Annotated in this window: 47 protein-coding genes and 1 pseudogene (2 of these 48 only partly in view); 21 read left to right on the top strand and 27 right to left on the bottom strand. The window is 57.0% G+C overall.

Annotated features, from left to right (window positions below; all coding sequences use genetic code 11):
* On the bottom strand, positions 1–542 hold the 5' portion of the coding sequence (locus FEZ62_RS04510; protein WP_090515269.1) for a CoA transferase. 661 nt of this gene lie to the left of the window's left edge; 542 of the gene's 1,203 nt are visible here — the first part of the coding sequence; it begins with the start codon at positions 540–542; its stop codon lies off the left edge, out of view.
* A gap of 190 nt (positions 543–732) precedes the next feature.
* Between FEZ62_RS04510 and FEZ62_RS04515 the strand changes: the two genes are divergently transcribed.
* The 11 genes from FEZ62_RS04515 to argR all read left to right on the top strand — a co-directional run bounded on the left by FEZ62_RS04515 (position 733) and on the right by argR (position 13,220).
* Positions 733–1,668, top strand: coding sequence for a LysR family transcriptional regulator (locus FEZ62_RS04515; RefSeq protein ID WP_069900425.1), 936 nt, complete (start codon positions 733–735; stop codon positions 1,666–1,668).
* A gap of 125 nt (positions 1,669–1,793) precedes the next feature.
* On the top strand, positions 1,794–2,801 hold the full coding sequence (locus FEZ62_RS04520; RefSeq protein ID WP_172926940.1) for a DctP family TRAP transporter solute-binding subunit: 1,008 nt from the start codon (positions 1,794–1,796) through the stop codon (positions 2,799–2,801).
* A 296-nt stretch (positions 2,802–3,097) separates the two neighbouring features.
* Positions 3,098–3,718 (top strand): TRAP transporter small permease, encoded by a 621-nt coding sequence (locus FEZ62_RS04525; protein WP_178115836.1) that lies wholly within the window; start codon positions 3,098–3,100, stop codon positions 3,716–3,718.
* Positions 3,718–5,001, top strand: a complete 1,284-nt coding sequence (gene dctM, locus FEZ62_RS04530; protein WP_090515263.1) for a C4-dicarboxylate TRAP transporter large permease protein DctM — start codon at positions 3,718–3,720, stop codon at positions 4,999–5,001. The genes FEZ62_RS04525 and dctM overlap by 1 nt, the downstream gene beginning before the upstream one ends.
* Positions 5,002–5,242: 241 nt before the next feature.
* Positions 5,243–7,204, top strand: coding sequence for an acetate--CoA ligase (gene acs / locus FEZ62_RS04535; protein ID WP_172926942.1), 1,962 nt, complete (start codon positions 5,243–5,245; stop codon positions 7,202–7,204).
* A gap of 520 nt (positions 7,205–7,724) precedes the next feature.
* Positions 7,725–8,504, top strand: a complete 780-nt coding sequence (locus tag FEZ62_RS04540; RefSeq protein ID WP_172926943.1) for an ABC transporter substrate-binding protein — start codon at positions 7,725–7,727, stop codon at positions 8,502–8,504.
* Between the two features lie 204 nt (positions 8,505–8,708).
* On the top strand, positions 8,709–9,398 hold the full coding sequence (locus FEZ62_RS04545; protein WP_069900533.1) for an ABC transporter permease: 690 nt from the start codon (positions 8,709–8,711) through the stop codon (positions 9,396–9,398).
* Between the two features lie 16 nt (positions 9,399–9,414).
* Positions 9,415–10,113, top strand: coding sequence for an ABC transporter permease (locus tag FEZ62_RS04550; RefSeq protein ID WP_069900532.1), 699 nt, complete (start codon positions 9,415–9,417; stop codon positions 10,111–10,113).
* A gap of 10 nt (positions 10,114–10,123) precedes the next feature.
* Complete coding sequence (locus FEZ62_RS04555; RefSeq protein WP_090515258.1) at positions 10,124–11,236, top strand: succinylglutamate desuccinylase/aspartoacylase family protein; 1,113 nt, start codon at positions 10,124–10,126, stop codon at positions 11,234–11,236.
* A gap of 25 nt (positions 11,237–11,261) precedes the next feature.
* Complete coding sequence (locus FEZ62_RS04560) at positions 11,262–12,026, top strand: ATP-binding cassette domain-containing protein (RefSeq protein ID WP_069900530.1); 765 nt, start codon at positions 11,262–11,264, stop codon at positions 12,024–12,026.
* 213 nt (positions 12,027–12,239) lie between these two features.
* Positions 12,240–13,220 carry a transcriptional regulator ArgR gene (argR, locus tag FEZ62_RS04565; RefSeq protein WP_172926944.1) on the top strand — a complete coding sequence of 327 codons (981 nt, stop codon included), beginning with the start codon at positions 12,240–12,242 and terminating at the stop codon, positions 13,218–13,220.
* A gap of 25 nt (positions 13,221–13,245) precedes the next feature.
* On the opposite strand, the gene FEZ62_RS04570 is transcribed toward argR, so the two are convergent.
* From FEZ62_RS04570 to gcl, 7 genes are all read right to left on the bottom strand, one after another.
* Positions 13,246–14,121, bottom strand: a complete 876-nt coding sequence (locus tag FEZ62_RS04570; RefSeq protein ID WP_172926945.1) for an ion transporter — start codon at positions 14,119–14,121, stop codon at positions 13,246–13,248.
* A gap of 105 nt (positions 14,122–14,226) precedes the next feature.
* A complete protein-coding gene (locus tag FEZ62_RS04575) occupies positions 14,227–15,132 on the bottom strand; it encodes an urea transporter (protein WP_172926946.1) in 906 nt (301 codons plus the stop codon).
* 141 nt (positions 15,133–15,273) lie between these two features.
* A complete protein-coding gene (gene pyk / locus FEZ62_RS04580; RefSeq protein WP_090515250.1) occupies positions 15,274–16,689 on the bottom strand; it encodes a pyruvate kinase in 1,416 nt (471 codons plus the stop codon).
* 47 nt (positions 16,690–16,736) lie between these two features.
* On the bottom strand, positions 16,737–18,011 hold the full coding sequence (locus FEZ62_RS04585; protein WP_090515248.1) for a glycerate kinase: 1,275 nt from the start codon (positions 18,009–18,011) through the stop codon (positions 16,737–16,739).
* 271 nt (positions 18,012–18,282) lie between these two features.
* On the bottom strand, positions 18,283–19,173 hold the full coding sequence (locus FEZ62_RS04590) for a 2-hydroxy-3-oxopropionate reductase (RefSeq protein WP_172926947.1): 891 nt from the start codon (positions 19,171–19,173) through the stop codon (positions 18,283–18,285).
* Positions 19,174–19,184: 11 nt separating this feature from the next.
* Positions 19,185–19,967: a hydroxypyruvate isomerase gene (gene hyi / locus FEZ62_RS04595; protein WP_172926948.1), complete on the bottom strand. Its 783-nt coding sequence runs from the start codon at positions 19,965–19,967 to the stop codon at positions 19,185–19,187.
* A 117-nt stretch (positions 19,968–20,084) separates the two neighbouring features.
* Positions 20,085–21,860: a glyoxylate carboligase gene (gene gcl, locus FEZ62_RS04600; RefSeq protein ID WP_172926949.1), complete on the bottom strand. Its 1,776-nt coding sequence runs from the start codon at positions 21,858–21,860 to the stop codon at positions 20,085–20,087.
* Between the two features lie 332 nt (positions 21,861–22,192).
* On the opposite strand from gcl, the gene FEZ62_RS04605 reads away from it, so the two are divergent.
* Entirely contained in the window at positions 22,193–22,633 is a 441-nt protein-coding gene (locus FEZ62_RS04605) for a heme-binding protein (RefSeq protein ID WP_172926950.1), read from the top strand.
* A 73-nt stretch (positions 22,634–22,706) separates the two neighbouring features.
* Here the strand turns inward: FEZ62_RS04605 and FEZ62_RS04610 are convergent, their stop codons facing one another.
* Positions 22,707–23,345 (bottom strand): TetR/AcrR family transcriptional regulator, encoded by a 639-nt coding sequence (locus FEZ62_RS04610; RefSeq protein WP_172926951.1) that lies wholly within the window; start codon positions 23,343–23,345, stop codon positions 22,707–22,709.
* A gap of 219 nt (positions 23,346–23,564) precedes the next feature.
* On the opposite strand from FEZ62_RS04610, the pseudogene moaA reads away from it, so the two are divergent.
* Both moaA and FEZ62_RS04620 read left to right on the top strand, forming a co-directional pair.
* A pseudogene (gene moaA, locus FEZ62_RS04615) lies at positions 23,565–24,569 on the top strand (GTP 3',8-cyclase MoaA).
* A gap of 140 nt (positions 24,570–24,709) precedes the next feature.
* Positions 24,710–25,537, top strand: coding sequence for a transporter substrate-binding domain-containing protein (locus FEZ62_RS04620; protein ID WP_172926952.1), 828 nt, complete (start codon positions 24,710–24,712; stop codon positions 25,535–25,537).
* 50 nt (positions 25,538–25,587) lie between these two features.
* Here FEZ62_RS04620 and FEZ62_RS04625 read toward each other — a convergent pair whose 3' ends face one another.
* The 9 genes from FEZ62_RS04625 to puuE form a co-directional block, all read right to left on the bottom strand.
* Positions 25,588–27,042: an NCS1 family nucleobase:cation symporter-1 gene (locus FEZ62_RS04625; RefSeq protein WP_172926953.1), complete on the bottom strand. Its 1,455-nt coding sequence runs from the start codon at positions 27,040–27,042 to the stop codon at positions 25,588–25,590.
* Positions 27,043–27,415: 373 nt separating this feature from the next.
* Positions 27,416–28,276: an outer membrane protein OmpK gene (locus FEZ62_RS04630; protein WP_172926954.1), complete on the bottom strand. Its 861-nt coding sequence runs from the start codon at positions 28,274–28,276 to the stop codon at positions 27,416–27,418.
* A gap of 37 nt (positions 28,277–28,313) precedes the next feature.
* A complete protein-coding gene (locus FEZ62_RS04635; protein ID WP_172926955.1) occupies positions 28,314–29,858 on the bottom strand; it encodes a nucleobase:cation symporter-2 family protein in 1,545 nt (514 codons plus the stop codon).
* Between the two features lie 269 nt (positions 29,859–30,127).
* On the bottom strand, positions 30,128–31,483 hold the full coding sequence (locus FEZ62_RS04640) for a nucleobase:cation symporter-2 family protein (RefSeq protein ID WP_069900513.1): 1,356 nt from the start codon (positions 31,481–31,483) through the stop codon (positions 30,128–30,130).
* Positions 31,484–31,634: 151 nt separating this feature from the next.
* Positions 31,635–32,951 (bottom strand): urate hydroxylase PuuD, encoded by a 1,317-nt coding sequence (locus FEZ62_RS04645; RefSeq protein WP_172926956.1) that lies wholly within the window; start codon positions 32,949–32,951, stop codon positions 31,635–31,637.
* 50 nt (positions 32,952–33,001) lie between these two features.
* Positions 33,002–33,505, bottom strand: a complete 504-nt coding sequence (locus tag FEZ62_RS04650; protein ID WP_172926957.1) for an ureidoglycolate lyase — start codon at positions 33,503–33,505, stop codon at positions 33,002–33,004.
* 102 nt (positions 33,506–33,607) lie between these two features.
* A complete protein-coding gene (gene alc, locus FEZ62_RS04655) occupies positions 33,608–34,603 on the bottom strand; it encodes an allantoicase (protein WP_172926958.1) in 996 nt (331 codons plus the stop codon).
* 68 nt (positions 34,604–34,671) lie between these two features.
* On the bottom strand, positions 34,672–35,187 hold the full coding sequence (uraD, locus tag FEZ62_RS04660; protein WP_090511078.1) for a 2-oxo-4-hydroxy-4-carboxy-5-ureidoimidazoline decarboxylase: 516 nt from the start codon (positions 35,185–35,187) through the stop codon (positions 34,672–34,674).
* A complete protein-coding gene (gene puuE, locus FEZ62_RS04665; RefSeq protein WP_172926959.1) occupies positions 35,184–36,116 on the bottom strand; it encodes an allantoinase PuuE in 933 nt (310 codons plus the stop codon). The genes uraD and puuE overlap by 4 nt, the downstream gene beginning before the upstream one ends.
* 483 nt (positions 36,117–36,599) lie before the next feature.
* On the opposite strand from puuE, the gene uraH reads away from it, so the two are divergent.
* On the top strand, positions 36,600–36,953 hold the full coding sequence (gene uraH, locus FEZ62_RS04670) for a hydroxyisourate hydrolase (RefSeq protein WP_090511086.1): 354 nt from the start codon (positions 36,600–36,602) through the stop codon (positions 36,951–36,953).
* Between the two features lie 172 nt (positions 36,954–37,125).
* Here uraH and FEZ62_RS04675 read toward each other — a convergent pair whose 3' ends face one another.
* Positions 37,126–38,241 (bottom strand): LysR substrate-binding domain-containing protein, encoded by a 1,116-nt coding sequence (locus FEZ62_RS04675; protein ID WP_201970324.1) that lies wholly within the window; start codon positions 38,239–38,241, stop codon positions 37,126–37,128.
* Positions 38,242–38,502: 261 nt separating this feature from the next.
* Here FEZ62_RS04675 and FEZ62_RS04680 point away from each other — a divergent pair, with 261 nt between their 5' ends.
* The 5 genes from FEZ62_RS04680 to FEZ62_RS04700 all read left to right on the top strand — a co-directional run bounded on the left by FEZ62_RS04680 (position 38,503) and on the right by FEZ62_RS04700 (position 43,718).
* Positions 38,503–38,943: a tripartite tricarboxylate transporter TctB family protein gene (locus FEZ62_RS04680; protein WP_201970325.1), complete on the top strand. Its 441-nt coding sequence runs from the start codon at positions 38,503–38,505 to the stop codon at positions 38,941–38,943.
* Between the two features lie 10 nt (positions 38,944–38,953).
* Positions 38,954–40,492 carry a tripartite tricarboxylate transporter permease gene (locus FEZ62_RS04685; protein WP_172926961.1) on the top strand — a complete coding sequence of 513 codons (1,539 nt, stop codon included), beginning with the start codon at positions 38,954–38,956 and terminating at the stop codon, positions 40,490–40,492.
* A gap of 92 nt (positions 40,493–40,584) precedes the next feature.
* On the top strand, positions 40,585–41,532 hold the full coding sequence (locus FEZ62_RS04690) for a tripartite tricarboxylate transporter substrate binding protein (protein ID WP_201970326.1): 948 nt from the start codon (positions 40,585–40,587) through the stop codon (positions 41,530–41,532).
* A gap of 112 nt (positions 41,533–41,644) precedes the next feature.
* On the top strand, positions 41,645–42,973 hold the full coding sequence (locus FEZ62_RS04695) for an FAD-binding oxidoreductase (protein ID WP_201970327.1): 1,329 nt from the start codon (positions 41,645–41,647) through the stop codon (positions 42,971–42,973).
* A 28-nt stretch (positions 42,974–43,001) separates the two neighbouring features.
* Positions 43,002–43,718, top strand: coding sequence for an aspartate/glutamate racemase family protein (locus FEZ62_RS04700; RefSeq protein WP_172926962.1), 717 nt, complete (start codon positions 43,002–43,004; stop codon positions 43,716–43,718).
* 75 nt (positions 43,719–43,793) lie between these two features.
* Here the strand turns inward: FEZ62_RS04700 and FEZ62_RS04705 are convergent, their stop codons facing one another.
* Together FEZ62_RS04705 and FEZ62_RS04710 are read right to left on the bottom strand one after the other, a co-directional pair.
* Positions 43,794–44,420: a LysE family translocator gene (locus FEZ62_RS04705; RefSeq protein ID WP_069900501.1), complete on the bottom strand. Its 627-nt coding sequence runs from the start codon at positions 44,418–44,420 to the stop codon at positions 43,794–43,796.
* A gap of 110 nt (positions 44,421–44,530) precedes the next feature.
* Positions 44,531–45,880, bottom strand: coding sequence for an NCS2 family permease (locus tag FEZ62_RS04710; protein WP_069900500.1), 1,350 nt, complete (start codon positions 45,878–45,880; stop codon positions 44,531–44,533).
* Positions 45,881–46,613: 733 nt separating this feature from the next.
* On the opposite strand from FEZ62_RS04710, the gene FEZ62_RS04715 reads away from it, so the two are divergent.
* The gene (locus FEZ62_RS04715) at positions 46,614–47,378 is read left to right on the top strand and encodes a GntR family transcriptional regulator (protein ID WP_069900499.1); all 765 of its coding nucleotides are present in this window, start codon (positions 46,614–46,616) and stop codon (positions 47,376–47,378) included.
* A 105-nt stretch (positions 47,379–47,483) separates the two neighbouring features.
* Here FEZ62_RS04715 and FEZ62_RS04720 read toward each other — a convergent pair whose 3' ends face one another.
* The 6 genes from FEZ62_RS04720 to rne form a co-directional block, all read right to left on the bottom strand.
* A complete protein-coding gene (locus tag FEZ62_RS04720; RefSeq protein ID WP_172926963.1) occupies positions 47,484–47,888 on the bottom strand; it encodes a hypothetical protein in 405 nt (134 codons plus the stop codon).
* Positions 47,889–48,389: 501 nt separating this feature from the next.
* A complete protein-coding gene (gene guaD, locus FEZ62_RS04725) occupies positions 48,390–49,694 on the bottom strand; it encodes a guanine deaminase (protein ID WP_172926964.1) in 1,305 nt (434 codons plus the stop codon).
* A gap of 52 nt (positions 49,695–49,746) precedes the next feature.
* Entirely contained in the window at positions 49,747–50,592 is an 846-nt protein-coding gene (xdhC, locus tag FEZ62_RS04730; protein ID WP_172926966.1) for a xanthine dehydrogenase accessory protein XdhC, read from the bottom strand.
* A 186-nt stretch (positions 50,593–50,778) separates the two neighbouring features.
* A complete protein-coding gene (xdhB, locus tag FEZ62_RS04735; RefSeq protein WP_172926967.1) occupies positions 50,779–53,175 on the bottom strand; it encodes a xanthine dehydrogenase molybdopterin binding subunit in 2,397 nt (798 codons plus the stop codon).
* On the bottom strand, positions 53,168–54,619 hold the full coding sequence (xdhA, locus tag FEZ62_RS04740) for a xanthine dehydrogenase small subunit (RefSeq protein WP_172926968.1): 1,452 nt from the start codon (positions 54,617–54,619) through the stop codon (positions 53,168–53,170). The genes xdhB and xdhA overlap by 8 nt, the downstream gene beginning before the upstream one ends.
* Before the next feature lie 449 nt (positions 54,620–55,068).
* On the bottom strand, positions 55,069–57,671 hold the 3' portion of the coding sequence (gene rne / locus FEZ62_RS04745; RefSeq protein ID WP_172926970.1) for a ribonuclease E. Its footprint extends 499 nt past the window's final position; only the last 2,603 of its 3,102 coding nucleotides appear in the window; its start codon lies beyond the right edge, outside the window; the stop codon is at positions 55,069–55,071.

Genomic DNA, 57,671 nt, shown 5'->3' on the forward strand with positions numbered 1-57,671 from the left:
CCGTACAGCGATGACAGCGAATCGCCGATACTGATGCCGACGCGCACTGGCGCTTGCCCCGGATAACCCGACAAATGCCGCAGCCCGCCCATGGCTTCGCCGATAACGCCAAAACCGGGCAAGTCGCGGTATGGGCCGGTCTGGCCGTAGCCTGAAATGCGCAGCATGATCAGTTTGGGGTTGATGGCCGAAAGCTGCTCCCAGCCAAGGCCCCAGCCTTCAAGTGCGCCGGGGCGGAAGTTCTCAATCAGAATATCCGCTTCGCTGATCAGCTTGCGTACGATGTCCTGACCTTCCGGCTCTTTAAGGTTGAGCGTGAGCGACTGTTTGTTGCGTGATTGCACGTGCCACCAGAGTGAGGTGCCGTCTTTGATTTTGCGCCACTTTCGCAGAGGGTCGCCGACCTTAGGCGGTTCGATCTTGATCACTTGTGCGCCAAACTCGCCGAGCAGTTTGCTGGCGAATGGACCGGCGATCAGTTGCCCCATCTCAACCACTTTCAAACCTTGCAGCGCCATCGGACTCACATTCAATTCTGTCATGGGGTGCCTCAACCGAGTTGCCTTATCGTTATGGCTGCAGAATTACTCAGCTCCGAGCTTCGAACAATTGATTAATCAACAAGCCTGACTTCGTATCCCGCGAAGTGCTTTTGTGAGAGCCTTGTCCCGATCAGACCAGCGTGTTTGCCCGCACGCCGTTGTCGAACCACGCATAAGGAGCGCCGTTGCCATGCGCCGTATCGACTTTGTAACGCTGAAAATCTTTATTGCGATTGCCGATGAGCGCAGCCTGACTAAAGCCGCCGAGCGTGAGCATCTGGCCCTGGCTGCCGTAAGTAAACGCGTCAGTGATCTCGAGAGCCAGCTGGGTATCACCTTGCTCTATCGACAGCCCAAGGGTGTAGAGCTGACGCCCGCCGGGCATGCGCTGTTGCACCATGCGCGCAATGTGATGGACAACATCGAGCAAATGAATGCCGACCTCAGCGAGTTCAGTGACGGGGTGAAAGGGCATGTGCGAATTCACGCCAACACCTCGGCCGTGATTGAGTTCCTGCCCGAAGACTTGAGCACGTTCACCCACTTGCATCCGCAGGTGAAAATCGACCTTGAGGAACGCGTCAGCAGCGAAACCATTCGCGCCGTGCGTGAGGGCCTGACTGACATCGGCATCTTCGCAGGCCACGTGCCGGCCGAAGATTTACAGGTTTTCAGCTATCGCCATGATCAGCTGGTGCTGGTCACGCCGCGCGATCATCCACTGGCGTCGCGCGGTTGCGTGGCCCTGCGCGATGCGGTCGGTTATGACTTTATTGGCTTGCAGCAAGACGCCTCCCTGCACAGTTTGCTGCAGCACTCGGTGCATCACCTTGGGGTGTCGCTGCGCCTGCGTATTCAGGTGCGCAGCTTTGAGGCGATCTGCAGGATGATCCACACCGGCATGGGCATTGGTGTGTTGCCAGAGATTGCCGTGCGCACCTATTTGCCTGCGCTCAATGTGCAGGTGGTGAACCTCAGTGATGACTGGGCGCGGCGCGAAATGAAGATTGCCGTACGCAGTGTTGATGCGCTCTCAGTCACGGCCAGGCAAATGCTCGAACATCTGAGCAGCAGTGAGGCACGCGCTGGCGAATTGGCTTTGCCTTCGTCAATGCCGAAGGCTTGATTCCTCAAATGCGAATTTCAGTTGTGCTATCGGCGCGTTAGAGTCCAGCCGTCGATGAAGCGCTGAGTTCCTGTTACTGGGTGTTCGCCGTTTCAACGCTCAGACAAAAATAATAGGAGCTCCCCATGAAGTATCCGTCTGTCCGTCGCGCCTTACTCAGTCTTGCCACCGGTATCGCCCTGTTTGGCGCAGTGGCTGCTCAGGCCGCAGACCCAATTCTGATCAAATTTTCCCACATCACTGCTGATAACACGCCGAAAGGCCAAGGCGCGCTGCTGTTCAAGAAGCTCGTCGACGAGCGCCTGTCCGGCAAGGTTGAGGTTCAGGTTTACGCCAACTCCTCGCTGTACGGTGACGGCAAGGAAATGGAAGCGCTGATGCTCAACGAGGTGCAAATGCTCGCGCCGGCGCCGTCCAAGCTTGAGCAGTACACCAAGCAACTGCAGTTGTTCGACATGATGTTCCTGTTCAACGACATGGCAGCAGCGCAACGCTTCCAGAACTCCGACAAGGGCAAGGCAATGCTCAAGTCGATGGAAGACAAAGGCATTACCGGTCTGGCTTTCTGGCTCAATGGCATGCGCCAGCTGACCGCCAATAAAGCGCTGATCAAGCCCAGTGATGCGCGTGGTTTGAAGTTCCGCGTACAGCCTTCGGATTTGCAAGCTGCACAATACAGCGCCTTGCGTGCAGTGCCGCGCAAGATGTCTTTCGCTGAGATTTATCAGGGCCTGCAGACCGGTGTGGTCAACGCCCAGGACAACCCCTGGTCGAATATTTACAGCCAGAAGTTCTTTGAAGTGCAGAAGTACATGATCGAATCCGATCATGCCATCGGCAACTATGTACTGATCACCAATACCAAGTTCTGGAACAGCTTGCCCGCGGATATTCGCAGCCAGCTCGAAGAGATTGTTGCCGAGGTCACCACTGAGGTGAACAAGCAGGCGGCCGACGTTAACGAGAAAGCCAAGCAAGCGATCATTGCTTCCGGCAAGGTCGAGATGATCAAACTGACCCCTGAGCAACGCGATGCGTGGCGTGATGCCGTGCGCCCGGCGTGGAAGAAGTTTGAGGCTGATATCGGCGCTGACGTGATCGAGGCTGCTCAGGCCGCGAACCAGGCGCAATAAACGCACCTTCACGGCCGTTGCTGCGGCAGCGGTCGTCTTCCTGTTTACAGGCGCCGACACATAGCAGGCTATTGATGGCCCCACGCAGGCTGCTCAATAAGCTGTGTTTATGGTCGGGGCCTGCTTTATTCGCTGCTTGTGCCTGCTTTGCCGGGCCAGTAAACACTCATTAGGCAGTGACGAATCCGGCATTTATCAATGGTGAATGTCGCGGCCTTGATTGCTGGGTTAGAGTCCCAGCGCTTCCAAGGTTTAAACCAATAACAAGATAATCAGGAGATCGGCCCGTGAGCTTTATGCTGCGTGCATGGAATCATTTTGAGGAAGGCTTTATCGCCTTTCTGTTGGGTGCCATGACTCTGGTCACGTTTACCTACGTGATCCTCAATAACCTCTACACCTTGTTCTACAGCTGGGCAGACCACTGGCAAGGTGCAAGTGAGAGCCTGTTTTCGATTGGCGATCATATTCTCGGCATGGCCCAGGCCATGACCTGGAGCATTGCGCTGACCAAAGCGCTGTTTGCCTGGCTGATCTTTTTTGGTCTGGCTTACGGTGTGCGCACCGCGGGCCATATTGGCGTTGATGCGCTGGTAAAACTGGCGCCGCGGCCCATTCAGCGTTGCATTGGAATCATTGCCTGTATCGCCTGCCTGACCTACGCCGGCATGATCGCAGTCGGCAGCTTTGACTGGGTTGAAGCCTTGTTCACAGCCGGTATTGGTGCAGAAGATCTCGGCCATTACGGCATCAAACAGTGGCACATCGCGGCCATCGTACCGTTTGGCTACGCGATGGTATTTATCCGCTTCCTTGAAATCTTCGTGCGAATACTGCGTAACGAGCAGACCGGCCTCGGCCTGGCTGACGAAGCCGCCGATGCGCTGAAACTGAAAGAACACGAGGCGCAAAAATAATGACCATTCTGTTCCTCTTTGCCGCGCTGTTCGTGCTGATGTTCATCGGTGTGCCGATTGCGGTTTCGCTGGGCCTCGCCGGCTCGGTGACGATTATGTTGTTCAGCCCGGACTCGGTCCGCTCGCTGGCCATCAAGCTGTTTGAAACCTCCGAGCACTACACGCTGCTGGCGATTCCGTTCTTCCTGCTTTCCGGCGCGTTCATGACCACCGGCGGCGTGGCCAAGCGCCTGATCGACTTTGCCAACGCCTGCGTCGGCCACATCCGTGGCGGCCTGGCAATCTCGGCCGTTATGGCGTGCATGCTGTTCGCCGCGTTGTCTGGTTCATCGCCTGCCACCGTTGCCGCGGTCGGCTCGATTGCGATTGCCGGCATGGTGCGCTCAGGTTATCCGCAAGCGTTCGGCGCCGGTATCGTCTGTAACGCCGGTACGCTGGGCATTCTGATTCCGCCGTCGATCGTGATGGTGGTCTACGCCGCTGCAACCGAGCAATCGGTCGGCAAGCTGTTCATGGCCGGGGTTATTCCGGGTCTGTTGCTGGGGCTTGCGTTGATGCTGGCGATTTACATCGTCGCGCGCAAAATGAATCTGCCTGCACAGCCGCGAGCCACCGTGCGCGAGTTCCTCACGGCTGCGCGCAAAGCCATCTGGGGCTTGCTTTTGATGGTGGTAATTCTCGGCGGGATCTACTCGGGCATGTTCACCCCGACCGAGGCTGCTGCCGTAGCCGCGGTGTACGCAGGTTTTGTCGCGCTGTTCGTCTATAAAGACCTGACCTTCCGCGAATGCCCGAAAGTGCTGCTCGACTCCGGCAAGCTGACCATCATGCTGATGTTCATCATTGCCAACGCCATGCTGTTTGCGCACGTACTGACCACCGAGCAAATCCCGCAGACCATCACCGCCTGGGTGATCGAAGCCGGCCTGCAACCGTGGCAGTTCCTGCTGGTGGTGAACATCGTGTTGCTGATAGCCGGGGCGTTCATGGAGCCGTCGGCGATCATCCTGATTCTGGCGCCGATCCTGTTCCCGATTGCGGTGGAGCTGGGCATCGACCCGATCCATCTGGGCATCATCATGGTGGTGAACATGGAGATCGGATTGATAACCCCGCCGGTGGGGCTGAACCTGTTCGTGACCTCGGCGGTGACCGGCATGCCGCTGACTCAGGTTATCCGCGCTGCCTGGCCGTGGCTGATGCTGCTGCTCGGCTTCCTGATGGTGATTACCTATATTCCGGCTGTTTCAATGGCGCTGCCAAACTGGCTGGGCATGAATTGACCCATTGAATAGCAACTTGCGCAAATGACAACGCGGGCCGGCTAAACCATGCCCGCGTTGTCATTTTTGCTTGTGCGAGTGACGCGCCCTGCGTTACAAAAATTTTCTGATGATTAAACCTCTGGCGCGACCATGGTCTAAGTCCGTTAAGACCATGGTCGAATGGCCTGCCGTGTGGCTGTTGGTCACACAATGGGGCATATAAAAATAACTAATCCATTCTCAGATTGAGGTGATTTTGATGAGCGCTGCGTCTTTATATCCTGTTCGTCCGGAAGTGGCGGAAAACACGCTGACTGATGAAGCAACCTATAAGGCCATGTACCAGCAGTCGGTGATCAACCCAGACGGTTTCTGGCGTGAGCAGGCCCAACGCATCGAATGGATCAAGCCATTCACCAAGGTCAAACAGACTTCATTCGACGATCACCACGTAGACATCAAGTGGTTCGCTGACGGCACACTGAACGTGTCCGCCAACTGCCTGGACCGCCATCTTGAAGAGCGTGGCGATCAGGTCGCAATCATCTGGGAAGGGGACGATCCTTCCGAACAACGCAACATTACCTACCGCGAGCTGCACGAGCAGGTCTGCAAATTTGCCAACGCCTTGCGCGGTCAGGACATCCATCGCGGCGATGTCGTGACCATCTATATGCCGATGATTCCGGAAGCGGTTGTGGCCATGCTGGCCTGTACCCGCATCGGCGCGGTGCACTCCGTGGTTTTCGGTGGCTTCTCGCCGGAAGCACTGGCCGGTCGCATTATCGACTGCAAATCCAAGGTGGTAATCACTGCCGACGAAGGCCTGCGCGGCGGCAAGCGTGTAGCGCTGAAAGCCAACGTCGACGATGCGCTGACCAACCCTGAAACTGCCAGCGTGCAGAAGATCATTGTCTGCAAGCGCACGGGCGGCAACATCAAGTGGAACCAGCATCGCGACGTCTGGTACGAAGACCTGATGAAAGTTGCCGGCAACTACTGCGCGCCAAAAGAGATGGGCGCCGAAGAGCCGCTGTTCATTCTTTACACCTCGGGTTCTACCGGTAAGCCGAAAGGCGTGCAGCACACCACTGGTGGTTATCTGGTGTACGCCGCGCTGACCCATGAGCGTGTATTCGATTACAAACCGGGTGATATTTACTGGTGCACCGCTGATGTGGGCTGGGTGACTGGTCACAGCTACATCGTCTATGGCCCGCTGGCCAATGGCGCGACCACGCTACTGTTTGAAGGTGTGCCGAACTATCCGGACATCACCCGCATGGCGAAAATCATCGACAAGCACAAGGTCAATATCCTCTACACCGCGCCAACCGCTATCCGCGCGATGATGGCCGAAGGCCCGGCTGCGGTAGAAGGTGCTGACGGTTCAAGCCTGCGCCTGCTGGGCTCGGTCGGTGAGCCGATCAATCCGGAAGCCTGGAACTGGTACCACACCACTGTCGGTAAAGAGCGTTGCCCGATTGTTGATACCTGGTGGCAAACCGAAACCGGCGGCATTCTGATCAGCCCATTGCCGGGTGCTACTGCGCTGAAACCGGGTTCGGCAACGCGTCCGTTCTTTGGTGTGCAGCCGGCACTGGTCGACAACCTGGGCAACCTGCTGGACGGCGCGACCGAGGGCAATCTGGTCATCATCGATTCGTGGCCGGGTCAGGCTCGCACCTTGTACGGTGACCATGATCGTTTCGTGGATACCTACTTCAAGACCTTCCGTGGCATGTACTTCACCGGTGACGGCGCGCGTCGTGACGAAGACGGCTACTACTGGATTACCGGTCGCGTGGATGATGTTCTCAACGTTTCCGGCCACCGCATGGGCACCGCCGAAATCGAAAGCGCGATGGTTGCGCACCCGAAAGTGGCCGAGGCCGCTGTGGTTGGCGTGCCGCACGACATCAAAGGGCAGGGCATCTACGTTTACGTAACGCTCAACGGCGGCGAAGAAACCACCGAGCAATTGCGTCAGGAGCTGAAGAACTGGGTGCGTAAGGAGATTGGTCCGATTGCTTCGCCAGACGTTATTCAGTGGGCGCCAGGCCTGCCGAAAACGCGTTCCGGCAAGATCATGCGACGTATCCTGCGCAAAATCGCCACCGGTGAGTACGACGCACTGGGCGATATCTCGACCCTTGCCGATCCGGGTGTTGTTCAGCACCTGATCGACACTCACAAGGAAATGACCAGCGCCTGCGCCTGATCACCTCCTGATTAAACCAACGCCCGGCTCTTGAGTCGGGCGTTGTTGTTTCCGGGGTTGCCTGGCTCGGACTGAGCTCGTGCAGTTAGGCGGCTGTTAGGTAACAAAGGCCTGAAACGGGTGGGCCAAAATGGAACACTTTGCCCCGGCTTGCGACAATATGGGGCGTGCTCTAAAATGATTTTGCAGGCATAGGCCGCATCATTACTGCGGTCTGTGAATGTTGGCGTGATAGTTGCCTTGTTAATAGGTTATGCTTGATGTTTCTGGAAGCACGTTCGCCTGCTTCTGTCAATAAGCCCTCGCGGGCGCCTAGACCCTTTTGTAATTACTTGTCGCATTGAGGAAATATCGACTTTCGGCCTGCCGATAGAATGCCGCTCACCCAGCTTGAGCCGTTTATGGCCTGCGCAATGCGCACAGGCGTCGCGACTCTCTACAATTCATGCATGGCTGGATGCAGATAAACAAGCCACATATTCACTGCCAAACGAAGCCCCCCATACGAAGGAGTCACAAGATGAAGAAGATTGCACTTCTCGGCGCATTGGCGCTATCCGTGTTGTCGTCAATGGCCATGGCCGAAGACGCTAAGACACTGCGCATTGGTATTGAAGCGGCTTACCCTCCGTTTGCGTTCAAAACTCCGGAAGGCAACATCACCGGTTTTGACTACGACATCGGCAATGCCCTGTGTGAAGAGATGCAGGTCAAGTGTAAGTGGATCGAGCAAGAGTTCGACGGCCTGATCCCGGCTTTGAAAGTTCGCAAGTTCGACGCTGTACTGTCCTCGATGACCATCACCGAAGACCGTCTGAAGTCGGTCGACTTCTCGAAAAAGTACTACCACACCCCAGCCAAGCTGGCGATGAAAGCGGGCACCGAGATCAAAGATCCGTTGACTGATCTCAAAGGCAAGAAAGTAGGCGTGCAGCGCGCCTCGATCTATGACCGTTACGCAACTGACGTACTGGCCCCGGCCGGTGTTGAAGTGGTTCGTTACAGCTCGCAGAACGAAATCTTCCTTGACCTGACTGCTGGCCGTCTGGATGCCACGCTGGCTGACGCTGTCAACATTGACGACGGCTTCCTCAAGACCGATGCCGGTAAAGGCTTTGAGTTGGTAGGCCCGGACTTCAACGAGAAGAAGTACTTCGGTGCAGGCGCGGGCATTGCCGTGCGCAAGGGCGATACCGCTCTGGCTGACAAGATCACTGCTGCAATCGCTGGCATTCGTGCCAACGGCAAGTACAAAGAAGTGCAGGACAAGTACTTCGATTTCAACGTTTACGGCGAGTAAGCGTTACGCATGAGTGGGCTCAGTGTTTGCACGCGCAGCCCATTCAATGCGGTGCCGTCAGGCCGGCATTTTCCAGCACTGCGTGACAATTGCAGTGTTTGCCGGCTGACTTCTACCTACCCGAATTTTGTTTGATTGGCCTCACTGCCAGTCAATCCGACCGTTCTCTGGCGCCGTCTGGCGCTTGCTTGAGGTAATCAGAGCATGCTGAATGGCTATGGTTCGACCATTCTCGATGGAGCTTGGCTCACCCTGGTGTTGGCGCTGACTTCAATGGCAGTCGCAACGTTTCTGGGGCTGGTGGGCGCAGCCTTTCGGTTATCGCCCATCAAGTGGCTGGCATTCCTCGGCGAAACCTACGCGACAGTTGTGCGCGGGATTCCTGATCTGGTTTTGATTCTGCTGATCTTTTACGGCGGCCAGGACATGGTCAACCGTCTGGCCCCAATGTTTGGCTATGAGGATTACATCGACATCAATCCGTTCATGGCCGGCGTCTTCACCATGGGCTTCATCTTCGGGGCTTATCTGTCCGAAACCTTTCGCGGTGCATTCATGGCGATCCCCAAGGGCCAGTCCGAGGCGGGCATGGCGTATGGCATGAGTTCGGCCAAGGTGTTTTTCAGAATCCTCGTGCCGCAGATGATCCGTTTTGCAATCCCCGGTTTCACCAATAACTGGCTGGTATTGACCAAGGCGACTGCGCTGATTTCTGTGGTTGGCCTGCAAGACATGATGTTCAAGGCCAAGAGTGCTGCTGACGCCACGCGTGAGCCATTCACCTTTTACCTGGCTGTTGCCGGGCTGTATCTGGTGCTCACGAGTGTGTCGCTGTTAGCGCTGCGCTTCCTCGAAAAACGCTACTCGGTCGGCACCAAAGCCGCTGACCTGTGAGCCGGAGGATCGACTGATGATTTTCGATTACAACGTCATTATCGACAGTTTGCCGCTGTACTTCGGCGGTGTACTGGTCACCATCAAGCTGCTGCTGATCTCGCTGGCGCTGGGTTTGGCGATGGCCATTCCGCTGGGCTTGATGCGAGTTTCCAAGGCGGTCTGGCTGAATTTCCCGGCCTGGCTGTATACCTACGTGATTCGCGGCACGCCGATGCTGGTGCAGCTGTTCCTGATCTATTACGGGTTGGCGCAGTTCGAGTCGGTGCGTGAATCCGCGCTCTGGCCGTATCTGTCGAACGCCACGTTCTGTGCTTGCCTGGCCTTTGCCATCAACACCAGCGCCTACACCGCCGAGATTCTGGCGGGCAGCCTCAAGGCCACGCCGCACGGTGAAATCGAAGCAGCCAAAGCCATGGGCATGTCGCGGTTCAAACTGTACAAGCGCATCTTGCTGCCTTCGGCATTGCGCCGGGCGCTGCCGCAGTACAGCAACGAAGTGATCATGATGCTGCACACCACAAGTCTGGCATCGATCGTGACCCTGATTGATATCACCGGTGCAGCGCGCACGGTCAGCTCGCAGTATTACCTGCCGTTCGAGGCGTTTATCACGGCAGGTGTTTTCTACCTCTGCCTGACCTTCATTCTGGTGCGCCTGTTCAAGCGCGCTGAATTGCGCTGGCTGGCCTACATGGCCCCGCGCAAGTCCTGAGGAGTAACGCATGCAGCGTATTGATCATGTATTGCCGTGGAGTACGCCCGGCACTGAGCGCCGTCTGACGGTACTGCGTTATGGCAGTGGCGAGCGCAAGGCTTACATTCAGGCCTCTTTGCACGCCGATGAGTTGCCGGGCATGCGGGTCGCGGTCGAGTTGCGTCGCCGCCTGCGTGAGCTTGAAGAGCAGGGGCGCTTGCTTGGCGTCATCGAACTGGTGCCGGTGGCCAATCCCATCGGCCTGGAACAGATGGTTCAGGGCCAGCATCAAGGCCGTTTCGAACTGTCGAGCGGCAAGAACTTCAACCGTGATTTTGCCGATCTGGCCGAGTTGATCGGGCCGGCATTGCAGGGCCACGTGGGCAGCGATGAAGCGGCCAATACGGCGCTAATCCGCAGCAGCATGCGCGCTGTTCTGGATGCGCTTGAGCCCGCCGCATCGGCGCTGGAAGGCATGCAGCGGCTGTTGTTGCGCCACGCCTGCGACGCCGATGTGATGCTCGATCTGCATTGCGACTTTGAAGCTGCAGTACACCTCTACGGGATTCCGCAGCAGTGGCCGGCGCTACGCTCTCTGGCCGCGCGGCTTGAGGCGGGTACGGTGTTGCTGGCGGAAGACTCCGGCGGCTCATCGTTCGATGAAGCCTGCTCGGCGCCTTGGTTGCGACTGGCGCAGCGCTTCCCGGAGGCGGCCATTGCGCCGGCATGCCTGTCGACCACCGTTGAGCTGGGCGGCATGGACAACACCGATGCGCACAAGGCGCGGGAATACGCTGAAGCGATTCTGGCGTTTCTGGCCGAGCAGGGCCTGATCAGTGGTGAATGGCCTCAAGCGCCGCAAGCGTGCTGCGATGCGGTGCCATTCAGCGGCACTGAGCTGCTGTTTGCGCCGCACTGTGGCGTGGTCAGCTTCTTTCACAAGGCCGGCGAATACGTCGAAGCCGGTACACCGATATTCGAAGTTCTGGACCCGCTGGATGATAACGGCACGATTGTTTGTGCTGGCACATCCGGGGTTTTGTTTGCGATAGAGCGCATGCGTTTTGCGCAGCCTGGACGCTGGTTGGCCAAGGTGGCCGGACATCAATCTATCCGTCAGGGCCGCTTGCTCAACGACTGATTCACTGCATTCGAGAGTCGACACCATGTACAAACTGGAAGTCCAAGATCTGCACAAACGCTACGGCAGCCATGAAGTGCTCAAGGGCGTTTCGCTCGCGGCAAAGGCAGGCGACGTCATTAGCATCATCGGTTCCAGCGGTTCCGGTAAGAGTACGTTCCTGCGTTGCATCAACATGCTTGAGCAGCCGTATGGCGGCAAAATCCTGCTCAACAATGAAGAGCTGAAACTGGTTCCAAGCAAGGACGGTGCACTCAAGGCGGCTGATCCCAAGCAGTTGCAGCGCATGCGTTCACGTCTGGCGATGGTGTTTCAGCACTTCAACCTGTGGTCGCACATGAGCGCGCTGGAAAACGTTATCGAAGCGCCGGTTCACGTACTGGGCATGGCGAAGAAAGAGGCGCTGGAAAAGGCCGAGCATTACCTCAATAAAGTGGGCGTGGCGCACCGCAAAGACGCTTACCCGGCGCATATGTCCGGCGGCGAGCAGCAGCGTGTCGCGATTGCCCGTGCATTGGCAATGGAGCCTGAGGTTATGCTGTTCGATGAGCCAACCTCGGCACTTGATCCGGAGCTGGTAGGCGAAGTGCTCAAGGTCATGCAAGACCTCGCGCAGGAAGGTCGCACCATGGTGGTGGTGACTCACGAAATGGGCTTCGCCCGTGAAGTCTCCAATCAGCTGGTGTTCCTGCACAAGGGCGTCGTTGAGGAGCGGGGTGATCCGCGCGAAGTGTTGGTTAATCCGCAGTCTGAGCGGCTCCAGCAGTTTCTTTCCGGTAGCCTTAAATAAGTGGCATCAGGGAGACAGTCGACTCGCACGGAGCGCTTAGGATTGAACAGACCCGGCAGGATTTTGCGCCCTAACATGGTGCGAAATCAATGCCTTAAGGTTTTGTAACGCAGTACTATGCAACTCATCAGTTTGCCTGTGCAGGTTTGGCTGAGTTTTCCGGGCGTCGCCAAGGCGGCGCTTTTCCCTGATTAAGAGCACGAACTGCCCTAAATGAATGCCCATCGAATTGGCTTCCTGATCTGGCCCAGCACCAAAGCGCTGACCTTGGCACTGGCCGAGGAGGCGCTGCTCGTGGCCCAGCGCGTTCACCCTGAGGTTGTCTACGAACTGTGCTTTTTGCAGGCAGAACCGCCGGCCGAGAACAGTTGGAAAATGCCGGGTGAACCCTGGCAGGGCAAACTTGAAGGCTGCCAGCGGCTGTTTCTGCTGGCCGACGAGCCGCCTGCCAACATGCACATGACGCTCTCCACTGCACTCAAACAGCAGGTGCGTGCGGGGTGTCTGGTTGGCGGTATCGCGGCCGGGGTTTATCCGTTGGCGCAACTGGGCTTGCTCGACGGCTATCGCGCTTCGGTGCATTGGCGCTGGCAGGATGATTTTTCCGAGCGCTATCCCAAGGTCATCGCCACCAGCCACTTGTTTGACTGGGATCGTGATCGCATGACGGCATGCGGCGGTCTGGCCGTGCTCGACCTGATGCTGGCCTTGCTGGCGCGTGATCACGGCGCCGAGCTTGCCGGTGCGGTGAGCGAAGAGTTGGTGGTGGAGCGTATTCGTGAAGGCGGCGAGCGCCAGCGCATTCCGCTGCAAAATCGCCTTGGCTCAAGCCATCCCAAGCTGACTCAGGCAGTTTTGTTGATGGAGGCAAACATTGAAGAGCCGCTGACCACCGACGAAATTGCCCAGCACGTGTGCGTCTCAAGGCGTCAGTTGGAGCGGATTTTCAAGCAGTACCTCAATCGCGTTCCCAGCCAGTACTACCTTGAGCTGCGCCTGAACAAGGCGCGCCAGCTGCTGATGCAGACCAGCAAGTCGATCATCCAGATTGGCCTGTCGTGTGGCTTCTCGTCCGGCCCGCATTTCTCCAGCGCCTACCGCAATTTCTTCGGTGCAACGCCGCGTGAAGATCGCAACCAGCGGCGCAACAACAGCCCATTCGAGCTGACTTCAACGCCAAACGAGCGCAGCTGATATACAACAGCTGCGCGCCGTTTGATCAAGCCGGGCCTTGCTCTGCTGCAGATGGCGGGCTGGCGGCGGGCTGATCCGCCTCACGCGGATAGAGCGGATTGCCGCAGCGATTGCAGAAGGCCGCGTTCGGCTCATGGCTGGGTTTCTTGCAGCTTGGGCATTCGCGCTCAAGGCCTTCACCGCCATTCATTGCGGTGGCCAGCTCGGCGGTGAATATGCCGGTCGGCACGGCGATAATCGAATAACCGGTAATCATCACCAGCGTCGAGAGAAACTGGCCCAGCGCGGTTTTCGGCACAATATCGCCAAAGCCTACCGTGGTCAGGGTTACAACCGCCCAGTAAATCCCTTTGGGGATGCTGGTGAAACCATGCTCCGGGCCTTCAATCACGTACATCAGCGTTCCGAATACCGTCACCAGCACAGCAATGCAGGAGAAGAACACGATGATCTTCTGACGACTGCCGCGCAGGGCGGTCATCAAAAAATTGGCCTGGCGCAGGTATGGGCTGAGCTTGAGTACGCGAAACACCCGCATCATCCGGATAACCCGCACGATGAGCAGGTATTGGGCGCTCGGGAACAGCAGAATCAGCAGGCCGGGCAAAATAGCCAGTAAATCGATCAGGCCATAGAAGCTGAAAATGTAGCGCAGCGGCTTTGGCGAACAGTAAATGCGCACCAGATATTCGGCGGCGAACAGGGCGGTAAACATCCACTCAAGCCCCGACATCAACGTCTTGTATTGGCTGTGTACGCCTTGGATGCTGTCGAGCATCACCACCACAAGGCTGGCCAGAATGGTCACCAGCAAAATATTGTCGAAGCGCTGGCCGGCGGGGGTGTCGGTGAAAAAGATGATCCGGTAAATCCGGCGGCGCAAATTCAAATGGTTATCCATGTGCTGCTAGCGTGCTCCCTGTTGTCCGCGCTTAGATCAAGGCGGGTGAATCGGCGATTAGCCTAGGGAGTTTAGCCTGAGTGGCGACCTTGTTGCGCGCCGGACTTATTTAACCGGAGCGCAGTCGTTGGCACTTTGCTTGAGCAGTCGCTGGCTGGCCTTGAGCAACCAGCAGGCGAGAATGAACGGCATGGTCAGCGCCGGCAGCCCCAGGCTGCTGAATCCCGGCTGCAGCAGCAATGCCAGAACTATACCGATCACCGGCAGGCACGCGCCGCGATTAACCTGACTCACGGCGATGGCGGTCAACACTGCGTTGTAGCCGAATAGCCCGGCCAGCGCACTGTGCTGCTCCCAGCCTTGCAACAGGGCGAACGCCAGCCCCGCACTGGTGCCGATCAGTGCCCACAATGCCGCACGCCGATCGGCAATCAGCAGGCCCAAAAGCAGGCAAATTCCGGCCAGTGGACGGTCGATAAAAATCACCTGGCCCAATCCGCGCGCCACGGCGGACAACGCGGTTGGCCAATTGAGCTGATGCGTCAAGTCTGTCGCGTTGGCTGTGACTTCAAGTTGCAGAGGATCAGCCAACTGCAGGACCAGCCAACCGAGGAGTACAAACGGACAGGTGAAGGCGGGGAGCCACCGGCGTTTGCGCATGCGCGCCATCCACGGCGCGAGCAGCAGGCTTGATGCCCCTGCGCTGAACATAATCAGCAGCGGGTTGAGTGGCGACCAGTTGAATTGGCTGGTGATCAGAATTCCCAGCAGGATGCCGTTGTAGCCATACAAACCCTGGCTAATGTCCGCCGCCGGGTAACCTCGGCGTTGCGCGGTGAGCATGCTGCAAAGCCCGCCAAGCAGTGCGCCGCCGAGCAAGTCGGGCGCGCCGGTGCACAGGGCCAACAGCACCAACAGGCCGCAGCGCGGATTGGCCTGCAGGAATATCTGGCTGAAACCGTTGAGCAGGGCGCGAAAACCGCTGAGGGTGTGTTCGGTAATGGGCTGCATCGAATGACTCGGCAACAGGCTCAATAAAAAACAGCGCCGACCGCAGATGCAGAAGGCGCCATAAAGATGCAGTCGCTGTTCGTGGAGCGATTGCCCGGGTTACGCCAAACGCCGATGCGTTTGGCGCATTCGTGCGCACTGTTAGTGCAAGGTTTCGATGCGCAGGCTGTTGGTGCTGCCCGGCTGACCAAAAGGCTCGCCGGCGGTAATGACTACGGTGTCGCCACGTTTGGCCATGCCTTGCGCTTGGGCTATTTCCAGCGCAGTGGCGGTGACTTCCTCAACCTTGTGCAGGCGTTCGTTAACCACCGAATAAATGCCCCATGCCACTGTCAGGCGGCGCGCGGTGTGCAGGTTTGGGGTGAGACTGAGAATTGGCGCCTTGGGCCGTTCACGCGAGGCACGCAAGCTGGATGCGCCGGACTCGGTGTAGTTGACCAGCGCCGCCACCGGCAAAATTCCGCTGATGCGGCGGATGGCGCAGCTGATGGCATCGGAGCTGGTGGCCTCGGCTTGTGGGCGGCTGACGTCCAGTTGCGCCTGAAAATCCGGGCCGCTTTCAACCTGACGAATGATTTTGCTCATCATGCCCACAGCTTCCAGCGGGTACTCGCCGGAGGCGGTCTCTGCCGACAACATCACCGCGTCTGCGCCTTCGGCCACGGCATTGGCAACGTCGGTGACTTCAGCGCGGGTCGGCGCCGGGGAGAAACGCATCGACTCCAGCATCTGCGTGGCGACAACCACCGGGCGACCCAGTTGGCGGCAGGTGCGGATGATGTCTTTCTGAATGCGCGGCACGTTCTCGGCCGGCACTTCAACACCCAGATCGCCACGGGCGACCATGATTGCATCGCACAGCGTGGCGATTTCTTCGAGGTGGGTCACTGCCGATGGCTTCTCGATCTTGGCCATCAGAAACGCCTTACCCTGAATCAGCTCGCGCGCCTCGATGATGTCTTGCGGGCGTTGCACAAACGACAGCGCCACCCAGTCCACACCCAGCTCCAGGCCGAAGCTCAGGTCGCGGCGATCCTTCTCGGTCAGCGGGCTGAGTTGCAGCACGGCTTCGGGCACGTTAACGCCTTTGCGGTCCGACAACTCGCCGCCGGCAATGACTTCGGTATCAACCGCATCGCTGTGTTTGGCCGTCACTTGCAGGCGCAGGCGGCCATCGTCCAGCAGCAGGCTCATACCAGGCTGCAGGGCTTCGATGATTTCCGGGTGCGGCAGGTTTACGCGCTGGGCGTTACCCGGGGTTTTATCCAGATCCAGGCGCAAACTGTCGCCGCGTTGCAGCATGACCTTGCCATCCGCGAAGCGGCCAACGCGCAGTTTCGGGCCTTGCAGGTCCATCAGGATGCCGATGGGCTGGTTCAGCTGGCGTTCGACTTCACGCACCCAGTTGTAACGCTCGGCGTGATCGGCATGTTCGCCGTGGCTGAAGTTGAGGCGGAAAATGTTCACCCCGGCTTCGACCAGCTGGCGGATGTCGTCGATGGTTTTGATCGCCGGGCCCAGCGTGGCGAGGATTTTTACTTTCTTGTCAGCCGTCATGATGATGCTCTTGAAGTGATGGAATTCGGTGTGTGTGCGCCGCGCAGTTATTGCGCTTCGTTGCCGAGGATCAGCAGCGCACGGAAGTCGTTGACGTTGGTGCACGTCGGGCCGGTAACGATCAGCTCATCGAGTGCGGCGAAGTAGCCGTAGCCGTTGTTGTTGTCCAGCTCATCACGCGCGCTGAGGTTCTGCAGGCCAGCCCGCGCATAGCTGAACGGCGTCATGATCGCGCCCGCGTTGTCTTCGGAGCCGTCGATGCCATCGGTATCACCGGCAATGGCGTACACGCCGTCCAGACCCTTGAGGCTTTCGGTGAGGCTCAGCAGGAACTCGGCATTTCGCCCGCCACGGCCATTGCCGCGCACGGTCACCGTGGTTTCGCCGCCAGATAGAATCACGCAGGGCGCCTTGATTGGCTGGCCGTGCAGCACGACCTGACGCGCAATACCGGCATGGACTTTGGCCACGTCACGCGCTTCGCCCTCAAGGTCGCCGAGAATCAGTACCGGCAGGCCGGCGGCTTGGACTTTGGCGGCGGCCGCCTCCAGCGATTGTTGCGGGGTCGCGATCAGCTGGAAGTGGCTACGCGCCAGGCACGGGTCGCCGGGCTTGACCGTTTCTGAGCGCGGGTCCTGCAGCCATTTGCGCACGTTGGCCGTGATCTCGATGTTGTAGCGCGCCAATATCGCCAGCGCCTCAACCGAAGTGCTCGGGTCTGCAACAGTTGGGCCGGAGGCAATCACCGTGGCCTCATCGCCAGGCACATCGGAAATGGCGTAGGTGTAAACCGTGGCGGGCCAACTGGCCTTGGCCAGACGGCCACCCTTGATTGCCGAGAGATGTTTGCGCACGCAGTTCATCTCGGCAATGGTCGCGCCGGATTTCAGCAATGCTTTGTTGATCGCCTGCTTGTCTTGCAGGGTAATGCCTTCGGCGGGCAGGGCGAGCAGGGAAGAGCCGCCACCGGACAACAGGAAGATGACCCGGTCGCTTTCGCTAAGATTGCTGACCAGCGCCAGTACGCGTTTGGCCACGCGCTCACCGGCGTCATCAGGCACCGGGTGAGCCGCTTCCACCACCTCGATCTTGCGGCAATCTGCGCCATGGCCATAACGGGTCACCACCAGCCCGCTGACCTCGCCTTGCCATTCGCGCTCAATGACTTCCGCCATGGCGGCGGCGGCCTTTCCCGCGCCAATCACAATGACCCGGCCGCTGCGATCCGCCGGTAAATGATCGGCGAGTACATGGCGTGGGTGCGCGGCATCAATGGCGGTATTGAACAGGTCGCGGAGCAGGGTTTGCGGGTCGAAGGACATGGCAGGCTCTCTTGTTGTTGGCGGCGGCCGCAGGGCATAGCAAAGGCAGCAAGGCGATGGTGCAGGGCCGATTACAGTCCACAATTGCCGGTCTCGGCCGCTCTGGACTGGAATCGACCAACCCGTCAGACAGGCCGTGACACCGGCTGCCGGGAGGTCGAAAGGGGCATCAGATGGCGAGCCCAACCTACCTTGGGCACGCCACCTGATGTGTTGCTCTTGGCGTTACCGCGAGCGGGCCTTGCGGCTCGACTGGCGGTACGCGCCGGTCTCAGTCCTTGCGGATCGAGAAGTTGGCCATGTGCTCAAGGCCTTTAACCAGTGCCGAGTGGTCCCAGTTGCTGCCACCGATAGCAGCGCAGGTGCTGAACACTTGCTGAGCATTGGCGGTGTTCGGCAGATTCAGGCCCAACTCGCGTGCGCCAGCCAGAGCCAGGTTTAGGTCTTTCTGGTGCAGGCTGATGCGGAAGCCCGGATCGAAGGAGCCCTTGATCATGCGCTCGCCGTGAACTTCGAGAATCTTCGAGCCGGCAAAACCACCCATCAGTGCTTCACGCACCTTGGCCGGATCTGCGCCGTTCTTGGCCGCAAACAGCAGGGCTTCACCCACGGCCTGAATGTTCAGGGCGACGATAATCTGGTTAGCCACTTTGGCTGTTTGGCCGTCGCCGTTGCCGCCAACGCGGGTAATGTTCTTACCCATCGACTGGAACAGCGGCAGGGCGCGTTCAAAGGCGTTCGGGCAACCACCGACCATGATCGACAGGGTTGCTGCCTTGGCGCCCACTTCGCCGCCGGAAACCGGTGCGTCGAGGTAAGCAGCGCCAGTGGCCTTGATCTTGTCAGCGAAGGTTTTGGTCGCGCTTGGCGAGATCGAGCTCATGTCGATCACCACCTTGTTCGGGCCTACACCTTCGGCAACGCCTTCGCTGCGGAACAGCACGTCTTCTACGTGCGGGGTATCCGGCACCATGACGATAATGAACTCGGCTTCCTGCGCGACTTCCTTCGGGTTGGCCAGCGCGATGGCGCCTGCGGCGACCAGATCATCCGGTGCGGCGTCGTGGTGGGTGGAGAGAAACAGTTGATGACCTGCTTTTTGCAGGTTCTCGGCCATAGGCTTGCCCATGATGCCGGTGCCGATAAAACCAATCTTAGCCATGTTAATGCTCCTTAAATCGCGTTGTGCGCTTTCATCCAGCCGAGGCCGGCAGCGGTGGTGGTGGCAGGCTTGTATTCGCAGCCAATCCAGCCCTGGTAGCCAATGCGGTCCAGGTGTTCGAACATGAAGCGGTAGTTGATCTCGCCAGTGCCCGGCTCGTTGCGGCCCGGGTTGTCGGCGAGTTGCACATGGTTGATCACAGCCAGGTTGTCCGCCACGGTACGGGCCAGATCACCTTCCATGATTTGCATGTGATAGATGTCGTATTGCAGGTACAGATTGCTGCTTGCGACCTTGTCGCGAATCGCCAGCGCCTGCGCTGTGGTGTTCAGGTAGAAGCCCGGAATGTCGCGGGTGTTGATCATTTCCATGACCAGCTTGATCCCGGCCGCTTCGAGTTTTTCGGCGGCAAACTTCAGGTTTTCGACGAAGGTTTTCTCGATGCTTGCGCAGTCATAGCCTTGCGGGCGAATACCGGCCAGGCAGTTGATCTGGGTATTGCCCAGAACCTTGGCGTAGGCGATTGCGCTGTCGACACCGGCGCGGAATTCTTCAACCCGGTCCGGGTGGCAGGCGATGCCGCGAGAGCCGCTGGCCCAGTCACCAGCAGGCAGGTTGAACAGCACTTGCTCAAGCTTGTTGCTGTCGAGTTGTGCTTTGATTTCGGTGGCTGGGAAGTCGTACGGAAACAGGTATTCAACACCGCTGAAACCTGCGTCGGCAGCAGCGGCGAAGCGATCCATGAAGTCCACTTCGGTGAACAACATGGACAAGTTGGCAGCGAAACGAGGCATAAAATGCTCCTTGAGAGTGGGGTGGATAGCGCAAAGCACAGTCAACACAGGTGGCATTGAGCGCTTTACGGTTGCACCCGGCGGCCGCCCCCGAAAGGACGGCCAGCCAGCGTTGAATCAATCCAGCAAAGCGATGGCAGACGGGGCATCAGCGCCGCGTGCAGCGAGTTCTTCAAACTCGTTGATGGCGTTGATTTCAGTGCCCATGGAGATGTTGGTGACACGCTCCAGAATCACTTCAACCACAACCGGTACGCGGTGCTCTTCCATCAAGGCCTTGGCTTTGGCGAACGCAGCTTGCAAGTCGTTTGGCTCGAAGACGCGGATGGCTTTACAGCCCAGGCCTTCAACCACGGCAACGTGATCCACGCCGTAGCCGTTAAGCTCGGGTGCGTTGATGTTCTCGAACGCCAACTGCACGCAGTAATCCATCTCAAAGCCGCGCTGCGCCTGACGGATCAGGCCCAGATAGGAGTTGTTCACCACGACGTGGATGTAAGGCAGGTTGAACTGTGCGCCTACGGCCAACTCTTCGATCATGAACTGGAAGTCATAGTCGCCAGACAACGCGACGATGTTGCGGCTCGGGTCGGCCTTGGCCACGCCCAATGCTGCAGGCACTGTCCAGCCCAGCGGGCCAGCCTGACCACAGTTGATCCAGTGGCGCGGCTTGTAGACGTGGAGGAACTGCGCACCGGCAATCTGCGACAGACCGATTGTGGTCACGTAGCAGGTGTCTTTACCGAAGAACTCGTTCATTTCTTCGTATACGCGCTGCGGTTTCACCGGCACGTTGTCGAAGTGAGTCTTGCGCTGCAGCGTACGCTTGCGCTCGCGGCAGGCTTCAACCCAGCTGCTGCGGTCTTTCAATTTGCCAGCGTTTTTCCACTCGCGGGCAACAGCCAGGAATGCATCCAGTGCCGCGCCTGCGTCGGAAACAATGCCCAGATCCGGGTTGAATACACGGCCGATTTGCGTCGGCTCAATATCCACGTGGATGAACTTGCGGCCTTCGGTGTACACCTCAACGGTGCCGGTGTGGCGGTTAGCCCAGCGATTGCCGATGCCAAATACCAGATCGGATTCCAGCAGGGTGGCGTTGCCGTAACGGTGTGAAGTCTGCAGGCCAACCATGCCGACCATCAGTTTGTGGTCGTCCGGAATCGAACCCCAGCCCATCAGGGTCGGCACGACCGGCACGCCAGTCAGCTCGGCGAACTCAACCAGTTTGGCCGCTGCATCGGCGTTGAAAATACCGCCGCCGGCCACCAGCAATGGGCGCTCGGCTTCGTTGAGCATGGCAATGGCTTTTTCAGCCTGCACGCGAGTGGCAGCAGGTTTGGCCAGCGGCAACGGCTCGTAGGCGTCGATGTCGAATTCGATCTCGGCCATCTGTACATCGAATGGCAGATCGATCAGTACCGGGCCAGGGCGACCGGAACGCATCTCGTAGAAGGCTTTCTGGAAGGCGCGCGGCACTTGGCCCGGCTCCATCACAGTGGTTGCCCACTTGGTTACAGGTTTGACGATGCTGGTGATATCGACAGCCTGAAAATCTTCTTTGTGCATGCGCGCACGCGGCGCCTGGCCGGTGATGCACAGAATCGGGATGGAGTCAGCGCTGGCAGAGTAGAGGCCGGTGACCATGTCGGTGCCCGCCGGGCCGGATGTGCCGATGCACACGCCGATGTTGCCGGCGTTGGTGCGGGTGTAACCCTCGGCCATGTGCGAGGCGCCTTCAACGTGACGGGCCAAGACGTGGTCGATGCCGCCCACTTTATTCAGTGCCGCGTACAGCGGGTTGATTGCGGCGCCGGGAATGCCGAACGCAGTTTCAACGCCTTCGCGGCGCATCACCAGTACGGCAGCCTCGATTGCTCTCATTTTGGCCATAATCTTGTGCCTCTTTTATTGTTAAATTGTATACATGTTGCTTGGTGCTGATTCTATTCAGAGCTTGAGTTTGCGGTCAACAATTTTTCGCGCTTACCTGACTGCACGGTCCGATTCTTTTTAAACGCCTGTTTGACGCGGCTTGTGCAGTAATTGCGCGATCTTTGAATGTTGCCAAGCTAACTAATGTATACAATCACAAATAATATTGTGTTCTTGCTGTTGAGTTTTTTGCTCATGATGAGGATAGTGATGCCAGCTTTGAAAACGCACCCAACTCGGTAGCTGCCGCCGGGTGCGTGTTGATTTATTAACTTGAGGAAGGTGAATTCATGAATACGCTCACTCTGGAAATGGCAACGTGTATTACCCAATGCGCAATGGCGGTGGGGGCCGAGATCAAGTCTGCACCGCTGACCGTCGCGGTGCTCGATGCAGGTGGCCACTTGATCAGCTTGCAACGTCAGGACGGCGCCAGCTTGCTGCGCCCGCAAATTGCCATCGGCAAGGCTTGGGGTGCGGTGGCGTTAGGCAAGGGCTCGCGTTTTATCGCCGCTGATGCACAAAAGCGTCCGGCGTTTATCGGGGCGGTGAACAACCTGGCCGACGGCAATCTGGTTCCGGCGCCAGGTGGTGTGCTGATCCGTGATGCGCAAGGTGAGGTGATTGGCGCGGTCGGGATTACCGGCGATACCTCGGATATCGACGAGCAATGCGCAATCAGCGCGATCGAGTCGATTGGCTTTAAAGCCGATGCGGGCGTGGCGGCCTGAGATTTGGCGGGCGCGACGGCGTTCTGCGTCGCGCTATGCCTTGGGCATTATTGCAGGCGAGGAGTGGGTGTTTTCAGCCCACTTGTTCAGAAGCGACAGGCGCGCGCTCGGTGATTTCGCAACCTTTGAGAACCAGCCGGGTAATGGTTTGCGTGGCGGCGTCATAGTCGGCGTCTTCGAGCTTGGCTTTACCGGTGACGGTAGAAATCTGCCAGTCGAAGTCGGCGTAGGTCTGCGTCGCAGCCCAGATGCTGAACATCAGGTGATGCGGATCAACCTCGGCCATCAAGCCCTGATCGATCCAGCGGCGAATGCAGGAAATATTGTGCTTGGCCTGGGCGTTGAGTTGCTCGGTTTGTTCGGGCGACAAGTGCGGCGCACCGTGCATAATCTCGCTGGCAAATACCTTGGAGGCAAAGGGAAGGTCGCGGGAAATACGGATTTTCGAGCGAATGTAGCCACTCAAGACATCGGCCGGTAAGCCCGGTTGATTGAAGATCGAGGAGGCTGCTTGCAAGGGCTCGATAATGCTTTCGAGTACCTCGCGGTAGAGGTTTTCTTTCGACTTGAAGTAGTAGTAGACGTTAGGTTTAGGCAGGCCGGCTTTGGCAGCGATATCGCTGGTTTTAGTGGCGGCGAAGCCCTTGTCTGCAAACTCTTCACTGGCCGCACGCAAGATCAGTTCTTTGTTGCGCTCGCGAATGCTGGTCATATGCCCTTTGATGTCCCTTGAATCGCTCGAATAAAGCGGCGGTCGGGCATGTTATCACCCTGCTTACTTGAGTCTCAAGCCAGCCTCCGGGCTCGTTGTGCACGTTATCCTGACTTTTGGGTCAATAAATCGTGTACACAAAATGCTTTTTCTGTTTCTATTCATCTGTCCGCGGACTCCAACAACAAATAACCGGCTCCCAGAATCCGGAGACCTGATTTGCTTAATGCCCAACCTGCACAACTAGTCGACCCGTTCGGGCGGCGCATCACCTACTTACGCTTGTCTGTCACTGACCGCTGTGATTTTCGCTGCACTTACTGCATGGGCGAAGACATGGTGTTCGCCCCGCGTGAGCAAATTCTCAGCCTGGAAGAACTCTACGCCCTGGCCGATGCCTTCATCGGTTTGGGGGTTAAGCGCATTCGCATCACGGGCGGCGAACCGCTGGTGCGCAAGAATCTTGTGTCTTTGCTCAGGCGTCTGGGCGCGCGCGCCGAACTTGAAGACTTGGCGATTACCACCAATGGCTCGCAACTATCCGCCATGGCCGGGCAACTGTTTGAAGCGGGTGTCGACCGGCTCAATGTCAGCCTCGATTCGCTCAAGCGCTAACGGTTTACAGCGCTCACCCGGCGCGACATGCTGGATCAGGTGATCGGTGGAATCGATGCCGCCCGCCAGCTGGGTTTCAGCAAGATCAAACTCAACAGCGTGATTCAGAAAGGCCATAACGATGATGAGGTTCTCGAACTGGTCGAGTTTGCCGTGGGGCGCGGTCTCGACATTAGCTTTATCGAGGAGATGCCGCTGGGCAGCGTGACCAGCCATCAGCGCCAACTGACCTTTTGCTCAAGCAGCGAGGTGCGCGAACGCATCGAGCAGCGCTACAGCCTGCAAGCCAGCAGCAAGCTTACCGGCGGGCCATCGCGTTATTGGCAAGTGACGGGAACCGACACGCGGGTGGGTTTCATCTCCCCGCACAGCAACAATTTTTGCGGCGCCTGCAACCGGGTTCGGGTGACCGCCGAAGGCAAGTTGGTGTTGTGTCTGGGCCATGATAATGCGCTGGATCTCAAGCAACTGATGCGTGCACATCCGGGCGATACCCAGCGATTGCAGGCGGCATTATGTGATGCCTTGCAGCTCAAGCCTGAGCGTCACCATTTTGCCAACGACGAGCAGGTGCAAGTCATTCGTTTCATGAGCATGACCGGTGGCTAGCTTAATGCTTCGTTAGCTGCCGAACCCCGCCAGAAAACTCATCGCGCCCGCTAATGCGGGCTTCTTCGGTGGTGCTGTACGCAGCGCCAGTAACAGCGATTGGTTCTACTCCTTAATCCAACGATAATCGGGAGATCAATGTGCATCCGAGCTACCTATGCGGTATTTGCATCGCAGTATTTGCCGGCAATACAGCCGCGCAGAGCTATGTTGTGGGCGTTGAAGCCGTTGCATTTGCGCCACACTATTCAGTCGATAAACACGGTCAGTTTCGCGGTTTTGCCCGCGAGCTGTTCGATGGATTTGCAGCGGACAGCGGGGTAGAGCTGATCTACAAACCGTTGCCAGTCGAGCAACTGTTACCGGCCTTGTTCAGTGGCGAGGTCGACTTCAAATACCCGGACAATCCAACATGGACGGCGTCCGCCAAGGCGGGCAGTGCACTGGTGTACAGCGCTGACATCGTTGAGTCGGTCGATGGCGTGCTGGTCGCGCCTGGCCGGGTTGGCAGGCCGCAGCAACAGCTACAGCGTCTGGCCATCGTCAACGGCTGGACGCCGCAGGGTTTTGCCGCGCAGCCGGTGGACTGGGTGGCCAATGATGACTTGCGTTCGATGATCAATCAGGCGCTGAAAAAAGACACCGATGGTGCGTATTACAACGTGGTGGTGGCCACGCATTATCTCGACACCATCAGTACACGCCCGGGAGCGCTGGTGTTCGATCCGTCGCTGCCATACACGCGCATTCAGTACCAGCTCTCGACCCGCAAACAGCCGCAGGTAATTGCCAGCTTTGACCGCTATCTGAGCGCGCACGCCAGCGAGGTCGCGGCCCTGAAACGCAAGTACCGGGTCGAGGCCAATCTGGATTCAGAATACCTGGGGATGGAACAGTGGAAGGTCGACTTTCTAAAGCGGCAAAAAGCCCGGGCCGAAACAGCGCAGCAGTCAACCAGCCCTGAGTAAACCTTCGGTCGTGCGCAGGCCGCGCTGGGCACGACCGAAGTTCATCGGGCTTATTCGGTAACGGCAACCAATGCGACTTGCTTGCGCATCAGCAGGTAATGCAGGGCCGCGCCAAGGAAGGCGCCGAACAGCCATGAATAGCCGGAGAAAATACTCAAGCTTGGCACCCAGACCGTGCAGACCGAGAACACCGAAGCAGCGCCGAACGCCAGCATCGCTTTGCGGTTCCAGCCGTTGTCGTAATAGTAAGCACCGCTGGTTTCTGTGATGAACAGGTCTTGCAGGTTGAGTTGTTGCTTACGTACCAGATAGTAGTCCGCAACGATAATGCCGTAGAGCGGCGCCAGCACTGCGCCCAGAGTATCAACGAAGCCGGCGATACCGACCTTGCTGATGAAGGCAATCCACAGCGCGCCGATAACGAACGCAATGGCCGCGGTAATGAAACCACCCGTGCGCGCGCTGATGCGAGCCGGTGCAAGGTTGGCGATGTCGTAGGCGGGCGGTATGAAGTTGGCGACCAGATTGATCCCGACAGTTGCGGCGAAGAAGGTGATCGCGGCAATGATGGTCAGGGTCAGGTTGTCGACGCGGGCGATGATATCGGTCGGGTTGGTCAGCGTTTCACCGAACACCACCACCGTGCCAGCGGTAATGATCAGGGCGATCAGCGAGAAAATCGCCAGGCTCACCGGTAGCCCCAGAAAGTTGCCGATGGTCATTTGCTTCTGGCTTTTGACGAAGCGCGCAAAGTCGCCGTAGTTGATCACCACAGCTGCAAAGTAGGCGACCATCGTGCCCACTACCGTGGCAAATGCGGCGACCGGGCCGGCGGCAAACTCGCCCTGACCGCTGAAGATTGTACCCAGTTCATCGAGCAAACTCGGGCCGGCTTTGTACCAGATCACGATCATCAGCACGATCATCACGGCATAAACAAATGGGCCGGCCCAGTTCAGGAACTTGGTGATCCACTCGATGCCGCGCATAAACAACATGACCTGAAACGCGCAGACCAATACATAGGACAACCAGCCAACCGCGCTCAGCCCGAGAAACACCGGCTCGGTGCTGGCACCGGTAACGGAGTTAAGCAGCAGTGCAACCGCGGTTGAGGCGAAGTAACTCTGCACGCCGTACCAGAAGATGGCGACGATTGCGCGCACCAGCGCCGGGAAATTTGCACCACGAACGCCCATGCTGGCGCGTGCCATGACCGGAAATGGCACACCGTATTTAACCGATGGCTTCCCGGTTAGCTGTACCAGACCCATAACAATGAAGCCTGCCAGCACAATCCCGGCCAGCACAGCCCAGCCGCTAAGGCCGTAGGAAATGAACAGGGTTGCAGCCAGTGTGTAGCCGAAGAGGCTCTGAATATCGTTGGACCAGACGTTGAATATCTCGAAACTGCCCCAGTTGCGCTTGGCATGCTCAAGCGGTGCAAGGTCGTCGTTATACAGCGTCGGTTCGATGTGTTTTATTTTTAGGTCTTCAGCAGGCATTGAACTTCCTTGGCTCAGAGTCGGTAGTTGCACGTTTATTTGATAATTGTATGCAGTTTGCGTTCCAGTTATGCCGTGTTCGGATTGGCTTGGTGGCGACAGTTGTACACATGATTGGCTGGATAGCGCAACAAAACTCTGGTGAGTCTAATTGGTTTTTAAATGACTGATGCGTCATGCAGGCTCATGCCTGCCATCGCCCATCGCCCATCGCCCATTGGCGGAGGATGGTTAGCCTGCAAGGCAAACCGTCATGGCGGTATACGGCGAGTGCCTAGTCAATCCGCAAGGTGCTTACGACCGCCCAATCTGCGTTCACAAAAAAAGGCAACTGCGCGGCTGCGCAATTGCCTTGTCGGGTACAACTCAGGCGTTAGAAGTAGTACTTCACCAGCGCCTGAACGGCGGTCTGGTCGAAGCCATCAGCCGAGCCGTCTACCGGCTTAACGCCGTATTTGTTGTGCCACATGTTCAGCTCGGTACCGACATAAAGCTTCTTGTCCTGATTGAACAGCGCTTTACCCGCATCCCACTTGATCTGGATCGAGGAGCCGACCGAAGTCTGGGTGCCGGCCTCATCAGACGGTGCGCGCCAGTCGACGTAACCGTCGATCAAAAAGTCCTGCTCGCCAACGGCGAAAGGATAGGCGCCTGCAACGGTCAGTTGCTCGGTGTAGCCGTTGCTGTTCTGGTCGGCAAAGAATACGTGGTTGTTGATCTTCACCCGGTAAATATTGGTATTGAGGAACGCAAAGCCCGGCACATTCCAGTCGAAACCGAGGCCGTACAGGTAGTTTTCAGTGCCTGGGCCGCCTTCGCCTTTTTCATAGGTAAAGGCCGCTTTCACGTCCTTAAGCGGCCCGGCCGAAAGATCCTGGCCAGTCAGCCAACTGAGGCTTACCCGTGGCGAGAACTCCATGTAGTAAAAAGTGTTGTGCTCTTTCTGCTCGAAGGTGCCGTTGCTGAAACTGCCGCGTGATTGCAGGTTGTCGGCATTTACATAGTCGAGGAAGTAGAAAATATCGCCCCACACCCAGCCGCTGGCGTGTTCGAAGGTGAAGGTCGATTGCGAGCGTTGTTCTTCGGCGTTGAAGTTGCCACGCTGGAAATTGCTGCCGTTGAGGTACGACAGGCTGTTGCTCTGCCAGTACAGCAGGTCATCGGCGTTGGCGTGCTGGGCTGCAAACAGGCCTGCCGTGAGTGAGAGGCAGAGGGGCAGTCGCTTCAGGTTCATCGGGTCTTCCTTATTGTTTGAGTTGTGGGATATGTGTTCACAGCTGGCCGTTTGCGACTGCTGGGTAGGTGCCGGGTTGGCCTTGGGCAGGTGCGGGATAACGCTGCGGGCTAGCTTGTGGCTGCTCGGTCGCGACTTGCGGTGTCTTATCTTGTGAATCCTGGAGTACCGAATGCAGGTGCGCTTCGGGGTCGAAATCGTCTTCAGCCACTTCAAGGGCGTGTTCTTCGGGCAGGAAGAAACTCAGCAAAATGGCGCTCATTGCACCAATGGTGATCGGTGAGCCAAAGATGTTTTTCAAGGTGTCCGGCATCTGCGAAAGCACTTCGGGTACACCGGCAACGCCGAGCCCGAGGCCGAGCGAAATGGCCACGATCATGACGTTGCGCCGATGCAGTCCGGCCTCGGCGAGAATCTTGATACCGGCAACACCCACCGTGCCGAACATGATCAGCGTGGCGCCGCCGAGTACTGGCTTGGGCATCATTTGCAGAACGGCGCCGACAATCGGGAACAATCCAAGCAGCACCAGAATGCCAGCGATGTAGAGGCCGACATGGCGGCTGGCTACGCCTGTGAGTTGGATAACCCCGTTGTTCTGGCTGAATGTGGTCATTGGCAGGCTGTTGAACACGGCGGCCATTGCCGAGGTGCAGCCGTCGGCGAGCACACCGGACTTGATCCGGCGCAGGTACAGCGGGCCGGTGACAGGTTGTTTGGAGATGATCGAGTTGGCTGTCAGGTCGCCAGCGGTTTCCAGCGGGGTAATCAGGAAAATCACCGCGACCGGCACGAATGCAATCCAGTCGAAGCTGAAGCCGTATTTGAACGGCTGCGGCACGCTGACCAGCGGTACATCCGGCATATCGGCAAAGCTCAGCTGGCCGGTAAACCACGCTACCAGCGAGCCCAGCAGCAAGCCGGCTACCACGGCGCTGAGCCGCACGGCCTGCGACTTGAAGCGGTTGAAGATAATGATTGTGGCCATGACCACTCCGCCCAGCCCGAGGTTATGCAAGGCGCCAAAATCTTTGGCGCCGAAGCCACCGGCGATGTCGGTCATGGCGACTTTGATCAGCGACAAGCCCATCAGGCAGATGATGGTGCCAGTCACGACAGGGGTAATGACCTGACGCAGTTTGTTGATGAACTGGCTGAATGCGATCTCGACAAAGGCGGCGCAAAAACACACGCCAAACAGGGTCGCGAGAATATCTTCCGGGCTGCCGCCGCGCCCCTTGACGATGAATCCAGCGCTGAGAATCACACTGAGAAAACCGAAACTGGTGCCTTGCAGGCAGAGCAGGCCTGAACCGATTGGGCCAATGCGGCGTGCCTGCACGAAGGTGCCGATGCCGGACACGAACAGCGCCATGCTCACCAGATACGGTACATGAGCACCGAGGCCAAGCACGTTACCGATAATCAGGGTGGGGGTGATGATGCCAACGAAACTGGCCAGAACATGCTGCAAGGCTGCGAACAGCGCGGGGCCGAAAGCGGGGCGGTCATCGAGTTGATAGATCAGCTCGCTGCTTTTTGCAGACGGAGCTTGGGCTGGGGTCGAGCGAGTAGCGGTCATGTTGGAGCCTGCCTGTTTTTTTTATACGGTCATGGGCTTACACGAGGCTTCACGGCGCCTCAATCTGCACATCAGAAAGTTGTCTGATCGGTCAGAATATATCGACTATAGCAATTTGTTTACAAGCGTAAAAACAATTTATTGTGATTATGTGTACAAAAAGTGGATGCATGGTCATCTGCCAAACAGCGGGCTGATTGGCGGATGTGAAGAGGGGGGCTTTAAGGCGGGAGAACAAGGCCCAACACAGGGATGAGCCTTGTTTTGTATCAGTGGCTGGCGGGTTGGCGGACCAGCTGCGCACGGTCGGCGCCACCAAGGATGTTGAACAGCAGATTCAGCGAGACGGCGCTCAGCGTCGCCAGGGCTATACCGCTGTGAGTAATTGGGTCCATCCACTGTGGCAGTTGAGCAAACAGCTCTGGACGTACCACCGGGGCGAGGCCCATGCCGATGCTAACGGCGACCAGCAATTGATTGCGGCGGTCGGCAATGTTGGCTTCCTGCAAGATATTGATGCCGGTTGCGGCAACCATGCCGAACATCGCAATGCCGGCGCCGCCCAATACCGCCGGCGGAATCGAGGCCACCAGAAAGGCCGCCTTGGGCAGCAAGCTCAAGGTGATCAGCATGCAGCCGGCGCAAGCGGTGACAAACCGGCTGCGCACGCCTGTCATCTGCACCAGACCAATATTCTGGGCGAACGATGAATGAGTGAAGGTATTGAAAATACCCGCGACAAACGATGCGCCAGCGTCGCACAGCAGGCCGCGTCGCAGCTTGGCCGGGGTGATTTCCTGTTCCGTGATTTTGCCCAGCGCGATAAACATGCCTGTTGATTCAACAAAGATAATGACCACCACCAGGCACATAGACAGAATCGGCGCGAGGCTGAACTGCGGCATGCCGAAATGCAGCGGAGTAACCACTTGCAGCCATGGCGCTTGAGACAACCCGCTGAGATCGACCATGCCCAGACACGCTGAAATGGCGTAGCCCAGCAGCATGCCGACCAGTACCGAAACGTTGACCCAGAATCCGCGCATGAAGCGATTGATCAGCAGAATCGAGATCAGCACCATCGCCGAAATGGCCAGGTATTTAAGGTCGCCGAACTGGGTTGCATCGCTGCCACCACCGGCCCAATTGATGGCCGCGGGAAATAGCGACAGGCCGATTGAAGTGATCACGGTGCCGGTCACCAGCGGCGGGAAGAAGTGCACGATGCGTGACATGAACGGTGCGATCAGCATGCCGAAAAATCCAGCGGCGATGGTCGCCCCGAATATGCCGGTGAGGCCGATGCCGGGCGTACCGGCCATGGCGACCATGCTGCCGACAGCGGCAAAGCTTGCGCCCATCATGATCGGCATCCGTATGCCCATCGGGCCGATGCCGAGCGATTGCACCAGTGTTGCTGCACCGGCTACCAGCAAATCGGCGTTGATCAGAAACGCGACTTCTTCCCTGGATAAACCGACGGCTTCGCCAATGATCAGCGGCACGGCAATCGCACCGCCGTACATCAGCAGCACATGCTGAAAACTCACCAGAAGCATCTGCAGCCAGGGCAGACGCTGATCGACGGCAGAAACGGCCGCCGAGTTGTTATTCAACCGGGTCATGCAAACACCTCAAGCGCTTTTATTTTTATCAGTCGCGGGGCAGCCAAATCATCATGTCGCACGGAGTGCGTTCGATGGGTGGCACTAGCAAGTCAGCTTTATTGCAGATACAAAAATGCCGCACCGGGTGAGCGGTGCGGCATCGGGTCAATCAATTGATTTGCGCGCCTTGTGCAATCCACTGGCCGATCAAATCACGTTCCGCTTGCGTCATCTGGGTGATGTTGCCCAGCGGCATGGTCTGTGTTGCTACAGCTTGCGCCTGAATACGCGCCGCCTGCTGCTGGATCTGCTGCGGGGTATCAAACATCACGCCGGCAGGGGCTGCGCTGAACATCGGGCTGCTCGGCTTGGCCGAATGGCACACCGAACAACGTTCCTGAATCACACTGTGGACCTGGGCAAAACCTTCGCCGCCAGCGGCTGGTGCAGTGCTGGCTTGTTGCGGTTGTTCAGGCGCAGCAGGTGCTTGCGGCTGTATCGGCTTTGCAGCACCCGGCCCTGGCATTGCAGTGGCTGGCAGCGGTGCATATTTGATCGCGGCAGGCTGGCTGGCGGTTGGCATGGCAGGCTGTGAAGCCGGGCCTGTAACAAATGCCAGGCAGATCATCGCCAGTGCACCGGCAGGCAATGCCCAGGCGAACTTGTTGCTGTTGTGGCGGGTGTTGAAGTAGTGGCGGATCAACACCGCAGCAATTGCGATACCGGCGAGAATCAGCCAGTTGTAGCTGCTGCCGTAAGTGCTTGGGAAGTGGTTGCTGATCATGATGAACAGCACCGGCAAGGTGAAGTAGTTGTTGTGGCGTGAACGCAGCAGGCCTTTGGCTGGCAGTGCCGGATCTGGCGTGCTGCCTTCTTCGATGGCCTTAACCAGTGCGCGCTGAGCCGGCATGATGGTGCGGAATACGTTACCGACCATGATGGTGCCGATAATCGCGCCGACATGGATATAAGCACCGCGGCCGCTGAACACATGGCTCAGACCGAATGCTGCGCCGACCAGCAGAATGAACAGCACAAAGCCGAGCAGGGCAGGTTGCTTACCCAGCGCCGAGTCGCAGAGGATGTCGTAGATGAACCAGCCCGCAACCAGCGAACCGATGCCGATGGCGATAGCCGCGCCTGGCGCCAGATCACTGCCTGGCGCAATCAGGTAGAGCGATGGGTTGAGGTAGTAAACCACCATCAACAGGGTAACGCCGGACATCCACGTCCAGTAGGCTTCCCACTTAAACCAATGCAGGTTTTCCGGCATTTTCGGCGGGGCCAGTTTGTATTTTTCGAGGTGGTAGATACCGCCGCCGTGAATTGCCCACAAATCGCCTGCCAGGCCGTCTTTGGGGTTAACGCGGTTGAGGTTGTTCTCCAGCCATACGAAATAGAAGGACGCGCCGATCCAGGCGATACCGACGATCATGTGAACCCAGCGCACGCTCAGGTTCAGCCATTCAATCAAATGTGCTTCCACAGTCTTTACCTCTTCTCCCAGTGCCTGAAATCAGGTCCCCTGGGCTTCTCTTATTGGTGGGGGTTGAGGAGCAGCTGCGCATCCTCAGTAAAGAAGTACTCATCGCAGTTGTTGCCAGAACCACTGCGATCAACCACCAGGAAGTCATCCCGCTTTTCGATCGTAAGCACCGGGTGGTGCCAAACGCCGCGATGGTAATTAATGCCCTGCTTTCCATTACTCAGAAAAGCCTGGACAAGCTCTGAATCAGGTACATCGCCAACTGGCGCGACCACGATCAGAAAGGGGTTGCCGAGCAGCGGTATAAACGCCTGACTGCCCTGCGGATGGCGTTCCAACATGCGTACGGTCAACGGCATTTCCAGTGCTTCGGCGCTGAAAATACTGATGATTGCCTTATCGTCTGGCTGCGCGGTCTCGACCTCGGCCAGTTTGTGATAGCGGCGGGTTGAGCCGTTATTGATCATGAAATACTCGCTGCCTTCGGTCTCGATGACGTCGCCGAAAGGGGCGAAGGCTTCTTTGCTCAAAGGCTCGATGATCAGTTTACGCATGTCGTTTTCTCTTCAAGGCAAGCGCATTCAACCTCACGCCTGCCGATCTAAATTCTGTTGCCTGCAGGGCAGTGCGCCCTGCAGGACTCGCGGTGTTGCTGTTTACTTGGCCACTTTGCCGAACAGGCGCAGACGGCTGATGCCACCATCCGGGAACACATTGATGCGCACGTGGGTGATGGTGCCGAGGTCTTTGATCTGCTCGCTGAACTCGTGCTCGGCGTGCATTTCCAGTTTCTGGCTTGGCAGCAGTTCGCGCCAGAACAGGCTCTGGGTTTCGATCTGGCTGTCGGTGCCGCCCTTGACGAATGCGCCCTGAATCGAGCAGCTGTCCGGGTAGTTGCCTTTGAAGTGCAGGGTGTCGACAACGATGCGTTCGATTGAGCCCGGCGCGCCGAGTGCGACGATGACCCAGTCATTACCCGGTGTGCGGCGGCGTGCGGTTTCCCAGCCGTCGCCCATGTTGATGCCGCGACCCGGGTTGAGGATGTTGCTCATGCGGCCGAAGTGCTCGTCTGAGCAAGCCAGTGCGCGACCGCCATTGAGTGCAGCCGCCAGATCGACTTCTTCGTTGTCGCCAACAGCGCTCCAGTCGCGGAACGGAATACCATAAACGCGCAAACGGGCAACACCGCCATCCGGATAGATGTTAAAACGCAGGTGGGTGAACGCCTGAGCATTGTTGATTTCGTGATAGTGGTGGCTGTTGCCTTGCAGCTCAACAGCGCTGAGTACTTCGGTCCACTCGGTGGCGTCGCTCGGGTCACCTTCTGCAACAAAGCAGCCTTCAAGCGAGGCTGACGGCGGGAAGTTGCCGGTGAAGAAACTGGTGTCAATATCAACACCCTTGATCGAGCCCGGTACGCCCAGACGAATCACCGCGCTGTCGTAGCCTTCAAAGCGCTTGCGGCGTGACTCCCAGCCGTCCATCCACTTGCCGTTGTCATCGAAAACGCCCTCCTTCCATACGGCCGGGGTCGGCTGGAACAGGCGGTTAACATCGGCGAACCAGTCATCGGTTACCGAAATGGCCTTGGTTCCCAGACGGGCGTCGGCGAGGTTGACGTATTTTTCGAAAGGTACGGCGTAAGCTTTCATGAATGTCTGCCTTAAATGAGGGCGTAGGGAATAGTTGCGTCGCTGTATGCAGAGTTCTCCGGTCGGAGCTAGAGCTGCTGCAGACGGAACAACGCAATCTTGTTTATTTCAGCCAGAGCACGGGCGAATTCCTGTTCCGGGGAGTTATGTATGCGCTCCTCGAAAGCCGCCAGGATCTGGTGACGGTTGCTGCCTTTTACCGCCATGATGAAAATGAAGCCGAACTTGGCCTTGTAGGCGTCGTTCAGTTCGGTGAAGCGGGCAAACTCCTCGGCGGTGCAATCCTGAATGCCCGCACCGGCCTGCTCCGACGTGGAGGAGGCGGTCAGTTCACCGCGAACCGCCGCTTTACCAGCGAGGTCCGGGTGAGCGTTGATCAATGCCAGTTGGGTTTCGCGGCTGGCACTGAGCAAAATATCGGCCATGCGCTGATGCAGGCCATCAATGTCATTGAGCGTGTCATCTGCACCCAGGTCATAAGCCTTTTCGGCAACCCACGGTGAGTGCTCATAAATGTCGGCAAAGGCGCTGACGAAGTCCTCGCGGCTTAGCTGCGACGGCGTCAGGGTCTGAAAACGGCTCATTTTGCGTGCTCCTGCTTGAACGGGTGTGTGGCATGCCAATGGCGCGCGATATCTACGCGGCGGGCGATCCAGACTTTTTCATGGCTGTTGACGTATTCGATGAACCGCGCCAAAGCCGCGAGACGAGCGGGGCGACCTAACAAGCGGCAATGCATGCCGATCGAGAGCATTTTCGGTGCGCCTTCAAGGCCTTCGGCATACAGCACGTCGAAGGCGTCTTTGAGGTATTCGAAGAAATCGTCACCCTTGTTGAAACCCTGCACTTGCGTGAAGCGCATGTCGTTGGTGTCCAGCGTGTAAGGGATCACCAAGTGTGGCTTGGCCTCGGTGCTGGCCGGGTCCCAGTAAGGCAGATCATCGTCGTAGGTGTCGGAGTCATAGAGGAATCCGCCTTCTTCCATAACGATACGGCGAGTGTTCGGACCTGTGCGGCCGGTGTACCAGCCCAGTGGGCGCTCGCCAGTCAGTTCGGTGAAGATGCGGATCGCTTCGAGCATGTGCTCGCGCTCCTGCTGCTCATCCATGTACTGATAGTCGATCCAGCGATAACCGTGGCTGCAGATCTCGTGGCCTGCAGCAACCATCGCCTTGATCACCTCAGGATGGCGCTCGGCTGCCATCGCTACGGCAAAGATAGTCAGCGGAATATTGTGCTTCTGGAACACCTTGAGCAGGCGCCACACACCGGCACGGCTGCCGTACTCGTAAAGTGATTCCATGCTCATATTGCGTTCGCCTTGCAGCGGCTGAGCCGAAACCATTTCCGATAAGAACGCTTCAGATTCCTTGTCGCCATGCAAAATGTTGCGTTCGCCACCTTCCTCATAGTTGAGGACAAACGAGAGGGCGATGCGGGCATCATTCGGCCACTGCGGATGCGGTGGATTGTTGGCGTAACCGATCAGGTCGCGAGGGTATTCAGCGCTCACTGCAGTCTTCCTTTGTAATGGTGTTGCGGTCATTGCACTGCCCGACTTTTTGGACTGGCGACCGTGATGGGCTAATTGTATACAAAGTAGATGATGTTTTGTAAATCTAAAATTTAGCTATTTTTCATGAGCAGTCATAGCCAATGGTTGTATTGAATCCCTAGCAAGAAACTTGCCTAAATGGTCAGCTCTTTGCGCCACAGTGCCTTCATGGTCTGGCGATGAGCAAATTTGGCCTGGCAGTTTGCGGCAGTGGTTCAGGCGTGATGCTTTTGACATTGTGTACAATTTATCAAAAAAGTGTCGCAAATATTTTATTGCATGCTATTCTGCCAACAACTGCGAATCAGCGGCTGCAGGTCAGCGGGCCTTGTGCTTTATATAGCAGCAGGCCGGCGCGGCGAGAACGCTGGATTCGTCAACATTCAAACAGTAGAGGAGGTGTGGTGCTGGTGCAGCTGAGGCTGCTGGCGCCCTGAAGCCATGGGACGATTAACCACCCACGTTCTGGATGCAGCTCACGGCTGCCCGGGCAGCGAGTTGAAAATCGAGCTGTACCGCGTAGAAGGCGCGCAGCTGGAATTGCTCACCAGCGTATTGACCAACTCCGATGGCCGTTGCGACGCGCCAGTTCTGCAAGGCGACGATTACCGTACCGGCGTCTACCAACTGCACTTCCATGCAGGCGACTACTACCGTGCCCGCGGCGTTGCCCTGCCTGATCCGGCGTTTCTCGATGTGGTTGTGCTGCGTTTTGGCATCGACGCCAATCAGGAGCACTACCATGTGCCGCTGCTGATTTCCCCATACAGCTACTCGACATATCGCGGCAGCTGATGCACCGAATGCTTGTCACCCTCTGACTCATTAATAGAGTCCTTGCCCGCCGCACTGCGGGCTTTTTTTTGCGTGGCGTTTCATCTATCCAGTGCGCACTCGGAACCAAGTGGGTCGCAGGCAAAATATTTACCTTGGATCACTGCGTGTGTCGTGCGTGAACATGGCATTGTCAGTCGATAATTCTGGGGCGTTGTAGCTGCTTCAGACTGCGACGTAACTGCTCGGCAAAGGTGATCGTCATTTTTGATTTGGGTGTGTGTTCGGGATAAATAATGCCAACACGAAAAGGCACTAGGGGCCTGAAGGGGCGAAAGACAATCTTGTCATGGCCACTGGTTGCTAAATAACTGGCCTCCGTAATCGGATCAACAACACAAATTCCCAGGCCCCGCTCGACGAAGCGCAGAGCCGGTATAAAGAAACGTGTCCGCAAACGCACATTCAAGCGGCTGTTCACTGCGACGAACTGACTATTGAGTGTGTGCGCACTGACATGGTCGGCATACAGCAGAATCATCGGCTCGTTATCCAGCAGTTCGGGGGTAATGACCTCCATTTGCGCCAGCGGGTGATCAGCTGGTAAAGCGCACACACATTCCAGATCGAACAGTTCTGTGTCGATCGACGCGGCAGGCCCGCTTATTTCTGCAAGCCCAACATCGTATTGCGAGGAGGCGGTCCATTCCCTCACACCTTCGGACGTGCGCGTCTGCATCGAAACCTGGACCTGCGGGTGCTCCTCGAGAAAGTCAGCAACCAGGTCTGGCATGAAAGAATAAGAGGGGCCGGGCATACAGCCTATGCGTAGGAATCCATGCTGGCTGTTTTGGATGTCCTGAATGGTTTGTGAGACATCAGAGATGCGTGAAAAAATACCTTCGACTTCTGAGTAGAGGTATTTGGCTTCAGGCGTCGGGTACAGTCTGCGTTTACGGCGTTCAAAAAGCTTGAAGCCTATTTCGCTTTCTAGTCCTGCGATCATCATGCTCACAGCCGGCTGTGTCTTGAACAGCCGTTTGGCTGCTTCTGAAACAGAGCCGGTAAGCATGATGGCGCGGAAAGCCTCCATTTGGCGCAGGTTCATGCTGAACTCCATAAAAAAAACTGATGATATTCTAAATAAATAAGATTTGTACTGATGATGTGAATTGGTGACTATCAGGTCATCAAGTCGTGTTTCACACGCAGCCGGCACATTGAGTGCTGGCTGCATCAATAAAAACAATGTTACGAGACCGCCATGACCCTGCAAGTACATCCTGTACATATCTGCCAATTTATCCATGGTTCAGTTACCGCTGAAAGCAGCGGCGACTGCAGGCCATTCGCATAGATTACAGCCCACGCTTAATTATTCTCCACACGCTGGAAAGTAATAAGCATTTACTGCATACGGCAGTGGATTGATTAAAGCAGTTGTGAGACTGCAGCTGTGTATTTTAATCAGCATTCGACGCAGTAATTGTAACGCCTCGGCTGTGAACGTTAGTGACAACGAGAACAAAAACGTAGGTGGCAGATGAACAGAAGAAAAATAGATGTAATCATGTCCAGTGTATTAATACTGGTCTCAGTGATTATATTAACCAGCGACCGTTTAGTTGAAGGCGGTATGGAAACCGACTTGGGTTCTATGTTTCTGCCCCGGGTGGTGGCCTGCTTCATCATGGCGTTTTCGCTGATGATTGGTATTTCTTCGCTTTATAAACTAATCGCGCAGACCGCCATGGCGGATACCGAGGTGATTAACCTAAGCGGTTTGTTAGGTGTGGCCTGCTATATCGGACTGTTGCTGATCTATTGGTTCAGCATGCCGTACTTGGGTTTTATCGTTTCCACCGCCGTGGTGATGTTTGCAGTTGCATGGTTGCTGCAAGGGCGTAATGTCGCGATGATTTCAATGTTGTCGATTGCCATGCCGCTGATTGTGTATTACGGCAGCAGTAGCTTGTTGCGTGTAGAACTTCCAGTCTGGTCCATAAGTTAAGGAGCTTATTATGTTTGACGTCTTTAACAATATGCTCCATGGCTTGTCTGCTGTATTGGCCCCGGGGCCCATTCTGGGAATTATTGCAGGCGTTTGCGTTGGCATTTTCTTCGGCGCCATTCCCGGAATATCCGCAATTATGGCCATTGCGATCATCTTGCCGTTCACCTTTTATGTGGACCCTATTATTGGTATCACCACGCTTTTGGCGGTCTACAAGTCAGGGATTTACGGCGGTTCGATCTCGGCAATTTTGATCAACACCCCGGGCGCAGCTGCTTCGTTTCTGACTGCACAGGATGGTCATGCACTGACCAAAATCGGCAAGGCGGGCAAGGCGTTGGCCATGGCGTTGTATGCATCGGTAACCGGTGAAGCGCTGGCAACGTTGGTGCTCATTTTTGTCGCCGCGCCCATTTCAATCATTTCCTTGCAAGCCGGCCCGATTGAGAAAGTATTCCTGCTGATTTTCGCCTTCACAGTTGTTGGCTCAATGACGGGTGAGTCCATACCACGCGGAATACTCTCATGCTGTCTGGGTATGCTGTTTGCCATGGTCGGCATGAGCTCCATTACCGGCGCTACTCGATTCACCTTCGGTATTCCTGAGTTGATGAGCGGCTTCACATTCTTACCCATGCTCATCGGTGTGCTGGTCATGCCTGAGGTGATCGAGGCGATAAAACGGCGTAAGGAGCCGCATCAAAACCTCTCTTTAGACAAAGCGGCTAACCCTGACGATAACCGCGTCACGTGGAAAGAGTATCGCTCGGTCTTTGGCACGATCCTGAAGTCTTCATCTATTGGCACATTCATCGGGGCGCTGCCGGGGTTGGGCTCAAGCGCGGCTGCATTTTTGGCTTATGGAGAGGCCAAGCGTACAGCCAAGAATCCGGATGAATTTGGCAAGGGTTCGATCCGGGGCATCGCTGCTGCTGAGTCTGCGAATAATGCAGTCTGTGGTTCAAGCATGATTCCCATGTTGACCCTGAGTATTCCGGGAGATGATGTGACGGCTCTGCTTATGGGGGCTTTCCTGATCCACGGCATCACACCTGGTCCGACCATCTTTTATGAGCATACCGACATCATCTATGCAATTTTTGCCGGATTCTTGATTACAGACCTGTTCCTGTTATTCATTGCGCGTGCGGGCTTTAAGTTCTGGATCAAAGTGGCCTCCATTCGCCGTTGCTACATATTCCCTTGCGTCACAGTTTTTGCATTCTTTGGTGCTTACAGTGTGAGCCAGGATATGTTTAACGTGCTGTTACTGGTTGTATTCACCCTCATTGGTTATTCAATGCGACTGGTTGGGCTCAACGCGGCGGCCTTTATCATTGGTTTCATATTAACGCCGTTGCTTGAGCAGAATCTGGATCAGGCTGTTGCGATTGTGGGCGATGATTATTCACTTATTTATCAGTCGCCCTTCGCCTGGGTATTTACAGCCTTAACTCTGTTTTCTCTATATTCAGCTTTCCGGCTAAAGAAGAGAAGAACCAAACGCACGGGCTGGTTTTCCAAGAAAACAGCGGTGCCTACTTGAAGGTTAGAACTAACGCGGTAGAACGAGCTGAGTTGTATCTTGAAATTATTAAATAACGCTTACTAATACTGACTTGCACTGGAGATGGACACGTGAAAATAAAAGCCAAATACCTGCTTGCAATGACGGCGCTGTGCGCAATGCCGATTCTGTCCACCACAGCGTTTGCCGATTATCCCGCAAAGCCGATCAAGGTTGTGGTGCCTTGGGGCGCAGGTGGGGACTCCGACCTGACGACACGGGTATGGGCTGGCGCCGTGGAAAAGATTCTTGAAAAGCCGGTGATCGTAATCAATAAGCAAGGCGGGGGTGGCGTCATCGGGACGACCTCCGTAGCCAAGTCCAGAAACGATGGTTACATGTTGATTAATGCGGGTCTGAGCAACGCGCTGGTAACGCCGAATTTCAGCAAGGTGCCCTATGACTTGAACAGCTTTGAACCTGTGGTCAAGCTGTCCTCGGTGCCCCTCGGGATCTTGGTGAGCGCGGATAGCCCATACAAAACATTTGATGATTTTATAGCAGCTGCCAAAGCCGGAAGCCTCACTCAGGGTTCATGGGGCGCTGCTTCCTCCGGAACCATTCTTGCCAATATTATCGCGTCTCAGGCGGGTTATAAGGTCAAGTTCGTCAATGCCAATACCACTGCAGAGTCCATGGTGGCGCTGGTGGGTGGGCATATAGACTCGGCAGTGTCCTTTCCGCCCGCTTTCGCACCGCATGTAGCCTCTGGCCGGGCTCGCCTGTTGGTTGTTAACGAGAAAATGCCGGAGTACCCCGATGTTCCGACCTTCGCTGACTATGGAATTAAAGGCAGTTTTGAAGGGTGGTCTGGAATATTCGCGCCTAAAGGAACGCCCAAAGAGGTAGTTGATACCTTGGTGTCCGCCACAACGCGTGCAATGCAAGCCCCTGAAGTGGTCTCTTCATTCAAGAATATGGGCGCGACTATTGACGTTACTTCTGGCGAGCAGTGGCAGGCTGAACTTATGGATAATTATAAGATTATGCAAGATGCTGCTGCGTCGATGAAAAAGTGATGAGCTTCTAATCTCGGGCTGTGAATAGAGTTGTTCATTAAATAACTCATTTAAATCACTGATTAGTTAGTTTCTGTTTTTGTATGACCTGTGCGGTACGACTGTGTACTTCGTGCCGCGCACTCCTTTTGCTTATGGATTGATAAATTCAACGTATCAATCGTCAATTGAAAGTTACTGTAATAAAGGTGAGTTCATGGTTGCCCCGTTAAATGTTGCGGTTGTTGGTGCCGGGATCATTGGTTTGTCGACGGCTCTGTGGCTTCAGCGCGCAGGTTTGAAGGTTACCTTGATCGATAAGTCCGAGCCTGGTCTTGGCACCTCTTTTGGCAATGCCGGACTGTTCGCTGATTATGGGCGTTTGCCTATGGCCAGTTTTGCTCAACTTTGCAAGATACCTGGCATGTTGATGGACAAGGACAGTCCTTTGTCAGTCCAACCCAGTTACGCCGGAAATCTGCTTGCCTATGGTTGGCATTTTGTTAAAGCCTGTACACCGAGCAACTATGTCCATGGCCGTGATGTACTGACGACCTTACAAATTCTGGCCCCCGAAGCAGACAATGTTCTGCTGAACGTGACTGGGGCCGGGCACTTGGTTAAAAGTGAGGGCTGTCTGGCGTTGTATGGCACTGCTGAATCGTTGCAGGCCGCGAAGTCCGGACAGCTAATGGAGCGCATGCAGCAAGGCGTGCGCATGGAGTCTTTGACTGCTGATCAGGTGGCCGATCTGGAGCCGGACCTGGCCCGCTTTCATGCCGGAGGTGTGTTGTATCCGGACACCCGCTTCACCATCAGCCCAATCGATTTAAGCCGCTGTTATCTGCGCAGTATTTGCGAAAAAGGTGGGCGACTGCTCAGTGAAGACATTCTCTCGATTAGCGATAACGCCGGCACCTGTAGTGTGCAGAGTGCAAGCAACCGTTATGAGTTTGATCGTGTGGTGATTTGCACAGGGGTTGCCGGTTCGGTTCTGACCCGACAACTCGGTTGTAAGGTGCCGCTGGTGAGTGAGCGCGGTTATCACTTGATGCTCAATGCGGGGGAGTGGCGTATCAATCGGCCGGTTGGCTGGCTTGATCGTGCAGTCTTCATGAGTCCGATGGAGTCGGGTGTACGCATTGCCGGTATGGCTGAATTTGCCAAGCCTGATTCGGATGAAGGTGCTGAGAAAAAAGCCCTGATGCTCGATAGCGCAATCAAAATGATAGGCAAAGTCCCTGAGGTTACATCGACTTGGGTTGGTAGTCGTCCATCAACCCCCGATTCATTGCCAGTGATTGGCCCAATTGCAGGCCACGACAAGGTTCTGGTGGCTTATGGGCACGGGCACCTGGGCTTAACGCTCTCAGCGGTGACAGGCCAGTTGGTTACAGATTGCATATTGGGAAAACCCAACAAGACCCTTCTCGCTGCATTATCACCATCACGATTTAATTAAGGCCAATGGCCCGTCGGAGGAGGCGCGCATGATCTTACAAGGTGGCTATAACAATTACGGAATTCCGATCGGAGTTCTTTCGCTGGAATCATTTTTTGCAAAACCGGAAGGTCATGTTCGTTACGCGCCAACCTTTGATTTTCCGGTGCTGTATAAGACAGTCAAGGGCGCGACGATTGATCGATTAATAAGGTGTGGCGACCCAGAATTGCTGGAGCCGTTTATACAGGCCGCACGTGAACTGGAGGCTGAAGGCGTAAAAGCGATCACTGGGAGCTGCGGATTTTTAGCCCTGCATCAAAGGGAAATTGCTAAAGCGGTAAAGATCCCCGTGTTTATGTCGAGCCTGATTCAAGTTCCGCTCGTGGCGCAGATGTTGAGCCCGGAACGCAAAATCGCAGTAATCGTGGCGAACAGTTCTGCCTTGACGCAGGCGCACCTGCAAGGCGCCGGAATAACGGATCAGCCGGTTGTAATTGCCGGCATGCAGGAACAACCGCAATTCTCAGAAGTTATCCTGCAAGGGCGCACTAATGCTCTGGATATGCAGGTATTCGAGGATGAGCTATTCGATGTTGTTGAACGGCTGTTGGCGGAAAACCCGGACACCGGGGCAATAGTGCTCGAATGCACAGACCTGTCACATTTCGCACCGAAATTGCATGAGCGTTTCAATCTACCGGTATTCGACCTCACCAGCTTGATGCGCATGGTAGCGGCAACTGTGCAACGAACACGGGCGTGAAATTTTGCAATAGCCGAGCCTTGAGTTTCAGGGGAGTCGGCTATTGGCTCTGTTCGTAATGCTTTTGCCGGGTGACTAGCGGCTCAGCAATGAAGCCGTTCCAGCCGCGCCGAACAGCCCGGCGCTGATGCGGTTGAACCAGACCTGGCCCTTGCCTGAGCGCAGGTAGCGGGCGGCGCCCTGGGCGCTGAGGCCGTAGAACAGTTTGCAGGCCAGATCGAGTACCGCCCAGGTGACGATCATCACCAGCAATTGCTGGGTCATTGAGTATTCGGTGGAGAGGAACTGCGGCAGGAAAGCGGCAAAGAACAGGATGTCTTTCGGGTTGCTCGCGCCCAGGCCGAAAGCTTTCCAGAACATGCTGTTGAAGCTTGGGTTAACCGGCTGCTCTTCTGCGGTAACGGGCCTGGCGGCTTGGCGTGAGGCCTGCCAGCTTTGGAAGGCTAGGTAAAACAGGTACAGCGCACCGATCAGTTTCAGTGCTGAAAACAGCTTCTCCGAGGCCAGCAGCAATGCGCCCAACCCCAGTGCCGATGCGCTGAGCAGGCAGATCGAGGCCGAGACGCCGCCGATGAATGCCGGGATCGAACGGCGCAGGCCGTAGTTCAGGCTATTGCTGACCATCAGCAGCGACAGCGGCCCCGGAATCAGGATCACGATCAAGGCGGCGCTGCTGAACAATAACCAGGTTTCCAGACTCATGCTGCTTACTCCAGACGTTGAAAAACCCCGGCACCTTGGCGTCGGGGTTCAGGGTGATTATCCCGTGCGCAGCAAAGCGCTGCGCACGGTCCAGCCCAGACAGGCTGCTTTTACAGGAAAGCGAACTTTGCAATGAAGATGACGCAGAGCACATACAGCGACACCGAAACCTTGTCGCGCTGACCAGTCAGCAGCTTGAGCGTTGCGTAGGTCAAGAAGCCCAGCGCGATGCCGTTGGCGATCGAGAAGGTTAGCGGCATCATCACCACGGTAACAATAGCCGGAATCGTGTCTGTCAGGTCTTCCCAGTCGATGTGCGCCATGCCGCTCATCATCAGCATAGCCACGTAAATCAACGCGCCTGCGGTGGCGTAGGCCGGGATCATGCCCGCCAGCGGGGCGAAGAACATGGCGACGAGGAACAGCACGCCAACGGTGATTGCGGTAAGGCCGGTGCGGCCACCTGCTGCCACGCCGGATGCGCTTTCGACATAGCTGGTGACCGGCGGGCAGCCGACCAGTGAGCCAATAACGCTGGACGTACTGTCCGCCTTGAGGGCTTTTGACAGGTTCTGGATCTGCCCGTCGTCATCGACCAGATTGGCGCGGTGGGCAACGCCCATCAATGTGCCGGCGGTGTCGAACATGTTGACGAACAGGAACGCCAGAATGACGCTGATCATCGACACATTGAACGCGCCTTTGATGTCCATCGCCAGGAACGTCGGCGCCAAGCTTGGTGGCATCGAAACCACGCCGCCAAATTCGACGATGCCCATGCCCCAGCCAATCGCCGTTACGGCCAGCATGCTGAACAGGATTGCGCCGAACACGTTGCGGTGGCTGAGCACGGCAATCAGCAGGAAGCAAACGGCCGCGAGGAGGGCGTTGGGTTCACCGAACGAGCCCATGGTCAGCAGGGTCGCCGGGCTGTCGACGACAATGCCGGCGGTCTTCAAGCCAATCAGGCCGAGGAATAATCCGACCCCCGCGCCCATTGCGAAACGCAGGCTCATGGGAATGCTGTTGAGCAGCCATTCACGTATCCGCGACAAGCTCATGATCATGAACAACACGCCGGAGATAAACACCGCGCCCAATGCGGTCTCCCAGCTGTAGCCCATCTCGCCGACGACGGTGTAAGTGAAAAACGCGTTGAGGCCCATGCCCGGCGCGAGCCCGACTGGCCAGTTGGCGTACAGGCCCATGAGGAAGCAGCCCAGCGCAGCACCGATACAGGTCGCGACGAAGGCGGCCCCGTGGTCAACGCCGGCATTTGCCATGATATTGGGGTTAACGAAGATGATGTAGGCCATCGTGACAAAGGTGGTCAGGCCCGCGATCAGTTCGGTTTTGATGGTGGTGCGGTGCTCGGTAAGTTTGAAGAAACGGTCAAGCAATCCACCGCTCCCGGTCCCTGAATCAGGCGTTGCATATTGTTCTTGTTTGGCGCTTTCCACAGCAGGTACTCCTCATTGCTTTTGTTGTGTACCGCCCAGACTCGGTGCTGTGCACGACAAAGTCTCTGAGGCAGGCGATGCGTTAAGGTGCTCTTGCGGGTGAGTAGTTGACTGTTGGGTCAAGAAATCACTATGCGCGATTATGCGGTTGTATACAAAAAAAGCAATTACTGTTTTACCGATAGTGATCAACTGCATTTTCGCGTGTGCCAATGCAGTGCACCGCCTGTATATGCCTTGATATGAGGAATAAGCTAATAAAAACAGAAGATTAGAAGAGGTGGGGCGGGCTTTTTAACGCGCTTTGGGCGTTTCATTACCGCTGTTTTGGCAGCAATCAGCCTTGCGCTAAAATGATCAGAATTGAACAATTCGATGCTTAGACCAAATTGATTTATCCCCGCGCACAAATTTCTGATCTCGATAGATGCATAGTTAACCGCGCACTGCAACAGTGCAAGCTGCGACCTTGGTCGTAAAAAGTGCCTGTGCTGGTCAAATTGTGTACAATGCGCGTGCCGATTTATTCATCTTTCTGGCGAATTTTTCTTGCCAGTCGGCCGAATAGCAGTAGAGTTCAGATTACAGCTGGCGATTAATGCCAACCCGCCGGGATCTGTGGGGTTCAGAGATTGCATTGCTCTGGACTGAATATTAAAAGCGCTGACATCCAGGGATGCATCAGCGCGTTTAGGCAGTATTAAAACTGTCGGACATGACAACGCGAGCCAGAATGAACGATCAATTGCAGCCTCTCAAAAAGCAGTCACGCGCCAGCCTTGCCGGTCGCAGCGGGACTCAGGACGATATTGTTTACGCTCATATCTTTGATGCAATTCTCGAACAGCGCCTGGCACCTGGCACCAAGCTGAGCGAGGAAGCGCTGGGCGAGATTTTTGGTGTCAGCCGCACCATCATCCGTCGTTCGCTGTCCCGGCTTGCCCACGAAGGCGTGGTGCTGCTGCGCCCAAATCGCGGCGCTGTGGTCGCCAGCCCGAGCGTCGATGAAGCCCGGCAGATTTTTTATGCGCGACGCATGGTTGAGCGCGCCATCACCGAGCTTGCGGTACAGCATGCCACGGCCGATCAGTTGACAGAGCTGCGGCAGATGGTTGAGGACGAACAAACCAGCTTCTCGCGAGGTGATCGCGGCGCCGGTATTCGTTTGTCGGGTGAGTTCCACCTTAAACTTGCTGAGGCGGCCAAAAACGCGCCGCTGACCAGCTTCCAGCGCAGTCTTGTCTCGCAGACTTCGCTGATCATTGCTCAGTACGAAAGTGGTAGTCGCTCGCATTGCTCATACGATGAGCATAATCAGTTGATCGACGCCATCGAGGCGCGTGACACCGCCAAGGCCGTGAGCCTGATGATGCATCACATGGATCATATCGACAGCAAGCTCAACCTCGACGAGGAAAGTGCCTCGGATGACCTGCATGCAGTGTTCTCGCACATTCTGCAAAGCAAGAAGCCGGGCCGCGCAGGCAGTATCAAGTAAGCCTGGCGGTCGTGCATAAAAAAGCCCTCGCTGTCGATTCAGCGGGGGCTTTTTGCATTAGCGCGGTCATCCGTTAGTGCAGCCAGCGGATGACCGTGAACGGTGTTACTCGTCGTCGCGGATCAGCACGTATTCGCGGCCTTGCGCGTCTTCGGTGTAGTCGTAAACGAAGTACATCTGCACTTTGCCTGGCGCGGGGAGGGTGGCGACAAAATCACCGGGCTCCACTTCAAAGTAGTCTGCGCTGCCCGGCTTGTAATCGCTGGCTATTCGGGCGGTGACAAACAGGCTTGGGTCGCTGTCGTCGTAATAGTCATCCAGCGCTTCCTGATCCCATTCGGCAGGCGGCACATAGGTGGCCCCGAGTATGATCTTGCCGTCACCGAGGTCTTCTTCTTCGGCGTCAGGGTCGCTTTCATCCGGGCGGTATACAGTGCAATTTTGCGCGTCATCATGCGCGATGATGGCGGCATGCAGGGCGAGGCGTTGCTGCGGGTCGAGACTTTGCATTGCGATATACCGTAGCGGTGGATTTGAGGCCCCATTATGCCGTTCCAGTGTGACGGTACAAGCGATTAAATTCGCCGCAAAACGAACCCATCCCAAAGCATGAACCCAAACCGGAGGATGGATAGCGGCGCGCAGCAACGCAATCCGTCAGGCGATCGCAAGATCAACACCCAACCCGCGCTAGGCATTCAGACCGCCATGTCGGAAGCCGCAAGCGGATTCCAACCTCCATAAAACAGATACGCAGGAGAAACCCAACCGGAGGATGGATAGCGACGCGAAGCAACGCAATCCGTCGAGCGATCGCAAGATCAACCCCAACCCCGCGCCAGGCAGTCAGACCGCCATGTCGGAAGCCGCAAGCGGATTCCAACCTCCATCAAACAGATACGCAGGGGAAACCCAAACCGGAGGATGGATAGCGACGCGAAGCAACGTAATCCGTCAAGCAATCGCAAGATCAACACCCAACCCCGCGCCATCCAATCCCCCGCTCAACCCTCACCCCCGACGATGCACCGATACACCTGCAGCAAACGTCTCTTTAACACTGCGATCGTCGCCCAACATGGTCAGGGCAAACAGCTTCTCCTCGAAGCTCTTGGCCTGTTGCATTCGATAGCTCATCAGTGGAGTGGAGTTGTAATCAAGGACCACGAAGTCGGCATCTTTTCCGGTCGCGAAATTACCGATCTTGTCATCCAGATACAGCGCATTGGCGCCGCCCAGCGTTGCCAGATAGAACGACTTGAACGGGTCGAGTTTCTTACCTTGCAGTTGCATGATCTTGTACGCCTCGTTCAGCGATTGCAGCTGAGAGAAGCTGGTGCCTGCGCCCACATCGGTGCCCAGACCCACGCGAACCTTGTGCTGTTCCATCTTGTTCAGGTCAAACAAGCCGCTGCCGAGAAACAGGTTAGAGGTTGGGCAGAACGCCACGGCAGAACCGGTTTCAGCCAGACGCTGGCATTCGTCGTCACACAGATGCACGCCGTGCGCGAACACTGAGCGTGGACCAATCAACTGGTAATGATCGTACACATCCAGGTAGCCGCTGCGCTCAGGGAACAGGGCTTTAACCCACTCGATCTCCTTAAGGTTCTCACTCAGATGGGTGTGCATGTACAGGTCCGGGAACTCCTGGTACAGCTTTCCCGCCAGCGCCAATTGCTCAGGGGTGCTGGTCGGGGCGAAACGCGGCGTTACGGCGTAGTGCAGGCGACCTTTGCCGTGCCAGCGCTGGATCAGCTCTTTGCTGTCGGCATAGCCGGTTTCAGCCGTGTCGGTCAGGTAATCCGGGGCGTTGCGGTCCATCAATACCTTGCCGGCAATCATCCGCAGGTTGAGCGACTCGCAGGCCTCAAAAAAAGCGTCGACCGACTGCTTGTGCACGCTGCCAAAAACCAGTGCAGTGGTAGTGCCGTTACGCAGCAACTCCTTGAGGAAAATACCGGCGACATCGCTGGCATGGGTTTTGTCGGAAAACTGCTGCTCGGTCGGGAAGGTGTACGTGTTCAACCAGTCGAGTAACTGTTCGCCGTAAGAGGCGATCATGCCGGTTTGCGGGTAATGAATGTGGGTGTCGATAAAGCCCGGTGTAATCAGCGCATTGCTGTAATCGATTACCTCGACGCCATTCAGTGTGGCCAGCACCTGTTCGGCCGGGCCGACTTTAGCCACCTGACCATTTTCGATGACCAGTACGCCATCTTCGAAGTACTCATACGATTGCTCGACTCCCACCACGGCCGGGTCGGCGATGCTGTGAAGGATGGCGGCGCGGTAGGCTTTAACAGATTGATTCATGGTCTACTCGTTAGCAGGCTGCAGTATTTAATAAGCGGCGCGGGCGGGCTGTTCAGCCCTGACTGCGCCGTGAAGTCGGCATGAGTTTGGCGATGCTTTCGCCTTTGCCGCTTTTGCTGTTCTTGTGTTCGCCGAACGTTGAGTTGTACGTGGCGATAACTTCTCCGGCGATCGACACGGCGATTTCTACCGGCAGTTTGCCTTTGACTTCGGCTAGGCCCAGCGGGCAGCGCATGCGTTGCATGACGTCTGCGCTGAAGCCGCGATCGCGCAGGCGATGTTCAAATTTGACGCGCTTGGTTTGCGAGCCGATCAAGCCGTAATAGGCGAAGTCTTCCCGCTTGAGAATGGCCGCCGTCAACTCCAGATCGAGCTGATGATTGTGGGTCATGACGATGTAATAGCTGCCGGCCGGCATGGTCTCGACTTCATCGACAACATCCTCACTGACAACCTTTTCGACGTTGTCGGCAATCTGCGTCGGGAACTCACTCTCGCGCGAATCGATCCAGCGAACTTTGCACGGCAGGCTGGCAAGAATCGGAATCAGGGCGCGGCCAACATGGCCGGCACCAAACACGGCGATATGCGCTTGCGGCTGGCCCATTGGCTCGAACAGCAGCACGGTGGCTCCACCACAGCATTGGCCGAGGCTTGCGCCGAGACTAAAGCGTTCAAGACGAGAATCTTGCGTGCGGCTTTCAAGCATTTCACGGGCGATTTGCATCGCCTTGTATTCGAGATGGCCGCCGCCAATGGTCTGATAAATACGCTCGGCGCTGACCACCATTTTCGAGCCGGCATTGCGCGGGGTTGAGCCGCGTTCCTCGATAATCGTCACCAGTACGCAGGGTGTACCGCTTTGCTGCAACTCGGCGAGAGCACTGATCCAACTCATTTACTTAATCTCCAGCTGCTCAGCGGCTTGCCCGAACGTGACAGACGCCATGCGTCCTTGTGCCGCCGTTTAGCGCTCAGTTGCGCTGCGGCCAACTCGGCGGTTTGATTGATGTGTTCGGCTGTAGTCATACACTTAACCACTCGTTAAAGGGTTGGGCGCAACCCGCAAGTTGCGCCCATGGCCTCAGGCGGGCTCGACAGCTTCGCTGGCAACCGCTTTCGCTGCGCTGCGCAGTTTGCGCATCTGCTCGACGCCCCAGAGTACGCGCTCGGGAGTGGCTGGCGCATCGATATCAGGCTGCTCGCGGTAATCAGCGAGGCTGGCAACGGCATCCTTGATCGCGCACCACACCGCAATTCCGAGCATGAACGGCGGCTCACCCACAGCCTTGGAGTGGAACACCGTGTCTTCCGGGTTCTTGCGGTTCTCGACCAGCTTGACGCGCAGGTCCAGTGGCATATCGGCAATGGCCGGAATCTTGTAACTGGCGGGGCCGCTGGTCATCAGCTTGCCCTTGTTGTTCCACACCAACTCCTCGGTGGTCAGCCAGCCCATACCCTGAACGAATGCGCCCTCAACCTGGCCAATGTCGATTGCCGGGTTCAGTGACGCACCCACGTCATGCAGGATGTCGGTACGCAGCATCTTGTATTCGCCGGTGAGTGTGTCGACGATCACCTCGGAACATGCCATGCCGTAGGCGAAGTAGTAGAACGGGCGGCCAGCGGCCTTGCTGCGGTCGTAGTAGATTTTCGGGGTGCGGTAGAAGCCGGTGCTCGACAACGACACCTGTGCGAAATAGGCCTGTTGCACCACGGCGTCGAAGCTCATGAACTCATCGCGGATGCGCACCTGGCCATTGCGGAACTCAATGTCTTCCGGCGTGACCTTGTGCTCGCGCACCAGAAACTCAACCAGACGTTGCTTGATGGTCTCAGCCGCGTTCTGCGCCGCTTTACCGTTCAAGTCGGTGCCGCTGGACGCTGCAGTCGGCGAGGTGTTCGGCACCTTGTCGGTGTTGGTTGCGGTGATCTGGATACGGCTGATATCCACCTGGAACACTTCGGCGACAACCTGTGCCACTTTGGTGTTCAAACCTTGGCCCATCTCGGTGCCGCCGTGATTGAGATGAATGCTGCCGTCGGTGTAAATATGCACCAAGGCGCCAGCCTGATTGAGGAAGCTGGCAGTGAAGCTGATGCCGAATTTCACCGGCGTCATCGACAAGCCTTTCTTCAACACCGGGCTCTTGGCGTTGTAGGCGCGAATCTCTTCGCGACGCGTGCTGTATTCGCAGCTGGCTTCAAGGTCGGCGGTCATCTCGTCGAGCAGGTTGTGCTCAACGGTTTGGTAGTAGTGGGTGATGTTACGGTCGGTCTTGCCGTAGTAGTTGGTCTTGCGCACTTCGAGCGGATCTTTACCCAGATTACGGGCGATGTGATCCATGATCTGCTCGATCGCCACCATCCCCTGCGGGCCGCCGAAGCCACGGTAGGCGGTGTTCGAAGCGGTGTTGGTCTTGCAGCGATGACCATTGATGGTGGCGTTGCCGAGGAAGTAAGCGTTGTCCGAGTGGAACATTGCACGGTCGACAATCGAGCCAGACAAGTCCGGCGAGTAGCCGCAGTTACCGGCCAGTTCGATCTGGATGCCGTGCAGCAAGCCGTTGTCATCAAAACCGACGTCGTACTCAACATAGAACGGGTGACGCTTGCCGGTCATGCTCATGTCTTCCATGCGCGGCAGGCGCATTTTCGTCGGGCGGCCCGTCAGGTGAGCAATTACCGCACACAGGCAGGCAGGGGAGGCCGCCTGGGTTTCCTTGCCGCCAAAACCGCCACCCATGCGGCGCATGTCGATAACCACTTTATGCATGGCTACGCCGAGAACCTCGGCAACCAGCTTCTGTACTTCAGTGGCGTTCTGAGTCGAGGTGTAAACGATCATGCCGCCATCTTCGGTCGGCATGACCGAGGAGATCTGGGTCTCCAGATAAAAATGCTCCTGACCGCCAATGTGTAGCTTGCCTTGCAGGCGACGCGGCGCCGTGTCGAGCTTGGCCTGTGAGTCGCCAATTCGGTGCTGATGGCTCTCCAGAACAAAGTGCTTCTTGCGCAGGGCATCCTCGACATCCAGCACAGGCTCAAGGTCTTCGTACTCGATAATCGCCGCCATTGCTGCTTTGCGGGCGTTCTCAAGGGTGTCGGCACCGACCGCAATTACTGGCTGGCCAACAAACTCAACCAGCCCGTCTGCCAGTAAGGGATCGCCCGGCGCGACGGCGCCGATGTCCAGTTGGCCCGGTACATCTTTGCTGGTGATGGCAATTACCACACCCGGTATTGCATAGCACGGCGTGGTGTCGATGCGGGTGATACGCGCATGGGCGCGGTCACTGGTGCGCGCATAAACGTGCAGCTGGTTGGGGAATTCAAGGCGGTCATCCACGTAAACAGCTTCGCCCGACACATGCTTGTCTGCGCTTTCGTGTTTAACGCTGCGGCCCACGCCTGTGGTGAGGCCGGCGCGGAACAGTTCGGCCAGTTCGGCCTGACTTTTTTGAATGCTGTGATTAGACATAAGCGGTCACCCGTGTTTCGACTTCAGGAGCTTGCAACTCAAGGAAGCATTTGCGGAGCAGGTTCTGTGCGGTAAGCAGGCGATATTCCTTGCTGGCACGGAAATCACTGAGCGGCGTGAAGTCTTCCGCCAGTGCTGCACATGCTTGCTCGATAATCTCCGGATACCACGCTGCGCCCTTGAGCACAGCTTCACAGGCGCTTGCCCGCTTAGGGATGGCCGCCATGCCGCCGAAGGCAATGCGTGCGGTTTGTACGGTGCCGTCCACAACTTTGAGGTTGAAGGCGGCGCACACCGCCGAGATGTCATCATCCAGACGCTTGGAGACTTTATAAGCGCGAAATGCCTGGTTGGCCTGCGGGCGCGGTACGATGATTTTCTCGATGAACTCAGCTTCCTGGCGGGCAGTGACCTTGTAATCGATAAAGTAATCTTCCAGCGACAAGGTGCGCGACTCGGCGCCTTTGCGCAGGACAATCTGCGCACCCAAGGCGATCAGCAGCGGCGGGGCGTCGCCAATCGGCGAGGCGTTGCCGATATTTCCGCCCAGCGTGCCCTGGTTACGGATTTGCAACGAGGCGAAGCGGTGCAGCAGCTCGCCGAAGTCCGGGTAATCCTGCGCCAGCGCGGCGTAGCAGTCAGACAGCGCCGTGGCCGCGCCGATTTCGATGCTGCGTTCAGTCACCTCGATGCGCTTCATCGACTCGATGTGGCCGACATAAATCATCACCAACAGCTCGCGGTGGAATTGAGTCACTTCCAATGCCAGATCCGTACCGCCCGCGAGCAGGCGCGCCTCGGGATTGGCGGCGTAGATATCGGCCAGATCCGCTACGGTCAGCGGCAGCAGGCAACGCTTGTCGCCACTGTTGAGTTCGGCTGTTTCGGCCGGGGCGATGGCCTTCAGTTGAGCGATGGTTTGCGCTTCAAAAACATCGAACTGGTCCGGCTGCTTCTGGCAGCAGGCTTGCTCGGCGGCATCAATGATTGGTCGGTAGCCAGTGCAGCGGCAGAGGTTGCCCGCCAGTGCTTCCATGGTTTCAGCCTTGCTGAAACTGCTGGAGTTCTTCTGCAGGGCAAACAGCGACATGACAAAGCCCGGTGTGCAGAAACCGCACTGTGAGCCGTGGCAGTCGACCATAGCCTGCTGCACGCTGTGCAGCTTGCCCTGATGCTTGAGGTCTTCCACGGTGATCAGTTGCTTGCCGTGCAGGCTGGCAACAAAGGTCAGGCAGGAGTTGAGGGTGCGGTAACGCACGCACTCGCGGCCATCGACGTTGGCCAACTCACCGACAACCACGGTGCATGCGCCGCAGTCACCAGAGGCGCAACCTTCTTTGGTACCGGGTTTGGCGAGATGCTCACGCAGGTAATTGAGCACGGTGACGTTTGGATCGAGTTGCTGCTCTGTGCGCAGCTCTCGGTTGACTAAAAACTGGATCAAGGCGACCTCCAGGCATTTTATTGTTCTTTACGAGGCAGCGGTGCACTCGTATCGGGCGATAAGAAGCGGCTACGCAGGGGCGTGTGATGCCCTTTATCGGCCTTCTATGGTGCGAATTTAGATTTTTCTGACTTCCGGGTCAACAAATATTTAACCTCGGAGTCAGATCCTTGTAATTCGCTTGGGTTATGAGCCTAACTTCTAGCGTATAGGCAGATTGCTAGCGCATTTCGTGCCAACAACTGTAAGGAGCAGAGCATTGCAATTCAGAGCCCACGACAGCCGCTGTTACTGCCAGTGTTGAGCCTTCTCGTGCGCTGTTTGGGGCGGGCTGGTACGCCGCAGGCGCGGTGACAGGGTGGATGTTGGGAGTCGATGTGATTATTGGCCTACAGAAACGCAAAAGGGGATGCCGAAGCATCCCCTTTTTTATTGCGACCTGATCAGAATCAGGATTGCGGCTTGTCTGCGTCCTGCTCTGCTTGCGGCTCAGTGGCTTCAGCAGTTTCAGATACATCAGCCTTTGCAGCTTCTGCTTCACGGGCAATGCGCTCGGCCTCAAGGCGACGGCGGCGAACTTCACGTGGGTCGTTAGGAGCGCGACCGTTCAGTGTTGGCAGTTGAGCTGGCTCTTTAGCAGCGGGTTGCTCACCAACCTCGGCAGCTACTTCGCTGGCGGCTTCAACAACCGGCTCAGCAACAGGTGCTTGCACTTCAACTGATTCAGGCTTTTCAGTCGCTTCAGCGGCTGCTGGGGCTTCGGTTGCAGGCTGAGCAACGGGCTCGGCTACAACTTCAGCCTTAGGCTCGGCGGCAGGCACGGCAGTAGGCTCGACTGCAGGTGCAGTCTCTACCGGTGCCTGTGCTTCAACAGCAACTTCTGCTTCAACCGGAGCAGTGCTAGCGGCTTCTGGCTGGGCTGTTTCAGTAGCAGTTTCAGCATTCGCCTCAACCACAGCTTCTACAGCTTCAGTCGGCTCAGCCTTGGCAGGTGCTTCAAATTCTGCTGCGTCAGCTGCAACTTCCGCAGGTGCGGCCACTTCAGTTTCAGGCTGCTTCGGCTCAACAGCAGGCTTCTGCTCGGCAGGTGCCGATTCAGCAGTAGCGGCTTCAACAGCGGCTGCAGTTGCTGCCAATGCTGTGGCGGCTACAGCGCCGGTTGCTGCTGCAGTGGTTTCTGCCAGCGTAGAGTTTTCAGTTTTGGCTGCTTCAGCGCCTTCAGTGCTTTCTTCAGCGTTTTCGATCAGGTTGCCGTTGGCATCACGCTGACGCTCACGACGGTTGCTGCGACGACGCTGACCGCGTGAACGGCGACGAGGACGCTCGCCTTCGTTGCTGTCTTGCTCGTCAGAGGCTTGCTGCTCGGTATCCGGCAGGGCTTCTTCAGCAGTGTCGGCGGCTACAGCTTCTTTGCGCGGCTGGCGCTCTTCACGCGGTGGACGCGGCTGGCGCGGCTCACGTGCAGGGCGTTCGTTTTGCGCCTGCTCGGCGTTGTTGCTGTCGTTACTGTCGATTGGGTCACGCAGTTCACGTGGCTGGCGCTCTTCACGCGGCTTGCGCTCACGACGGCCTTCGCCCCCGTCACGCGGCGGACGCGACTGGCGCTGTTCCTGCGGCTCACGGATTTCTACGCTGTCACGCGGCTGGCGCTCTTCACGGGCGGCGCGCGGTTGGCGCTCCTCACGTGGAGCACGCTCTTCACGCGGTGCGCGATCTTCGCGTGGCTTGCGCTCTTCATCACGACGGTTGCCGCGATTACGGTTCTGTTGACGGCCATTGCGACGCTCTTCGCTGCTGCGTGGCTTACGCTCGGCAGGCTTGGCTTCGATTACCGCAGGCTTCTCTTCTTCTTTGGTGGCGAACAGGCTCACCAGCGACTTCACCAGACCTTTGAACAGGCTTGGCTCGGTTGCAGCAGCTGGCGCTGCAGCAGGAGCTTCTGCCGGCGTTGGCGCAGAGCGAGGAGGTGCGGCTTTGATGGCGGCTTCCTGGCGAACCAGAGTACGAGTACCGCTGGCTTGCTTCTCTTCTTCAACTTCGGTCACAGCCATTTCGTAGCTCGACTGGGTCGTCTGGGCTTCGAGGCTGTCATCACGCAGGCGCTGCACTTCGAAGTGCGGCGTTTCGAGGTGATCGTTCGGCAGAATGACGATGCGTGCACGGGTGCGCAGTTCGATCTTGGTGATCGAGTTGCGTTTCTCGTTCAGCAGGAAGGCGGCAACCGGGATTGGCACCTGAGCGCGTACTTCGGCGGTACGGTCTTTCAGGGCTTCTTCTTCGATCAGGCGCAGGATGGCCAGCGACAGCGACTCGACGTCACGGATGATGCCTTGGCCGTTGCAGCGTGGGCAAACGATGCCGCTGGTTTCGCCCAGTGACGGACGCAGACGCTGACGCGACATTTCCAACAGGCCGAAACGCGAAATGCGGCCAACCTGAACACGGGCGCGGTCAGCTTCCAGCGCTTCGCGAACCTTTTCTTCGACTGCGCGCTGGTTTTTGGCCGGCGTCATGTCGATGAAGTCGATCACGATCAGGCCGCCGATGTCACGCAGGCGCAGTTGGCGCGCGATCTCTTCAGCGGCTTCAAGGTTGGTCTGCAGAGCAGTTTCTTCGATGTCGCTGCCTTTGGTGGCGCGCGCTGAGTTGATGTCGATCGACACCAGTGCTTCTGTCGGGTCGATGAAGATCGAGCCGCCGGAAGGCAATTTAACTTCACGCTGGAAAGCGGTTTCGATCTGGCTTTCGATCTGGAAGCGATTGAACAGCGGCACGCTGTCTTCGTACAGCTTGATCTTGCTGGCGTACTGCGGCATCACCTGACGGATGAAGCTCAGGGCTTCTTCCTGTGCTTCTACGCTGTCGACCAGTACTTCGCCGATGTCCTGGCGCAGGTAATCGCGGATAGCGCGGATAATGACGTTGCTCTCCTGATAGATCAGGAAGGGTGCCGGGCGATCCTGCGAGGCTTCTTTGATCGCGCTCCACAGTTGCAGCAGGTAATCGAGGTCCCACTGCATTTCTTCGCTGGAACGACCCAGGCCCGCAGTGC

This window comes from Pseudomonas sp. MS19, assembly GCF_013277615.1.
Taxonomy (GTDB): Bacteria; Pseudomonadota; Gammaproteobacteria; order Pseudomonadales; family Pseudomonadaceae; genus Aquipseudomonas; species Aquipseudomonas marincola.

What these genes read in the sequence shown, in the direction of transcription:
- dctM (WP_090515263.1), top strand. Translation starts at nt 3,718, where the DNA reads ATGACCATTCTGTTCCTCTTTGCCGCGCTGTTCGTGCTGATGTTCATC.
- FEZ62_RS04675 (WP_201970324.1), bottom strand. Translation starts at nt 38,241, where the DNA reads ATGGATAAATTGGCAGATATGTACAGGATGTACTTGCAGGGTCATGGC.
- FEZ62_RS04715 (WP_069900499.1), top strand. Translation starts at nt 46,614, where the DNA reads ATGAACGATCAATTGCAGCCTCTCAAAAAGCAGTCACGCGCCAGCCTT.
- gcl (WP_172926949.1), bottom strand. Translation starts at nt 21,860, where the DNA reads ATGGCCAAAATGAGAGCAATCGAGGCTGCCGTACTGGTGATGCGCCGC.
- FEZ62_RS04520 (WP_172926940.1), top strand. Translation starts at nt 1,794, where the DNA reads ATGAAGTATCCGTCTGTCCGTCGCGCCTTACTCAGTCTTGCCACCGGT.
- FEZ62_RS04640 (WP_069900513.1), bottom strand. Translation starts at nt 31,483, where the DNA reads ATGACCCGGTTGAATAACAACTCGGCGGCCGTTTCTGCCGTCGATCAG.
- FEZ62_RS04700 (WP_172926962.1), top strand. Translation starts at nt 43,002, where the DNA reads ATGATCTTACAAGGTGGCTATAACAATTACGGAATTCCGATCGGAGTT.
- uraD (WP_090511078.1), bottom strand. Translation starts at nt 35,187, where the DNA reads ATGAGCCGTTTTCAGACCCTGACGCCGTCGCAGCTAAGCCGCGAGGAC.
- FEZ62_RS04680 (WP_201970325.1), top strand. Translation starts at nt 38,503, where the DNA reads ATGTCCAGTGTATTAATACTGGTCTCAGTGATTATATTAACCAGCGAC.
- FEZ62_RS04575 (WP_172926946.1), bottom strand. Translation starts at nt 15,132, where the DNA reads ATGCAGCCCATTACCGAACACACCCTCAGCGGTTTTCGCGCCCTGCTC.
- hyi (WP_172926948.1), bottom strand. Translation starts at nt 19,967, where the DNA reads ATGCCTCGTTTCGCTGCCAACTTGTCCATGTTGTTCACCGAAGTGGAC.
- FEZ62_RS04650 (WP_172926957.1), bottom strand. Translation starts at nt 33,505, where the DNA reads ATGCGTAAACTGATCATCGAGCCTTTGAGCAAAGAAGCCTTCGCCCCT.
- FEZ62_RS04720 (WP_172926963.1), bottom strand. Translation starts at nt 47,888, where the DNA reads ATGCAAAGTCTCGACCCGCAGCAACGCCTCGCCCTGCATGCCGCCATC.
- alc (WP_172926958.1), bottom strand. Translation starts at nt 34,603, where the DNA reads ATGAAAGCTTACGCCGTACCTTTCGAAAAATACGTCAACCTCGCCGAC.
- FEZ62_RS04555 (WP_090515258.1), top strand. Translation starts at nt 10,124, where the DNA reads ATGCAGCGTATTGATCATGTATTGCCGTGGAGTACGCCCGGCACTGAG.
- guaD (WP_172926964.1), bottom strand. Translation starts at nt 49,694, where the DNA reads ATGAATCAATCTGTTAAAGCCTACCGCGCCGCCATCCTTCACAGCATC.
- FEZ62_RS04705 (WP_069900501.1), bottom strand. Translation starts at nt 44,420, where the DNA reads ATGAGTCTGGAAACCTGGTTATTGTTCAGCAGCGCCGCCTTGATCGTG.
- FEZ62_RS04570 (WP_172926945.1), bottom strand. Translation starts at nt 14,121, where the DNA reads ATGGATAACCATTTGAATTTGCGCCGCCGGATTTACCGGATCATCTTT.
- FEZ62_RS04605 (WP_172926950.1), top strand. Translation starts at nt 22,193, where the DNA reads ATGAATACGCTCACTCTGGAAATGGCAACGTGTATTACCCAATGCGCA.
- FEZ62_RS04630 (WP_172926954.1), bottom strand. Translation starts at nt 28,276, where the DNA reads ATGAACCTGAAGCGACTGCCCCTCTGCCTCTCACTCACGGCAGGCCTG.
- FEZ62_RS04585 (WP_090515248.1), bottom strand. Translation starts at nt 18,011, where the DNA reads ATGTCCTTCGACCCGCAAACCCTGCTCCGCGACCTGTTCAATACCGCC.
- FEZ62_RS04560 (WP_069900530.1), top strand. Translation starts at nt 11,262, where the DNA reads ATGTACAAACTGGAAGTCCAAGATCTGCACAAACGCTACGGCAGCCAT.
- uraH (WP_090511086.1), top strand. Translation starts at nt 36,600, where the DNA reads ATGGGACGATTAACCACCCACGTTCTGGATGCAGCTCACGGCTGCCCG.
- acs (WP_172926942.1), top strand. Translation starts at nt 5,243, where the DNA reads ATGAGCGCTGCGTCTTTATATCCTGTTCGTCCGGAAGTGGCGGAAAAC.
- FEZ62_RS04590 (WP_172926947.1), bottom strand. Translation starts at nt 19,173, where the DNA reads ATGGCTAAGATTGGTTTTATCGGCACCGGCATCATGGGCAAGCCTATG.
- FEZ62_RS04540 (WP_172926943.1), top strand. Translation starts at nt 7,725, where the DNA reads ATGAAGAAGATTGCACTTCTCGGCGCATTGGCGCTATCCGTGTTGTCG.
- FEZ62_RS04635 (WP_172926955.1), bottom strand. Translation starts at nt 29,858, where the DNA reads ATGACCGCTACTCGCTCGACCCCAGCCCAAGCTCCGTCTGCAAAAAGC.
- FEZ62_RS04625 (WP_172926953.1), bottom strand. Translation starts at nt 27,042, where the DNA reads ATGCCTGCTGAAGACCTAAAAATAAAACACATCGAACCGACGCTGTAT.
- FEZ62_RS04545 (WP_069900533.1), top strand. Translation starts at nt 8,709, where the DNA reads ATGCTGAATGGCTATGGTTCGACCATTCTCGATGGAGCTTGGCTCACC.
- pyk (WP_090515250.1), bottom strand. Translation starts at nt 16,689, where the DNA reads ATGACGGCTGACAAGAAAGTAAAAATCCTCGCCACGCTGGGCCCGGCG.
- argR (WP_172926944.1), top strand. Translation starts at nt 12,240, where the DNA reads ATGAATGCCCATCGAATTGGCTTCCTGATCTGGCCCAGCACCAAAGCG.
- FEZ62_RS04610 (WP_172926951.1), bottom strand. Translation starts at nt 23,345, where the DNA reads ATGACCAGCATTCGCGAGCGCAACAAAGAACTGATCTTGCGTGCGGCC.
- xdhB (WP_172926967.1), bottom strand. Translation starts at nt 53,175, where the DNA reads ATGTCTAATCACAGCATTCAAAAAAGTCAGGCCGAACTGGCCGAACTG.
- FEZ62_RS04525 (WP_178115836.1), top strand. Translation starts at nt 3,098, where the DNA reads ATGCTGCGTGCATGGAATCATTTTGAGGAAGGCTTTATCGCCTTTCTG.
- FEZ62_RS04685 (WP_172926961.1), top strand. Translation starts at nt 38,954, where the DNA reads ATGTTTGACGTCTTTAACAATATGCTCCATGGCTTGTCTGCTGTATTG.
- xdhC (WP_172926966.1), bottom strand. Translation starts at nt 50,592, where the DNA reads ATGAGTTGGATCAGTGCTCTCGCCGAGTTGCAGCAAAGCGGTACACCC.
- FEZ62_RS04550 (WP_069900532.1), top strand. Translation starts at nt 9,415, where the DNA reads ATGATTTTCGATTACAACGTCATTATCGACAGTTTGCCGCTGTACTTC.
- FEZ62_RS04515 (WP_069900425.1), top strand. Translation starts at nt 733, where the DNA reads ATGCGCCGTATCGACTTTGTAACGCTGAAAATCTTTATTGCGATTGCC.